The organism is Paenibacillus sp. J31R30 (assembly GCF_059692115.1).
On sequence record NZ_JCAUAV010000007.1, the window covers coordinates 230,685 to 288,355 of the forward strand.

41 protein-coding genes (2 of these 41 cut by a window edge) are annotated in these 57,671 nt (G+C 47.2%); 31 read left to right on the forward strand and 10 right to left on the reverse strand.

All coding sequences use genetic code 11. The annotated features are described in order from the left end of the window. Positions 1–237: the 3' portion of a protein adenylyltransferase SelO gene (locus AC58QO_RS22800; RefSeq protein WP_497269625.1), read on the forward strand. Its footprint begins 1,257 nt before the window's first position; only the last 237 of its 1,494 coding nucleotides appear in the window; its start codon lies off the left edge, out of view; the stop codon is at positions 235–237. Positions 238–288: 51 nt separating this feature from the next. On the opposite strand, the gene AC58QO_RS22805 is transcribed toward AC58QO_RS22800, so the two are convergent. Continuing rightward, on the reverse strand, positions 289–1,791 hold the full coding sequence (locus tag AC58QO_RS22805) for a glycosyltransferase family 4 protein (RefSeq protein WP_497269532.1): 1,503 nt from the start codon (positions 1,789–1,791) through the stop codon (positions 289–291). A 62-nt stretch (positions 1,792–1,853) separates the two neighbouring features. Continuing rightward, a complete protein-coding gene (locus AC58QO_RS22810) occupies positions 1,854–2,954 on the reverse strand; it encodes a glycosyltransferase family 4 protein (protein WP_497269533.1) in 1,101 nt (366 codons plus the stop codon). A 373-nt stretch (positions 2,955–3,327) separates the two neighbouring features. Here AC58QO_RS22810 and AC58QO_RS22815 point away from each other — a divergent pair, with 373 nt between their 5' ends. Genes AC58QO_RS22815 through AC58QO_RS22830 form a run of 4 tightly spaced genes read left to right on the forward strand, consistent with a single transcriptional unit; the run spans position 3,328 to position 7,113 of the window. Continuing rightward, complete coding sequence (locus tag AC58QO_RS22815; protein WP_497269535.1) at positions 3,328–4,344, forward strand: sulfonate ABC transporter substrate-binding protein; 1,017 nt, start codon at positions 3,328–3,330, stop codon at positions 4,342–4,344. 38 nt (positions 4,345–4,382) lie between these two features. Next, positions 4,383–5,567, forward strand: a complete 1,185-nt coding sequence (ssuD, locus tag AC58QO_RS22820; protein ID WP_497269537.1) for an FMNH2-dependent alkanesulfonate monooxygenase — start codon at positions 4,383–4,385, stop codon at positions 5,565–5,567. After that, positions 5,536–6,318, forward strand: coding sequence for an aliphatic sulfonate ABC transporter permease SsuC (ssuC, locus tag AC58QO_RS22825; protein ID WP_497269539.1), 783 nt, complete (start codon positions 5,536–5,538; stop codon positions 6,316–6,318). The genes ssuD and ssuC overlap by 32 nt, the downstream gene beginning before the upstream one ends. A 15-nt stretch (positions 6,319–6,333) precedes the next feature. Then, positions 6,334–7,113 (forward strand): ATP-binding cassette domain-containing protein, encoded by a 780-nt coding sequence (locus tag AC58QO_RS22830; RefSeq protein WP_497269541.1) that lies wholly within the window; start codon positions 6,334–6,336, stop codon positions 7,111–7,113. A gap of 78 nt (positions 7,114–7,191) precedes the next feature. Here the strand turns inward: AC58QO_RS22830 and AC58QO_RS22835 are convergent, their stop codons facing one another. The 3 genes from AC58QO_RS22835 to AC58QO_RS22845 form a co-directional block, all read right to left on the reverse strand. After that, positions 7,192–8,670, reverse strand: a complete 1,479-nt coding sequence (locus tag AC58QO_RS22835; protein ID WP_497269543.1) for an oligosaccharide flippase family protein — start codon at positions 8,668–8,670, stop codon at positions 7,192–7,194. A 491-nt stretch (positions 8,671–9,161) separates the two neighbouring features. Next, the gene (locus AC58QO_RS22840) at positions 9,162–12,593 is read right to left on the reverse strand and encodes a DUF7948 domain-containing protein (protein ID WP_497269545.1); all 3,432 of its coding nucleotides are present in this window, start codon (positions 12,591–12,593) and stop codon (positions 9,162–9,164) included. A gap of 236 nt (positions 12,594–12,829) precedes the next feature. Then, positions 12,830–15,193, reverse strand: coding sequence for an immune inhibitor A domain-containing protein (locus AC58QO_RS22845; protein WP_497269547.1), 2,364 nt, complete (start codon positions 15,191–15,193; stop codon positions 12,830–12,832). A 317-nt stretch (positions 15,194–15,510) separates the two neighbouring features. On the opposite strand from AC58QO_RS22845, the gene AC58QO_RS22850 reads away from it, so the two are divergent. From AC58QO_RS22850 to AC58QO_RS22865, 4 genes are all read left to right on the forward strand, one after another. Then, positions 15,511–16,014, forward strand: coding sequence for a GNAT family N-acetyltransferase (locus AC58QO_RS22850; protein ID WP_497269549.1), 504 nt, complete (start codon positions 15,511–15,513; stop codon positions 16,012–16,014). Continuing rightward, positions 16,004–16,780 (forward strand): stalk domain-containing protein, encoded by a 777-nt coding sequence (locus tag AC58QO_RS22855; protein WP_497269551.1) that lies wholly within the window; start codon positions 16,004–16,006, stop codon positions 16,778–16,780. The genes AC58QO_RS22850 and AC58QO_RS22855 overlap by 11 nt, the downstream gene beginning before the upstream one ends. Beyond that, positions 16,764–17,315 carry a dihydrofolate reductase gene (locus AC58QO_RS22860; protein ID WP_497269553.1) on the forward strand — a complete coding sequence of 184 codons (552 nt, stop codon included), beginning with the start codon at positions 16,764–16,766 and terminating at the stop codon, positions 17,313–17,315. Before AC58QO_RS22855 ends, AC58QO_RS22860 begins: the two co-directional genes overlap by 17 nt. A 462-nt stretch (positions 17,316–17,777) precedes the next feature. After that, positions 17,778–20,654: a golvesin C-terminal-like domain-containing protein gene (locus AC58QO_RS22865; RefSeq protein ID WP_497269555.1), complete on the forward strand. Its 2,877-nt coding sequence runs from the start codon at positions 17,778–17,780 to the stop codon at positions 20,652–20,654. Between the two features lie 51 nt (positions 20,655–20,705). Here AC58QO_RS22865 and AC58QO_RS22870 read toward each other — a convergent pair whose 3' ends face one another. Further along, positions 20,706–21,011, reverse strand: a complete 306-nt coding sequence (locus tag AC58QO_RS22870) for a hypothetical protein (protein WP_497269556.1) — start codon at positions 21,009–21,011, stop codon at positions 20,706–20,708. A 145-nt stretch (positions 21,012–21,156) separates the two neighbouring features. Continuing rightward, positions 21,157–22,131, reverse strand: coding sequence for an aldo/keto reductase family protein (locus AC58QO_RS22875; protein ID WP_497269558.1), 975 nt, complete (start codon positions 22,129–22,131; stop codon positions 21,157–21,159). Positions 22,132–22,391: 260 nt separating this feature from the next. Between AC58QO_RS22875 and AC58QO_RS22880 the strand changes: the two genes are divergently transcribed. Continuing rightward, positions 22,392–23,273 carry a TolB family protein gene (locus AC58QO_RS22880; RefSeq protein ID WP_497269559.1) on the forward strand — a complete coding sequence of 294 codons (882 nt, stop codon included), beginning with the start codon at positions 22,392–22,394 and terminating at the stop codon, positions 23,271–23,273. Positions 23,274–23,391: 118 nt separating this feature from the next. Here the strand turns inward: AC58QO_RS22880 and AC58QO_RS22885 are convergent, their stop codons facing one another. Together AC58QO_RS22885 and AC58QO_RS22890 are read right to left on the reverse strand one after the other, a co-directional pair. Beyond that, positions 23,392–24,003 (reverse strand): SGNH/GDSL hydrolase family protein, encoded by a 612-nt coding sequence (locus AC58QO_RS22885; protein WP_497269560.1) that lies wholly within the window; start codon positions 24,001–24,003, stop codon positions 23,392–23,394. 20 nt (positions 24,004–24,023) lie between these two features. After that, complete coding sequence (locus AC58QO_RS22890; protein WP_497269561.1) at positions 24,024–25,424, reverse strand: FAD-dependent oxidoreductase; 1,401 nt, start codon at positions 25,422–25,424, stop codon at positions 24,024–24,026. A gap of 151 nt (positions 25,425–25,575) precedes the next feature. On the opposite strand from AC58QO_RS22890, the gene AC58QO_RS22895 reads away from it, so the two are divergent. The 13 genes from AC58QO_RS22895 to AC58QO_RS22955 all read left to right on the forward strand — a co-directional run bounded on the left by AC58QO_RS22895 (position 25,576) and on the right by AC58QO_RS22955 (position 43,002). After that, positions 25,576–26,631, forward strand: a complete 1,056-nt coding sequence (locus AC58QO_RS22895) for a LacI family DNA-binding transcriptional regulator (protein ID WP_497269562.1) — start codon at positions 25,576–25,578, stop codon at positions 26,629–26,631. A 71-nt stretch (positions 26,632–26,702) separates the two neighbouring features. Then, positions 26,703–28,319, forward strand: coding sequence for a response regulator (locus tag AC58QO_RS22900; protein ID WP_497269563.1), 1,617 nt, complete (start codon positions 26,703–26,705; stop codon positions 28,317–28,319). A gap of 17 nt (positions 28,320–28,336) precedes the next feature. Beyond that, positions 28,337–30,196 carry a sensor histidine kinase gene (locus AC58QO_RS22905; RefSeq protein ID WP_497269565.1) on the forward strand — a complete coding sequence of 620 codons (1,860 nt, stop codon included), beginning with the start codon at positions 28,337–28,339 and terminating at the stop codon, positions 30,194–30,196. Between the two features lie 222 nt (positions 30,197–30,418). Further along, positions 30,419–31,912 (forward strand): carbohydrate-binding protein, encoded by a 1,494-nt coding sequence (locus AC58QO_RS22910; RefSeq protein ID WP_497269567.1) that lies wholly within the window; start codon positions 30,419–30,421, stop codon positions 31,910–31,912. Between the two features lie 96 nt (positions 31,913–32,008). After that, on the forward strand, positions 32,009–32,875 hold the full coding sequence (locus tag AC58QO_RS22915) for a helix-turn-helix domain-containing protein (protein WP_497269569.1): 867 nt from the start codon (positions 32,009–32,011) through the stop codon (positions 32,873–32,875). 111 nt (positions 32,876–32,986) lie between these two features. Further along, a complete protein-coding gene (locus AC58QO_RS22920) occupies positions 32,987–34,246 on the forward strand; it encodes a hypothetical protein (protein WP_497269571.1) in 1,260 nt (419 codons plus the stop codon). 114 nt (positions 34,247–34,360) lie between these two features. Beyond that, positions 34,361–35,635: an FAD-dependent oxidoreductase gene (locus AC58QO_RS22925; RefSeq protein ID WP_497269572.1), complete on the forward strand. Its 1,275-nt coding sequence runs from the start codon at positions 34,361–34,363 to the stop codon at positions 35,633–35,635. A gap of 164 nt (positions 35,636–35,799) precedes the next feature. Next, positions 35,800–35,988, forward strand: coding sequence for a hypothetical protein (locus AC58QO_RS22930; protein WP_497269574.1), 189 nt, complete (start codon positions 35,800–35,802; stop codon positions 35,986–35,988). Positions 35,989–36,078: 90 nt separating this feature from the next. Beyond that, a complete protein-coding gene (locus AC58QO_RS22935) occupies positions 36,079–37,044 on the forward strand; it encodes an ABC transporter permease (RefSeq protein WP_497269576.1) in 966 nt (321 codons plus the stop codon). 15 nt (positions 37,045–37,059) lie between these two features. Continuing rightward, the gene (locus tag AC58QO_RS22940) at positions 37,060–37,935 is read left to right on the forward strand and encodes a carbohydrate ABC transporter permease (RefSeq protein ID WP_497269577.1); all 876 of its coding nucleotides are present in this window, start codon (positions 37,060–37,062) and stop codon (positions 37,933–37,935) included. Positions 37,936–38,011: 76 nt separating this feature from the next. Then, a complete protein-coding gene (locus tag AC58QO_RS22945) occupies positions 38,012–39,583 on the forward strand; it encodes an extracellular solute-binding protein (RefSeq protein ID WP_497269579.1) in 1,572 nt (523 codons plus the stop codon). Positions 39,584–39,724: 141 nt separating this feature from the next. Continuing rightward, on the forward strand, positions 39,725–41,500 hold the full coding sequence (locus AC58QO_RS22950) for a cache domain-containing sensor histidine kinase (protein ID WP_497269581.1): 1,776 nt from the start codon (positions 39,725–39,727) through the stop codon (positions 41,498–41,500). Between the two features lie 5 nt (positions 41,501–41,505). After that, positions 41,506–43,002 (forward strand): response regulator transcription factor, encoded by a 1,497-nt coding sequence (locus AC58QO_RS22955; RefSeq protein WP_497269583.1) that lies wholly within the window; start codon positions 41,506–41,508, stop codon positions 43,000–43,002. 157 nt (positions 43,003–43,159) lie between these two features. Here AC58QO_RS22955 and AC58QO_RS22960 read toward each other — a convergent pair whose 3' ends face one another. After that, positions 43,160–43,378, reverse strand: a complete 219-nt coding sequence (locus AC58QO_RS22960) for a hypothetical protein (RefSeq protein ID WP_497269585.1) — start codon at positions 43,376–43,378, stop codon at positions 43,160–43,162. 211 nt (positions 43,379–43,589) lie between these two features. Between AC58QO_RS22960 and AC58QO_RS22965 the strand changes: the two genes are divergently transcribed. From AC58QO_RS22965 to AC58QO_RS23000, 8 genes are all read left to right on the forward strand, one after another. Continuing rightward, a complete protein-coding gene (locus tag AC58QO_RS22965) occupies positions 43,590–44,516 on the forward strand; it encodes an ABC transporter permease (RefSeq protein ID WP_497269627.1) in 927 nt (308 codons plus the stop codon). A gap of 20 nt (positions 44,517–44,536) precedes the next feature. Continuing rightward, positions 44,537–45,406, forward strand: coding sequence for a carbohydrate ABC transporter permease (locus AC58QO_RS22970; protein ID WP_497269587.1), 870 nt, complete (start codon positions 44,537–44,539; stop codon positions 45,404–45,406). A gap of 65 nt (positions 45,407–45,471) precedes the next feature. Continuing rightward, complete coding sequence (locus AC58QO_RS22975; protein WP_497269589.1) at positions 45,472–47,196, forward strand: extracellular solute-binding protein; 1,725 nt, start codon at positions 45,472–45,474, stop codon at positions 47,194–47,196. 53 nt (positions 47,197–47,249) lie between these two features. After that, positions 47,250–49,520, forward strand: a complete 2,271-nt coding sequence (locus tag AC58QO_RS22980; protein ID WP_497269591.1) for a glycoside hydrolase family 30 protein — start codon at positions 47,250–47,252, stop codon at positions 49,518–49,520. 94 nt (positions 49,521–49,614) lie between these two features. Then, on the forward strand, positions 49,615–53,253 hold the full coding sequence (locus AC58QO_RS22985; protein WP_497269593.1) for a 3-keto-alpha-glucoside-1,2-lyase-like domain-containing protein: 3,639 nt from the start codon (positions 49,615–49,617) through the stop codon (positions 53,251–53,253). Between the two features lie 683 nt (positions 53,254–53,936). Continuing rightward, on the forward strand, positions 53,937–56,222 hold the full coding sequence (locus AC58QO_RS22990) for a helix-turn-helix domain-containing protein (protein ID WP_497269595.1): 2,286 nt from the start codon (positions 53,937–53,939) through the stop codon (positions 56,220–56,222). Between the two features lie 248 nt (positions 56,223–56,470). Further along, positions 56,471–57,439, forward strand: a complete 969-nt coding sequence (locus tag AC58QO_RS22995; RefSeq protein ID WP_497269597.1) for an ABC transporter permease — start codon at positions 56,471–56,473, stop codon at positions 57,437–57,439. Between the two features lie 12 nt (positions 57,440–57,451). Further along, on the forward strand, positions 57,452–57,671 hold the start of the coding sequence (locus AC58QO_RS23000; protein WP_497269599.1) for a carbohydrate ABC transporter permease. It continues 668 nt past the right edge of the window; only the first 220 of its 888 coding nucleotides appear in the window; its start codon is at positions 57,452–57,454; its stop codon lies beyond the right edge, outside the window.

The window sequence follows — 57,671 nt, forward strand, 5'->3', positions numbered from 1 at the left end:
CAAGAAGACCACGCTGCTTCGCAGCAGTTGATGCGCACCAGCAATCCAGCTGTCATTCCGCGCAACCACAGAGTGGAAGAAGCGCTTGAAGAAGCTGTTGAACATGGCGACATAAGCGTGATGGAGCGACTGCTCGCTGTGCTGGCGAACCCTTTCGCGCACAACGATGATCAGGCGGAGTACGCGGCGTTGCCTGCGCCGTCTGCCTGTGCATATCAAACTTATTGCGGGACGTGAACGGAAAAGGAGCTAAGAGGCGTGCTGCGCTTAGCTCCTTTGTTTTTGCAATTACTTTCGATTTTTGTGCATTTTGGATTTAGCGGACTTAAATTTAGTTGTCTTTCGGATTGTTCTCGTTTTCTTTCTTTTGTTGCGGGCTTTTACGACTTTGCGTCCCATCTGCTTCCGTACAAGCTTTCGTTTTTTGCGCGATGGTGTGGACCGCTTTTTAAAACGAATCAATTTCCTCTTTCTTCTCGTTCTCTTTTTTGGCAGCAATTTGGCCCTTTTAGATGGAATGCTCCGGCCTCGACTCTGGTGAGGTTCCGTAGATACGACTCCACCAATTGCGGAATGAGGAGGGCTGGCGGGAGTTGATTCAACAGAACGGGGATGATCGACATAGAATTCAGCGGGAATGTTTTCCTCTCTCCCATCCGTTGCTGTCAATTCGAATAGGCCGATCGCTCCTTCATCGGCTGCCATAATCTGTTGGCATACATGATAAGTATGCTCCGCTACCCTGTTCCATTGAAACTGTTTAGCTCTATTCAAACCGCTGGTTTTAAGTTTTCCTCTCAAAGAATCATCAAACAAAAGCTTGTTCAATCCTTCGGTTATATGGTTAATGTTGTAAGCATCCACGAATACGACTGCGTCGCCCCCTACTTCAGGCATACTCGTCTCCGTAGAAGTAAGCACTGGAGTACCGCACTGCATTGCCTCTAATACGGGAAGACCAAAACCCTCATAGAGCGTCGGCATTGCTACGGCTTTAGCCCCGTTATACAGCCGCAGGACTTGCGATTTGGATATTCTGCCCGTAAAGCGGATCCGGCTCCCCGGAATTCCGCCTTCCTCAGCTAAATTCCGCAGGTGTTGGCATAAAGCTTCTTTAGGGGTGTCATTGGCAAAAACAATCTGCCAGGGTTCCTCTTTTTCTCTCACAGCCCGCGCAAACGAACTAACTAGCCTTTCCCCGTTTTTTCGGAAATCACTCGGAGTAAAGGCGAGAATATAGGGTGCATGTATGTCAAATACATGGGAGAATCCCCCAAGGTCAACATGATTCAGGGGGAAGAACGAGTTGTCGCACCCTCCGGAAATATTCGTCATTTTTATCGAAGGAAAGCCAAGTTGAACTAGATCCTGACGGGAATACTCCGAATTTGTAAACACATGATACATCTGCTGGAGCATGGTTAATTTCTGCTTGTAAAATGAACGGGCTTCTGCCGTAGGAAGATAAAAATCTCGGTATACCCACGGAATGATATCGTGCACTAGAGCTGTCCACCGAACCTTAGGCAACTCCCCGCTCCCAAACACATCCGGGAATGGAACCATCATAGGATTCGGGAAGTGAAAAAAATCCAGATTATTCATTGAAATAAATTGGGATAGTTGTTCCACATAACGCTCCCGGGTCATATTTCGGAAATCAGGCTGGAACATGAATAATTCAACATCAGGCAATTGTGCCAGATGTGTCATATGCCCAAAGGAATAATTTCCGATGCCGTGAAACGCACAATCATCCTGGGCGTACATCATATCTACGCCAATCCTCATTCACAATCACCTCGATTCAACATTATTGTTCTGCTGCGGATATTTTTTCTCATGATTGGTAATCAGGCTCTGGCAATTTGCTCTAAAGCATCAATAAAGGCATAGGCGGTACGGTTCCAATTCCAATACTTAGCTATTTCCCTTGCTTGTTTTCCCTTGTTTTTCGCTTCCTGCCGACGTACATAGACCCTGCGCATTAAGTTCTGCAGCGCGCCTTGATCAGGTTCTGCCCAAAATTGATCCTCACCGTACAAATTTGTATAATGCACATTTCCAGCAGGAACTAGCTTGTAGGGAAGTAGATAGCCGCTGTCGGGGCTCAAAAAGTCAACGAGACCGCTCCAGCCGGTAGCAATTACGGGGACACCGCTAGACATGCTTTCTAATACTGGCAATCCAACCCCTTCTCCACGGGTGGGTAGCACAAAGCAATCTGCTCCACGATACATGGCTGCCGTTTCATTTGGAGTCATGACGCGGGTCACAATGTTTAATTTGGGAAGCCGTGACTTTGTGATGGATTGGATGATGGATTCGTAACTATCCTGGTCGGGTTTTTGCTGAATATCCATTCCGTGTGTTTTAATAACTAGCGCTACTGGTTCATCTGCTTCAAATTCCTCCAGGAAAGCTTTAATCAGGACGTCGGGCCCTTTTCTATATGACCAGCCGAAAACAGATAGGAATAAGAATGTATTGTCGCTCTCTCCGAATCTTTCCTTTATGCCTTCCGACGTGTATAGATTGGAATCTACACCATAAGGGGCAATGTAAAGCGGGGTACGGACTCCTGCATCCCAGAAAGCTTGCCGGTTAAATGAATTGGGTAATATGATAGCATCGAATTGATGGCAGTTGTTTGCCATAGGAGCGGGAGCTTTATTCGTTTCCCACATGGAACAATTGACAATCTTCCGGTAAAACCTACGATCCTCTTCTGTCAAATCGGTTCCAACTTTTAACAAAATTTTGTCGTCCTGGTAAGGTTTGTTTTCCAATTGCTGCAGCCGAGCTTCCATAGTAGGATCTAAAAATTCGTCTCTTCTGCCCATCGCTTCCAGCTTAATATCCGCACCTGCTTGATCCATAGCCAATGCGATTTGCCGGGCACTATTCCCATATCCGGTAGCTTCATAGAAAACATGTCGAATTACGATCTGCACATAAATCCTCCATTTCTATATAAATCGTTAATGAAGTTTGATCGACTTCAAGGTCTATATAGACTATGTTAGAAAGCGGAATCGGTATGGTCAGGCATCCATATTGCCGCCCAAGCTGAAACGCGATCTCCGGCTGAGGCAAAGATATGCTTCGATCCTCACATAGGAGTGGCAGAATATTTTTCAAGAAAAACTATTGACGTATCAGATAAATGTTGGTAAATTAAAACCAAGTAATCATATCAGAATAATAATGTATCGACCGGACCACCGGAGACACAAGCCGAACTTCCAATTTGGGAGAGCTGTGTCTCTTTTTTGTTTCCTTTCGGTGAGAGCTGACAAAACAATCATAAATAAGGGGGGCTTTATCATGACAAAAAATCTATTCATGACTTTCGTTTTATCCACTGTACTAGTATCGGTGCTGAGTGGTTGCGGAGCTGCTTCCAAGTCGACATCAGGCGCAGCCGATACGAAGGAGCCTGCGACAACGGCGAAAGCCGATGAGGGTAAAGGGAAAAGCACAACGCTTCGCATCGGTTATCAGAAATACGGCACGGTGAATTTCCTGAAAGCGAACGGGGAACTAGATAAAGTACTGAAAGAAAAGGGCATCACCATTCAATGGACCGAGTTTCCAGGAGGCCCTCAGCTGCTTGAAGCCATGAATGTTGGCAGCATCGATGTGGGGCACACGGGTGAAGCACCGCCGATTTTTGCACAGGCCGCAGGGACACCGCTCGTTTACTTAGGGCATGAACCGGCTAGCCCTGCTAGTGAAGCGATCCTTATCCCGGAGAAGTCGGAGATTAAATCGGTTGCCGAGCTGAAAGGAAAGAAGGTTGCCTTGAATAAGGGCTCCAATGTGCACTATTTATTAGTGAAGCAGCTTGAAAAGGCCGGCCTGAAATATGAGGATATTCAAGTGGTATTTCTTCCTCCGGCAGATGCTAGAGCAGCCTTTGAGAAAGGCAGCATTGATGCCTGGGTGATCTGGGATCCCTTCTTCTCAGCAGCAGAGACTTCTGCAAAAGCCAAAATTTTGGCAGATGGCAAAGACACCGTTGCCAACCATGAATTTTATCTAGCTACCCGATCCTATGCAGAGAATAATAAAGAAACGATCAAAACACTATTGGATCAATTAGCCAAAGTAGATACGTGGTCGAAAGATCATCCAAAAGAGCTTGCCGCGACGTTGTCTCCGCAGTTAGGTATTGATGTTCCTTCTTTGGAGAGCGCGGCAAAACGCAGAACATACGGTATTCAGCCGATTGACGATACTTTGATTAATGAACAACAGAAAATTGCCGATACCTTTTTCAAATTAGGCCTGATTCCGAAAGAAATTAAAGTCAAAGAAGCCGTATTGCCAGCTACGAAATAGGTTCGAGCTACTCATATTGACTAAGGGAGACGATGAAGATGGAAGTATTCTGGTTTATTCCGACACACGGAGACAGCAGATACATTGGAACAACGAAAGGGGCGCGCGCAGTAGATTACGGCTACATGAAGCAGATTGCGCAGGCGGCAGATCAGCTAGGCTTTGAAGGCGTACTACTGCCGACGGGTAGATCGTGCGAGGATGCATGGGTTGTGGCATCTTCCTTAATTCCTGTGACAGAGCGGCTGAAGTTCCTAGTCGCGGTCAGACCGGGCCTAATGTCGCCGACCCTTTCGGCCAGAATGGCTTCCACCTTCGATCGCTTATCGAATGGGCGTTTGCTGATCAACGTCGTCACAGGCGGTGATGCGAAGGAGCTTGAAGCCGAGGGACTCTTCTTGGAGCATGATGCCCGCTATGAATTGACCGACGAATTCCTGCATATCTGGCGTAGAGAACTGGCTGGTGAACAAGTCGATTTCACAGGTGAGCATCTGAAAGTGAAAGGTGGGAAAATCGTCTATCCGCCGATCCAAGCACCATATCCGCCTCTCTATTTCGGTGGATCCTCGCCAGCGGGAATCGAGGTAGCAGCGGAACATGTCGATGTGTACTTGACGTGGGGAGAGCCTCCAGCTCAAGTTGCGGAGAAAATCAAAATCGTTCGCGAAGCTGCTGCAAAGCAAGGCCGAACCGTAAAATTCGGCATTCGCCTGCATGTCATCGTACGCGAAACCTCAGAAGAAGCTTGGGCAGATGCGAATCGGTTAATTTCTCATCTAGACGATGAGACGATTGCTTCTGCACAGAAAATATTTGCAAGCATGGACTCTGTCGGCCAACGCCGCATGGCAGAACTGCACAAGGGCGATCGGACCCAATTAGAAATTAGCCCTAATCTGTGGGCAGGTATCGGGCTTGTTCGCGGAGGCGCAGGGACGGCCTTGGTAGGTGATCCAGAGACGGTTGCCGCACGTATGAAGGAGTATGCAGAGCTTGGTATCGAAACCTTCATCTTCTCCGGCTATCCGCACTTGGAGGAAGCTTATCGGACAGCGGAGCTGCTTTTCCCGCATCTGCCTTTGAAAGCAAACGAGAAGCGAACGAACACATCGGCTAACTACGTAAGTCCGTTTGGAGAGCTTATTGCCAATACAGAGCTGCCGAAGCCAGCGAAGGGGGTTCGCTCCGATGCCAACCAACCTGTCAAAGTCTCTGGGTAAACAGCTGCTCCCCTGGGCGCTTCCAATATTTCTAATTGTGCTATGGCAGTTATTGGGGCAGTTTGGGGTGATTTCCACTAGAATCCTATCTACACCATCAGCTGTATTCGCAGCGGGAGTTCATTTGGCAGAAAAAGGGACCTTATTCACGTATATCGGTGCCAGCTCCAAACGAGCTTTCATCGGTTTTGCTATCGGAGGCAGTATCGGATTCATCTTGGGCTTGATTAATGGACTCTTTCCGATCCTTGAAAAGTTGACAGACACATCCGTACAAATGCTGCGGAATATTCCGCATCTGGCGATGATTCCATTGGTCATCCTCTGGTTTGGGATCGGTGAAGAAGGCAAGCTCTTCTTAGTCGCGTTGGGTGTGTTTTTCCCGATTTATTTAAATACCTTCCATGGTATTCGATCCGTTGATCCGGGTTTAATCGAAATGGGTCGTGTTTACGGGCTCCGCCATATTCATCTCTTTCGTAAAATCATTATTCCCGGCGCGCTGCCCTCGATTTTGGTCGGCGTCCGGTTCTCATTAGGTATTATGTGGATAACTTTGATCGTGGCAGAAACGATTTCATCCAGCTCCGGAATTGGTTATATGGCGATGAACGCTAGGGAATTTTTGCAAATGGATGTCGTTATTCTGAGTATCATTGTCTATGCTTTGCTCGGTAAAATATCCGACTATATGGCCAAGATATTGGAACGCGCGTGGCTCCAGTGGCATCCGAATTTCTTGAAATCATAAAGGAGAGTGGGCACGATGGCGGAAAGTAAGGGCATTCGCTTGCAAGTGAAGCAGGCTGCTAAGTACTTTGGACAAAAGCAAGTGCTGCAGGGCGTGGAGCTTGATGCAGCGCCTGGCGAGTTTATTGCGATTGTCGGGCGCAGCGGCTGTGGCAAAAGCACATTGCTGCGCTTAATTGCCGGACTTGATAAGCCCTCAAGCGGGCAAATCGAAGTCGACGGCCAGCAGCTGAAAGGCATCCATTCCGATACGCGTGTGTTGTTTCAGGATGCTCGTTTACTGCCGTGGAATCGCGTGCTCGCGAATGTTCAGGTTGGTGTGAGAGATGGCTCGCGCGAGAGAGCGGAGCAGGTTCTTGCGCAAGTGGGGCTGTCCGACAGAACGAATGAATGGCCAGGTGTGTTGTCTGGAGGACAACGCCAACGCGTTGCATTAGCCCGCGCCTTGGCTGGGCAGCCTCGTCTGCTGCTGCTGGATGAGCCGCTTGGCGCGCTCGACGCGCTGACTCGCATCGAGATGCAGCAGCTGATTGAACGGCTTTGGTATCAGCAGAAGTTTACAGCTTTGCTCGTCACGCATGATGTCTCGGAAGCCGTTCAGCTCGCTGATCGCGTCATCTTAATCGAAGAAGGGCAGATTGCCCTCGATGTAAAAATAACGCTGCCACGCCCTCGCGTACGGGACAGCGGGTTCGCTTATTTTGAACAATTGATTCTGGATCGGATATTGGTGAAGGAGCAGAATCCTGCCCTGGCCGACATCACAGCGAACACCAAATATGCGTATTCCATCTAATGGGAGCATGTTTGTCAGATACAAAAAAGCACTTCAAGGCAGTAAGATTGCCTTAGAAGTGCTTTTTCTGCTTCCTGCCTACAATTGGCGGGCTTCTGAAATAAGAACGTCAGTTCTGCTTCGTTTTTCAATTACAATCGTTAGAATGAGTAGACCTAGTATACCTGCCCCGATGAAAACGGGATACCACGCTTTGGCAAACACGCCTAGTTCCATGACGGCCATCATCCCTATTGTGGGAAGAAGTGGCTGACCATAAGCCTTCCACCAATCAAGCGGAAACTTTTCATAGTAGAAAAATCCAATCATCGCAATTGCGGAGACAGCCCAACCGCCCGTATAAATCCATACGGCCAAGACGGGGCTTTTAGCCGCAATGAAAGGTACGATCGCAACAACGAAAATGCCGGCCACGATCATGACCCAGAAGTTGGCCTTCGTTTTTCCGATTCCAGCAAGAATACTCCCGCCAAGCCGACCTACGGAGGAAAATAAAACGCCTAAAGCCATTAATCGAATATACGCTGCGGAGTCCCCGGTATTGAAGCTCTCCCCGAATAGAAAACCGTTGATTTGATCTGGAAATAGACAGATGAGCGCTGTCAGCGGGTACAGGAAAATATTATTATACCGAATACAGCTCGTCCCACGGTGCTTGCTCTCTTTTATATCCTGCGAGCTTTCAGCTACGAATGGGAATGTGACAATCATGAACGCCCACGTAATGATGCCGATAAATCCAGTTATCCGAAACCCATTGGATAAATAACCGACGGCTACAACTGAACTGGAACCAACCATCATGACTAGAAAAGGCTGTTGAAACGCTTTGGCAATATTTCCAGCCCAGGAGGGAAGGCCATATGCCATCATCGTCCGCACCTCTTGCATAGGGATGCCCCCGAGCCATTTTGGCTTATGCACACGTTCAACTTTCCAAGCAATAAAAAGAGCAGTCAGGATCGCTCCTACGCTCATCCATACCGATATATTTGCTAAGAGGCTTAATTGGCCGATTGGCCATAAGACGCCTAGTACCGTACCCGAGGTAGCAAGGGTTGTGGTGATGACCATGAAGAAGGCTTGAACGCCGAAATCACGATTGCCAGAAAAGGACGCAACGCCTATGTTGATGATCGAGTTGAACATGAACATGATCGAGCTTAGGATCAGGGCTCCTTTAAGCTCAGGTAATTGATAAAAACTGGCTAGGACTGGAGCTAGTAGAGCTACGATTAGTCCGAAGATGATTCCGAATAGTGAGCTTCCGAACAAAGCAACGCGGAAATTCGTTTGAACCGCTTGCACCGGTTTTCTTGAAAACGTATAAATCAAGGAGGAGTTGAAACCCACATTGAGAAATAAGGAGGCCATACCGAAAATTTGCAGCAACAGATTCACTTGACCGAATTTGGTGGGATCGTCCAAAACACGAGCTAGAACGATGCTTCCCCCTGTTTGCAGCAATTGATTGATGAAAAGACCGAGCACAATGATGGACACATTCCGAAGTAAAAAACGCTGTGTATCCGTTAATATGGCACTCCGATTCAGCATGGGGATAGCCCCTTTTCCATTTTAGTTGTCTTTTACTCATTATCCAAAGAGTAGCAGACCCCTACGGTGTTGACAACCGAAGAAATGGAAGATAAACGGAGATAAATGGAGATATTCGAAGGTTATATATCGCCTCGATTTGGTGAAAGAGAAATACAAGGATTGCAAATCCCTGAGTCTGGTAAATTCAGGAACCGCCAGTTGACATTATTCACATGGATACCTATGGATCACCGAAAATAGCCATTTCAAAGCTAACTAACGAGGATAAGATTGTCAGGCTGGATGAACAAAACACTGGTCTTGACGATTCCTCATCTTTCTATTTGGACATTAGTGGTTGTAGAGCTTGTAAAATAAAAGAACGCACATCAAAAAGCACTTCGAGGCGGTACTTCTGCCATAGAAGTGCTTTTTATGTTTCTTACCTTACATTTGACTGACTTCTGAAGCGTGAACTTCGGGCCCAGTTTTAGGACGCTTTTCAATCATTAAAATCTACCTTTTGCTGGACGAGGCTTATTCCGTAACTTAAATAAATGAGTTTGCAGGGAAACAACGAGTTTTAATATTATTTTTGCTTTATTGGGAGTGATTTCTCCTTTTTTCAATAGGGCATCTATTTGCTGAGTTAAACTATGAATAGTAATGATTGCACTTCTATATTTACAGTATGCAATTTGATGGGTTAGCTTGATCATGCAATTCAGTAAGGTGAAAGATTTCTTTGTCAACTTGAATTTTTCGAGCAAATTACGCAACTGGGTGACTTGCTTTAATGCATTGTAATTCTTTCTCTTCTTGAGCTTTCGTTTGTAGGGTTTTATGATCTGAATGACCTTGATAATTTTAATTACTTTTCCGTCTTTACCTCGAGGTCCTCTCGGTCCGATTGACCCAGTCATCCCGGTCGATCCGGTCGGCCCCGTCGATCCCGTCGGTCCAGTCGGCCCGGTCGGCCCAGTCGGCCCGGTCGCCCCGGTCGTCCCAATCGATCCTTTTGTCCCAGTCGCCCCGGTCGGTCCAGTCACCCCAGTCGTCCCCGTCGGTCCAGTCGCTCCAGTCGTCCCGGTTGCGCCGGTCGATCCTGTCTCTCCGGTCGCCCCAATCGTACCGGTCGGTCCCGTCGGTCCGGTTGCCCCGGACGCCCCAATCGTACCGGCTGGTCCCGTCGGTCCGGTCGCCCCGGACGCCCCAATCGTACCGGTCGGTCCCGTCGGTCCGGTCGCCCCGGACGCCCCAATCGTACCGGCCGGTCCCGTCGGTCCGGTCGCCCCGGACGCCCCAATCGTACCGGTCGGTCCCGTCGGTCCGGTCGTACCGGTCGCCCCGGTCGATCCTGTCTCTCCGGTCGCCCCGGTCACCCCGGTCGCCCCGGTCGCCCCGGTCGCTCCAGTCGGTCCGGTCGCCCCAGTCGTCCCAGTTGGTCCGGTTGCCCCGGACGCCCCAATCGTACTAGTCGGTCCAGTCGGTCCGGTCGGCCCCATCGCCCCAATCGCCCCCGTCGCCCCCGTCGCCCCGGTCGGTCCGGTCGCCCCAGTCGCCCCCGTCGCCCCGGTCGGTCCGGTCGCCCCAGTCGCCCCAGTCGATCCTGTCTCTCCAGTCGCCCCAGTCGCCCCAGTCGCCCCAGTCGCCCCGGTCGGTCCGGTCGCCCCAGTCGCTCCAGTCGGTCCCGTCGGTCCAGTCTCTCCGGTCGTCCCCGCCGGTCCAGTCGCCCCAGTCGGTCCTGTCGGTCCGGTCGCCCCGGTCGATCCTGTCTCTCCGGTCGCCCCGGTCGATCCTGTCCCTCCAGTCGCTCCAGTCGCCCCAGTCGGCCCTGCTGGTCCAGTCGGCCCCGTCGGTCCAATTGTAGAATCAAGAATTTTCGCAACAAAAGCATCAGGTGCCGCGCTTAGCGACGGTTGATATGGATTTACTACAGGGAAGTCCGTGGAATACGTAATACCAGTAACATACGCACTTCCGAACAAGTCCGCTGCGATAGCCCACCCTTCTTCAAAGTCAGTTCCTCCCAAATAGGTAGAGTAAATAAAGGTTCCGCTTGCACTGAGCTTCGTCACAAATGCATCATAGTTACCAGCAAGAGTCGCTTGAATGGGGTTTACAACTGGGAAGTCCGTTGAGATTGTACGTCCAGTAATATACGCATTTCCAACAGTGTCTGTCGATATAGCCCAACACAAATCTAGATCTAAACCGCCTAAATACGTAGAGAAAACGAAAGCGGTGCCCGCAGCATTAATTTTGGTTACAAATGCATCATAATCTCCGGCATTTGCAGGTTGGACGGCATTAAATGTTGGAAAGTCAGTGGAGAAAGTATTACCGCCAATATAAACATTGCCAAGCCCGTCTACAGCGACGCCGTACCCTTCCTCATAACTGCTCCCGCCTAAATAAGTAGAGTAGACGAGGTTACCTAACGCATTGAACTTGGCTACAAATGCATCAGAGCTTCCAGCGAAAGCAGGTTGGAGGGCATTCAGTATAGGAAGATTGTCACCAGTAACGCCAGTAATATATGCGTTACCTGATGCATCTACAGCGATACCAAATCCAAGGGTATAAGTGTTTCCACCAAAATAAGTCGAATAAATCAGAGAACTACCAATTGGGTTAATTTTGGTTACGAAAGCATTAGCGCTACCTGCGAGTCCTGCTTGGAATGGAGTTTGCAACGGAAAGTCAGTGGAGTAAGTGTAGCCGGAAATGTACGCATTACCCCCTAAATCAGCAGCGATTCCGTATCCTAAATCATAGGAATTTCCCCCTAGATAGGTTGAGTATATGAGCGCGTTGCCAGCTGGACTCAGCTTCGTGACGAATACATTTGGTGTAAAAGAAGGTGGAGTAGGTTGATAGGCATTTAAAATTGGAAAATCTAGGGAATAAGTATAACCTGTCACATAAGCGTTTCCTGTAGAATCAACCGCAATATCACGACTTTCGTCGTAATCACTTCCGCCAAAATAGGTTGAATAAATCAGCGTGTTACCCGTCGGACTCAGCTTCGTGATAAAGACATCGCCATTACCTGTTATAGAAGGTAGAATAGGTCCCTGTAGAGGAAAATTTGTTGAATAAGTTACCCCCGTAACGTAAGCACTTCCACTAGCATCTACGGTAATCCCATAGCCAATATCAAAACTATTCCCGCCTAAATAAGTCGAATATATCAATACGGGATCAATCACGAGGGGAGCCGACGTAGTGTATCCCTCTGTAATCTCGAATCCGACCCGGTTCGCCTCTCGCAGCACGTAGCCGCCGTCAACTTTCTTCTTCTCTCCATGATCCTCTTGGTACATGAAAGGCAATCGCAGCATGATGGGATGCTCGTTGGTCGTAATAATCAGGTTGCCTTCCTGGTCGATGTCTACATGATCGGCACCTTCGAACTCCAGTAAAATATCAGTTGGATTCGCGTGAGATCCTACGATGAAGTCGAACTCCAACTGGCGCTCGTTTCCGTAGAACACCATGTCGATGCCGGTATATAGCTCGGTATACTTCACCTTACCAAAGGTAGGCACATCGGTATGCCAATCGGAAGGGTCATGTCCTTGGAAATAGTGCTTCTTGCCGTCCCAAACTTCCAAACCGTCGATAACCGGATCACTCTTAGCACCGACGAACAATAACCGGTGACCCCAAGTTTCCCATTGCTTAGGTAAAGTTCTCTTCTCATGCGGCATTAATGCCAATGTGCTCCTTGCATCCATAAGGTCTGTTTGATCACGCTCAACCTCCTTTCCAAACATCATAGCGATGTGTGAAGGCGTGAAAAAGAACGTCGATCCGTGACCTCTCATGAGGTACGCGACTTGTGAATCAGTCTGACCCATATTTAGTTCGAAATGAATAGGAAGAGAACCATAAACTTGGGGCATACGGGGGTGACCAGGTGTTAATTCTTCGGTCATGGCTAAGCCTCCTGTAGTATTCAACTGTATATGTCCTATATATTCTGTTTAAAGATACCTTGTAAGGGCAAGCATCTACGGGTTAGTAAATATAAGTTATGGTGGAGTGTCTTTCCCTCCGCCAAGGTCCCAAGTTAAATCTTTACTTAATGAGTAGTCTCTGCAGGATTGTGTGAAAATGAGGAGAAATGCCAAAAAAGAGCCTCGCAATTGCGGGCTCTTTAAGCTAATTATCCTTACTTATGAATCCAAATGAGTCCAGCAGAATTATCCTTGGCTTCACCAACAACTCGGAACTTTAATCCCAAATTCGGCACTAGACGTCCGGCATCTGGAATCAATGCATTCATATAGCTGTTGGAATCGGAGAATTCTTCAACACCTTTCAAGGATTTATACGTATACTCGCCTCTCGTTGGGTTGTTGATGTACCATGCTGGTGTTTTGTCCAAAGAGAAGGCTGCATCTGCTACTTGATAACGTGTCGTTTGCGCGACAGAATCCTGTCCATCTTTCTTGAAAATCATAGCATCAGCGTGAGAATCTACGACGCCAAGGAAGCCTTCTCCAGGGTGAATACCGGTCCAGTTGTCTAAATAACTATCATCAGCATACCAAACGACAAGTCCGGTATTGTATTTGACACCACGGCTAAATTCCAAAGCCTTATCGGACCCTGCGTAGTTTCTCCACTCCAGATAGTAGTAGTGCTTCTTAAATTCAATACCGTTCGAAATGACAAAGCCATCTAAGCTAAATTTAGAAGCGCCTTCGGCATCGTCGGAGAATACGACTTGGCCATTGACGGTTAATTTGGCATTATCCATCGCAAAACCATTCAATGCAAGCCCGCCGTCCGTGACGTAGTCGAAGTGGAGGGTTACTTTTTTACCTGCGAAATGGCTTAAATCATAGGATTTATCTACCCAAGCGCCATTGGAAGATTCTGCGCGTGCGTCGCCATTTGTGTCATTGTCACCAATAATATCAAGTGTGACTTGTTCATTATAGGTCGAAGCTGTAACCGTTAAGTAGTCATACTCAAACTCGACATCATAGAGGGTTTTAAAATCAAATTTTGCCGTCTGTGCTTGGGTTAAATCAAACTCAGGCGTGGAAAGCGACGTATGGAGGTTATCGCCTTTTGTACTGTAATAGTACTTAGCTCCGAATGCAGGTTGAATACCTGCGACGGCCTTATCTGGCAAATTGACTTTGACGATACCAGGATTTTTCGACTTCGTTACACTTTGATCAATGATGGCCGCTTTACCTAATTTCGTAATGTCGGTGGAGTTAATTTCAGTTACATTGGCCCAGTTGCCGCCCATGGTTTTCTGGAAGAACTCCTTATTTTGAGGTGAAAAGGAGCTAGGCGTTGTCCCTGCAATGTTACCATTCCAGCTGCCGCCGCTCATGATGGACCAAGATGCAACGGGCTCACCTTGACCCGTATATTGCGTATCATATTCATCCGGCAATCCTAAGTCATGACCGAACTCATGAGCAAATACGCCAACAGCACCATCCTCAGGCTGAATCGTATAATCATAAGCTGCCATTCGGCCGCCCCAATAATCAACTGCTGCCGTTGTACCAGGAATTGCAAATACACTACTTAACGTCCAACGGTGTGACCAAATGGCATTATCGCCTAATTGACCTCCGCCAGCTTCTTGACCCGTACCCGCATGAATAATCATCAGGTGGTCGACGAGACCATCGGGTTCATTTTGATCGCCATCGCCATCCAAATCATATAAATCAAACTTGTCATAATCAGCTATATTGAGGCCAGTTGCAACAGCCGCATTCAATGCATCCTTCACAAGATCGCGAGGTCCCTTAGGGTTTAAATTATCATGACCTCCTGCAGGATTGTCATCACCGTATTCTACGGCTTTACCTGGTACGGTTAACCAATTGGAGACATAGCCGTTCACCGTATAGCTGCCACCGGACTGCTCTTCGTAGTACTGTTTGAAGGTTTTGATCTTAGATCCATCGAATAAAGTGAAATCTTTATCGCCAAACATGAGCTTCTGATAATGCTCACGATTAAAATCCTTAGCAAACATGAAACCAGGCTCTTGCTTCACATTGTTATGCTTAAAGTCCGAGAATTCCGTCAAAAGAACAAGCACTTTATCCTCACGAACTGGACCATTGTAGGCATCTTGTCTGGCCGATGGAATGGGGATGCCATTGGGTAGACCATTCTTCAAGTCCTGATGACCTTTGTTCAGCTGTGATAAAAGCTTACCTTTTTGCTTCGCAATAAACTCCTTTGATCTTCTATCGATCTCATTATTTTGCTTGTCTACTTTCGTAGGGGCCAGTTTATTGTTCTTTGTGGTGACATACGATTTGACAGCTTTCGTGATTTGTTCAGGAGTCGCTGTTTTGCTTAACAGACCTCTGTCCATCAACCCTTTTGCCAAACGATCATCATCTACGATATTTAAATCTACCGGCGGTGCTTCTAGTGCCTCTGAGTAGTCGGATCCTGCTGCGAATGCAGTTGTTGCTGTTGTGAAAAGTCCTGCGGTTAAACTCGTTGCTAGTAAAACTCTAGTAATCTTCGAGGTGTAGTTTTTCAATAGGAAACCTCCTGCAAAATAGAGTATGAGACCAACCGTTGTATTTAACCAGTGGTTATTTCAATTAAATACTAGATTCGACTAGTCTAGTAAGTGCTTTTGGTCCTGCTTACATATACCCATAAATTTCCTTATTCGACGTTGGCATTATACCGGATATTGTCGCCTTAGCAGTGAATTTGTCGTCAGCATAATGACTATGCATATCATTGTCGATGACCAAGGTAGTAGGTTAATAGAGTCGTGATTTCCGAAAAAAGGAAACGCTAGCCTTTCTCTCGAAATTGGTATAAGCAAAGCTTTTAAAAGGAGGACTCATGATGTATACATGTAGGCCGGCAAGTACGGATGATTTCAGTGTAATTAGTTCCTTTCCGCGTGATGCGGAAGAGCTGTATTTTATGTCACCGCTGTTTCAATTCCCGCTTACTTCGGAACAACTTGTGGAATCAACCAAGAGTAGGCTGAAGCAAACTGTAGTGGCAGATGAGAAGGGTCAGATATTTGGATATGCGAATATTTATGGGTATGTGGAAGATGAGCGCTGCTGGCTTGGCAATGTCATTGTTTCTCCAGAAGCCCGTGGTAAGGGAGCAGCAGAACACTTAATCCGAACGATGATTGCGAAAGCGAAGAATGAGCTGCAGGTAGAGGAATTACATCTTGTTTGTCATAATGTGAATACCCGAGCGCTGATATTTTATAAGAAGCTAGGTTTTAAGCCCTATCAAATTGAAAAGAAAACGAATCATGTAGGACAGACGATCGCTGGGATATGGATGAAATTGAAGGTAACGGAAGGAGAAATAGATGCAATATAAGCTGAAAACATTACTTTTCTGTCTTTTCATCATGCTGAACTTGGTTTCAAACGTAAATGCCGAGACTCCCCAGCCTGCAATTACTGTTTTTATCAATGAAGAACAAGTGAAATTTGAGGAAGATCCACAGTTAGTGAATGGGAATACACTTGTGCAATTCAGGCCAATTTTTGAGAAACTAGGTTATACCGTAAAATGGGATCAAGCATCTCAGCGTATTACTGCCCAGCGATACGAAAATGGGATCATGATGACGATTGGTTCTAATCTAGCATGGGCAAATTCCATGTCCCATTTTCTAAGTGAAGCTCCTCAAATTAAGAATGGTGTTTCTATCGTACCACTTCGCTTTGTAGCAGAAGCTTCTGGAGCCATTGTTACTTGGGATGAGGATACTCGTCAAATCCATATTCGCATAGATAAAAATGAAGCACCGGAGCTGAAAATTAAACGATTAATCGGAAGCTATGCTTGCTCGCATAGTGCTTATGAGTTTGTAGGTGCTATAACCAGAAGTGTCGGGACGAAGTGTAATGGTTATGAGGTAGGGGATATCGTACTTAGTGATGACCGCAAGCACGCAACGATACATTTTAAATTAGATTATTGGGTGAATCATCCAAGCATCATTAATACAGAATCTACGGATTTGGAAAATATGGATATCACGGTTGAAGTGAAGCATAAGGTAAATTCGGATGAAGAGGGTAATTGGTACTTTTCACCGGAATTAAGAGAGAGGGAATACCATGTTGTGGCGAAATAAAAGGGAATGTACGATCTCTTTCATAGTGGCAATGGACAAGAATCGCGTTATTGGTAAAAATAACGACATACCGTGGAGACTGCCGAAAGAGTGGCAGTACGTAAAGAAAACGACGATGGGGCGCTCGATCATTTTAGGGAGAAAAAATTACGAATCCATCGGCAAAGCACTTCCAGGGAGAAGAAATATCATCCTGACCAGGGATACGAGCTTTTCTGCTAAGGGATGCGAGGTTGCGCATTCAATTGAAGATGTTCTAATGATGTGCCGCGAAGAAGAGGAGATCTTCATTTTTGGCGGAGAAGAGATTTATCGTCTGTTTTTGCCATATGCGGACAAGCTTTATATGACCAGAATCGATCATGAATTCGAAGGGGATACGTATTTCCCCGAGGTGGATTTGACGGAGTGGGCTGAGATTTCCGCCCAGCAGGGGATTACGGATGAAGCGAATCCGTATACGTATTATTTCCATGTGTATGCCAGGGGAAAAGGGAGAGCAGAGCTTGAACGGGAGGAAGGTGTCGTGCTGTAGCGATGTTTTTCGCGCTTACAGCAGGTGAAGCGGTGGTAGGAGTGGAGTTTGATGTGCTGTAGCGATGTTTTTCACGCTTACAGCAGGTGAAGCGGTGGTAGGAGTGGTGTTTGATGTGCTGTAGCGATGTTTTTCACGCTTACAGCAGGTGAAACGGTGGTAGGAGTGGTGTTTGATGTGCTGTAGCGATGTTTTTCACGCTTACAGCAGGTGAAATGGATGTTGGTTGTGCAATAAGAACAAAGAGCCGTCCCCCAGGTCTTGCGACCTTCCAGGGACGGCTCTTTCGTTACGATGTAAAAGGTTATTTTTGGCAGAGGTGAAGCCTGTACGGATTTCGATGTACAGTGAACAAAGAATCCTTGTTTAACTTTTTTATTTCGGCAAACGTATTCAATCGTTCATAACCATCATATGACTAGGTGGAGAAGGGTTTCGAAGCATAGAGGAGGTGTTAGGATTGTGCCGATATTTAGTAGAAAGGTGAATGCTTATCTCGTATTGATCTGCTTAGTTACATTAATCCTTGGGGTTTTTCCAGTGGGTAAGGGGGTATCTGCAGCATCGATTTTTAGTGACAATTTTGAGGATGGAAATGCAACGGGGTGGACGGCTGCAAGCGGGACATGGGCGGTAGTCAGTGATGGAACTTACACGTATAAACAGTCGAATACGAGTTCATCCGCGGAAGGTGTTGCATATTCGGGAAGTACGAGCTGGGCGAATTACTCCGTAACGGCAAATATGAAGCTACATACGATGAATGCCACGGCCGCTTCAGGTATTATCGCTCGTTATACCGATGCCAACAATTATTATCTGCTCCGAATTCACGGCACGAGCGGGCTGCAGCTTTATCGCAAAAGCAGTGGGACTTTTACGCTTTTGGGTACATACGGATTCGCGATGGATGTAAACACGTGGCACACATTGAAACTGGAAGTGAACGGATCCGCGCTGAAAGGTTATCTGGACGATATGACAACCGCCAAAATCTCCACAACCGACACCACCATCGCACAAGGGGCAGTCGGATTTCGGACCTATGGTCAGAGTGCTAGCTTTGACGACATGGTCGTTGACGATGGGACGACGGTTGCGCCGATCATCATCACGAATGGGGATGCGGGGTATACGGAGACCGGAACCTGGCTGAATAGCTCACTTACGGGCTATAATGGAACCGCTTCCAGATATTCGACCGCTGCGAACAGTACAGCAACATGGAGTCAATATGCCCCGGCAACAGGGAATTACAATGTGTATGCGTGGTACCCGAGCAGTAACAACACAACAAGTGCGGATTATACGATTACCTCTTTGAACGGAACGTGGGCTAAGACGGTGAATCAGACCCTCAATCCGAACATGTGGAACAAAATTGCTACCGTTAGTGCAACTGTCGATACGGCACTCACGATCTCGCTGAAAGTGAAATCAGGCAACACACGTGCGAACGCCGTGAAATTCGAGGCAACAGCGGACGCGGCAGAGCCGGTTACACCGCCGGGCTCGGGGTCAGATACCACGACGATTGCGATTTTTGTCAATCAGAGCGGGTATGATCTCGACAAGCCGAAGCGGGCAACTGTCACGAACGTAGCGAATGGCACCCCTTTTTATGTGAAAAAAGCTTCAGATAACAGCACCGTATTCACAGGTTCCGTCAACGGACAAATTGCGGACTTCTCTAGCTTTAATCCCGCGAGTATTGGTGAGTACTATGTGCAAAGCAGTGGGCAGAACTCCTACAATTTTGCGATAGGCAAGTATTGGATGCAGCGGGTTTCGATTCTTCCTGCCCTGCGTTTTATGGATCAGTCCCGTCAAGATACGTTCGATGTGGGGGGTAACACAGGATATGGCTGGCGCGACAGTCATCAGTTTTCATTCGAATTAAACTCCTTAGTGCTGCAATATATGGCGAATCCAAGTGCTTATGACCGGATGCCGTATGGCATTTCCAATCTATCAACCAGTCAATATCCGGAGCTTCGTGTGCAAAATGAACCCGATATCGTGTGGCTCATGAAATTCGGCGCCAAGCGTTATTACGATCTTAAGACGAACAACGCCAAGGATTTGCATGCGCTCATCAAGGGCCAGCTTGCATATTTTCTCTTTATTTATCCGCAAATTAGCAATTATGTAAGCAGCAGCTTTTATACGCAAATAAGGGATTTTACGACCCAGCAGTGGTCGAATCCCAACTCGAATCTACAATGGTACGATGTAGGTGGCTCCAGCGATAACAATCTTTTCGCGACGCAGTCGGTCATCGGAACGGTGAAAGGCCAACAGCCGCCTGGATATGCCATCGTACCGAATTTGCTCATGTATGAAGTGGCGAAGCGCGATGGATTAGCGAATTACCAGGCTTATTTTGATGCCGCATATAACAATTGTCTATGGTTAATTAACAATGTGGATTTGAACAATCCGGCCAATACCAAAGGTCAGCGCATGAGTGAGCATATTACGATGGAAGCGCTGGCGTATTTCCAAGAGGTCTATCCAACCCTAGCACCGCCAGGACTATCAGCCAAAATCAATACATGGTCGGATCTGATGATCAAACGCTCCAATAATCTCTGGGATCTTAGGAAATATGCCGATCCATCAGATGGGACGGGAACACTGGATCAATGGACGGGAGGATTGACTGCGTATAACGAACCGGGCAGCCCTGCGGGTTTCATGGCATCGGCTTATGCTGCGCGAAGAGTACTCACCAATACGACCATGAAGGATAGACTTCAGCAAATTGGTATTGCTCAGATTGATGATGTTTTTGGGCGCAATCCATTTGGCAGACACTTTAGCTATGATGCAGCGACGGAAATTGCAGGCGTGAATAGAGGCTGGTTTGACTTCTACAATGGCGGCTACGGTCATCTCATGAGTGTGCCCGGCGTCTTGGATGGAGCTCCTAAAGAAACGGCATATCCATTCTCGCCGACGGCGGATCATGGATATACCGAAGGTTGGGTTGCTTTTAACACAGCATGGAATGACTCCTTGGCTTACTCAGCGGCAGATGACTTGGAGGTGAAAGCATTCAATTCGACGTTCAGTTCGGAGATTAGTTCGGCTGCGGCTGGAACCACCATTGGCATTCGATTGAAGGCACCGCTTAATTTTAATGAGAGTGCAGTTGAAACAGGGCAGGTCGTTATCACGACCAATACGGACAGCCAGAGTAAAGTCACGGTGACAGAGGCGAGCAGCAATGACTATTACTTGAGAGCGACCTATACGATTCCAAGCGGTGTAACTTATTTAGATATTTCGTACGGGATTGGCTTCTTTAAGAAAACGGTGCGAGTGAATGTGAGCTAAGCGTTTCATCCATACAGACTGCCTGACACGAAGAAGTGTCGGGTAGTCTTTTTACCGAGTTAACACCTTAATGCCCATCACAATATTCCAAATAAAGACGATGCAATAGGCAAGCCCGGTTAGTATCAAAGGGATGATGAACTGTGACATGTTACTTCCATTTACTATGCTGTTTAAGCCCAATATCCAGGTAAGAATGAAGCCTGCGATGGGCAAGCAATGCGATAGGAATGCCCATTTCGCATGATGTTTAACCTCGCGGTCTGTAACAACAAAATAAATAACAATGGGCAAAAGAAAAGGAGCAAAAAATACGCTGAAATAGCTTAAAGCGGATAATAGATGTCGGTTATCCATAAAAGCCTCCCATTTTCCAATTTGTTAGATAAGAAGTAATACGCCACGATTTGGATATTTATTACAAGACTGATGTGTACTAGGGGCAAAAGCAAAAAGAAAAGGATAGAGCCAGTATGCTCTATCCTTACTTACATGCCTTTGACTAGCGTGCTGGTGAGAAGTCTGCGATGTCCTTCAGAATAGCTTCGATTTGCTCTAGTGTTGCTGCGTCTAATTCAACATCCACAGCCTTCACATTTTCTTCGATCTGTTCAGGCTTGGTCGCGCCGATCAATGCGGTGCTAACGCCTGGCTGACGAAGTACCCATGCGATAGCAAGCTGAGCGATGGAAATGTCTAAACCTTGAGCAACCTGCTCCAACTCATGAACTGTCTGCAGAACGCGGTCATTGAGATAGCTGTTAATGACGCCATTCACGGAGTTGTTCGCAGCACGACTATCGGCTGGAAGGGGTTGTCCGAGCTTATATTTGCCAGTCAGAATACCTTGCGCAAGCGGTGAAAAGACCACCTGACCGAGCCCTTTGCGCTCGGATACAAGAAGAACCTCGCGCTCGATATAGCGCTCAAACATATTATAGATAGGCTGATTCGAAATCAGCGGACGTAGACGCAGACGCTCAGCAATGCTAGCGGCTTCGGTGATTTGAGCGCCGTTCCACTCGCTGACAGCGGGGTAAAGGATCTTGCCTTGCGTGACCAAATCGTCCAGCGCCCGTAGTGTTTCCTCCAGCGGCGTGTGAATGTCATAGCGATGGCAGAAATAGATGTCGACATAGTCGACGCCAAGTCGTTTTAAGCTTGCATCACATTGCTCCATGATGTGTTTGCGGGACAACCCGCGATCGTTCGGGCCATCGCCCATCGGGAAATACACCTTCGTCGAGAGTACATAGCTCGAGCGATCATACCCCTTAAGGGCGGCGCCAATCGCTTTCTCGCCTTCGCCACGATTATAAGCATTCGCGGTATCGAAGAAATTAATGCCGCTGTCAAAAGCCTTCGCGATACATGCATCCGCGGCTTTTTGCTCGGCGGCCGTTCCATAAGTAAGCCAGCTGCCTAAGGCGATTTCACTTACTTTTAACCCGCTGCGTCCCAGATTTCTATATTTCATTGCTGCAATCATCCTCTCATCTACGCTTGTTGCTGTAAGTATAAGGGAGACGAGGTTGGCCGACAAGAAGGCACTATTAGTTCACTTAGTTACGTGAAGTTAAGTAGTAGGCAGCTAGTTGGAGTACCATGTATGGCTGCATCACGCAATACCATCAGCAATCCCCAGCAGCACTGCATGCTCCCACGGATCCCATTTGATACGATTTGACAGTACTTTTAACGAGTGCGTATGATGGAACTAAAAGGACTGTGGAATCCATGAATACGTTGCAGAAGCCTCGCAAGCATGAAGAACGGAATGTGATCAGCTATCTTGAAATTGTGGATGTTTCCACAGGGGAACGTCATGTATTGGCTGAAATTGATGATTTAATTGAGGCACCTAACTGGACAAGTGATGGTAAGCGACTTATTTACAATCGGAGAGGTTTGCTTTATGCCTATGAAATTGCCACAGGTGAGAGCACGGTAATCGACTCTGGGTATGCGAATTGGTGTAATAATGACCACGTGTTGTCCCCTGACAATACACAGATTGCGGTAAGTCATCATACGGAAGAGGATGGGCAGTCACGTATTTACGTGCTTCCGCTAGCTGGTGGTCAGCCTGCTTTGCTAACAGCGATGGCCCCAAGTTATCTACACGGATGGTCGCCTGATGGTCGAGAACTATCCTATTGCGCGGAGCGAAATGGTGTGTACAACATTTACACGATTCCAGTTCAGGGCGGTGTCGAGCGACAGCTAACAGACGTCCCAGGGCTTGATGATGGTCCCGAGTACTCACCGGACGGTCAGCATATCTGGTTTAATTCGACGCGATCCGGTTTGATGCAGGTGTGGAGGATGAACGTGGACGGCAGTGAGCAGACGCAAATGACAGAGGATGAGAGTAACAATTGGTTTCCACACGTAGCTCCGGATGGGAATACGGTTGCTTTTATCGCTTATCGTAAAGGTGATGTCCAGCCTAATGCGCATCCCCCGAATAAAGAGGTTGAAATCCGATTGATGGCAAGTTCAGGTGGTGCGTCGCGTCTATTGGTATCTCTATTTGGTGGACAAGGAACGATCAACGTCAACTCCTGGTCACCGGATAGTCAGCAACTCGCTTTCGTTAGCTACAAATTGAAAAAGTAACCCACTAGTCACTCAACCGACGAAACGCACCAACAGAGTACTTCCCTCATCGTTAACTCAACAAAACAAACAGCCGCCCCCAGGTCGAAACCCGGTTGGCGGCTGTTTCCATGCCTCATTATAAACGCAACAAAAACGGTACAACCATATCGGCAACTCGCCGATGGCCAGCTTCATTCGGATGCAAACCATCCGAGGTGAAGTGAGGCAGCGTCAGCTTGTTCAGTCCACTTTCCGCGTACAGATTAAGCACTGGCAGCGCGTAAACCAGGCCAATCTGTTGAATCGCTTCAACGTAGTCGATGAGACGATGCCCAGCAGCATTCACGTAAAAGATGTCATATTGATCTTTGTCCCGCTGAAGCGGCGTCCACAGGCTTAGACGACACGTTGGATTCTTCGTCAAGATATCTTCGATTAACATGGCATACGCACCATGAAACGTAAACACATCCTTACTTCCCAGCTCCCCGATAGGCTTATCCAGACGAAAATCATTCACCCCAGCGAAGATGGTAACACAATCTAAGGAAGTGTCGATTGTCCGACCAACGTGTGTTGTCGCACCATAGTCGCGATCACCGCCAGCTGTCATGGGACAGCCGCTTTTGCCATAATTGATCACGCTTGCAAAGCCCAGCACTTCCTGAACAAGCGGCTGATAGCCGCCTGCTTCTGTAATGCTGTCGCCGAGCGTGCCCCAGGTTTTACCCTCCCATTTGTTAAGCATGCTGGAGAGTCCCCTTCCAATTAATTCTCATCATCATAATGAACAGCCCCAACAGCAACCTCACTCTCTGCATCCGCAAGACCAGGGTTATCTCCAAGATAAGCACCTTGTTCGATCAACTTGCGCTGCAACTCAGGGATGGACACCTCGCGGAAGCCAACGCCGTAGGCGCTTGCCATCGAGGCAGCGACGCCTGCCGCTTCGCCCATTGCGAAGCAATTCGGCATCACGCGAAGCGAACCTTGCACGGGGCGATCAGACGATACGGATCTTCCCGCGACGATGAGATTCGACTTGCCTTGCGGAAGCATACAGCGGTAAGGGACGCCGTGGGATTTTCCTTTTGGCAAATGTTTAATCGTCATCGTTGAGCCGGCATTCGCCAAATGGATATCAATAAAGTAGGAATTACGGGCAATATCGTCCTCGAAGGTACGCATGGAGAGGAAGTCTTCTACAACGAGCGTGTAGTCACCTTGAATACGGCGTGTTTCACGAATACCGATTTGATCGCCGGAATGGACAAGGAAAATGTTTTCAAAGCCAGGCACGTATTTCTTCAAGAAACGCATTTGTGTCTCAATCAATTGGCGGCCTTCGATCGCAGCTCGCGTCAAGTCTTCCGCTTTCGTTCCATCAATGTTGAAAATATGGCCGAAGTTAAAGCCAACCACTGAGTTGGAAATCCAGGCCATACCTGAGATACGTTTGCGGCCATCGGGTAGATCGCCGTTTTGCTGTGCTAACGTCACGGTTTTTTCAATTTGCCCTGTCTGACCGGTTTCACTGATAAACTTCTCAAAACGCTCCTTATCTGCCCCCGTCACGACATAGCACATTGTACCCGGCTGCAGCTCGCCATTTTCGCCGCCAACTTGAAAAGGAACTCCTGACAAAGCCGCAAGATCCGCATCCCCGGATGCATCGATGTACAACTTGGCTTGCACGACCGAGCGACCGGATTTATTGGTGATGACTAGGCCGCTGATGCGATCGCCATCGAGCAGCACTTGATCAGCAATGGTATGGAACAGGATCTGTGCGCCACTGGCTAATACTTCGGCATCATAGACGCGTTTGAGCGTTTCTACATCAATGGGAACCCAGTCCAATAGCTCTTCATAACGGTTGAGGAAATCCGGCCCTGCTGCATGCTTCATTTTCTCAAGCAAATCAAGTCCAATGCCTCGAATAACAGGCTTTTCTCCATCTGTATAAGGGCAAAAGGCAGGCACAAGCGCAGCCGTTCCCATCCCTCCGAGATAGCCCCGCTGCTCAATTAGGAGCGTACTCGCGCCATTCCGAGCAGCTGCGATAGCTGCAGCGATGCCTGTGGCACCGCCGCCAACGACGACGACGTCAGGGGTGTGACTGACTGTAAGCTTTTGAGCGGGTATCGTAACGCTTAGGGTATTATTCATGTGGATCGTCCTCCTAGTGTCTTTGTTTTCATTATAGATTTCTGTTCGAAAGGAACTAGTTTAATTTTTGTTTCATCAAAAAAGTAAGCGTGTTATGCTTGAGGCAATTATCACCTTTTTCAAAGCAACAGCCTGGAGGTGCACGATCACCATGACCATCACCCGCAAGTCAGTCACACTCAAAACGATTGCAAATGAACTCGGCTTAACCGTGCAAACCGTGAATAAAGCGCTGAAAGGCAAGCACGGCATGTCGGAAGCGACTCGCCAGCTCATCGTCCAAACAGCCGAGAGGCTTGGCTATTACACGATGGATCAGATCCGCAGTCTGCGACTGGATCATATAGCTCCATATCCGAATGAGCGACTGCGGTTCCTGCTCGTGCAGACAGCTGAATCCGTGTCGTATAACCGTCTGCTTCTGCAAGGGCTGCAAGATCGCTTTTTTTCCTTCGGGCATCGGATCGAACTGCTCCTGCTGCCGCAGCAGTTAAAACAGGAGAAAATGGCCAACTGGCTGGAGGAAGCGGGAGTCCTGTATGCTGACGGTGTGTTCATTGCGCCGAGCATCCTGCCGAAGGAATGGGAAACGCCGCTCTTTGATCTGCCCATGCCACGCATTCTGCTAAGCTTCCCGCCTACTGGCGTAAAAATAGATAGCGTGATCTGGGATGTCTATGAAGCGACCTGCCAAGCAGTCGCATATCTGCGCAGTCAAGGACATGAGCGAATCATGTACGTAGGGGATATTCAACTGCAGCGAGGCTCTATTCTACGCTGGCAAGCGTTTAACTATGCGATGCAAGCTTCCGGCATCATCCCCACACCAACGGAGCATTGCATTGGCCTGCGTGAAGACCAAGCACTATGGCGCGAACAACTCTCCCACCAAATCGCAAACAATAAACCGACCGCGATCATCTGCGGGATCGACCATGAAGTGCCAGTGGTCTATGACGCTTGTAGGGCACTTCAACTTCGAGTCCCGGAAGATATCTCTCTGGTAGGCTTCTTGAACGAGCAGCCAGATACGCTCCCTGAATTCACACGACCGCTGCTGCCCATCACACAAACTGGCTATCGCGCAGCGGATCGGATGCTGTGGCGGATTGCGAATCCGACTTTACCTTTTGAACATATTCGCATTCAAGGGGATTTTCATGTTGGTCTTACAACGGCAATCATAAGATTGCACCAGAAATCATAAGATCCTCCTATGTGTCATCGCGATGGCCAAGCTATAATGAAGAGAACTGCTACTAGGGAGGCCGACACCAGATGTATAAACTTGTCATTGTGGACGATGAACCGACAGTACGTTTTGGGTTAAGCAATTATTTTGACTGGAAGGCCTGGGGAATTGAAGTTGTAGGTGAGGCGGATGATGGGGACGTCGCGCTAGAGGTGATTGAACGTGAGAAGCCGGATATCGTGCTAACGGACGTACGAATGCCTACTATGGATGGGATTCAGATGTCCAATCAATTAAGTGAACGGTTTCCTCATATCAAAATTGTGTTCGTCAGCGGTCATGATGATGCTGAGTACTTGAAATCTGCGCTGAAGGTTAAAGCGGTTGATTATATGTTTAAGCCCGTCAATTTGAGTGAGTTAGAAATCGTGATTGAACGATTAGTAAACTCGCTAAATGCTGAGCAGCAGGAGCGTAAACTCGTAGAGGACATGCAAATTAAACTGATACAGAGCATGCCATTGCTGCGGGAAAAATTTCTGATGTCGTTGATTCGCGAAGGGGTTATCTACGCAAACCGTGTGCAGGATCGCATTGATTTTCTGAGTTTAAACCTGCCGATTGAGGGCGCTTACTGGGTTATTGCTATTCGTATTGATGATGCAACGGAGGTCGCACAAACACGGTCCGAACGAGATCAACAGCTGCTTTCCTACTCTGTGCTGAATATCGTGCAGGAGCTGATTGAGCGAGATATTGGCGGCTATGTGTTTGAAAATCAGATCGGCGAATTCGTAGGAATACTTCGCATGGCTCAGGAAGATGATCAGGAAAGCTTACTGTTCACCTTGGCCGAGGAAGTGCGCGAAAGCCTTCATAACTATTTGAAAATCAGTGTTACGATCGGTGTAGGCGAGCGGATTTCTAAGCTTGCCAGCCTTCCGCAATCGTATTCGCAAGCGAAGGAAGCGGCCGATCAACGCTGGTTCCTAGGGAAAAATCAGATCATTTCCATGGATAATTTGGAACAAGATGAGGAAAGCGTATACCGCTTCGATGCCTCGCAGCAAGAGCGAATCGTCTCTTCCTTGAAGTCAGCAGATACGTTAAAAGTGCAGGAAGATTTGCACGAGGTGTACAATGCTTTATCTCGTAACCGAACGGACGGCATTGCTTATGGACGCAACATTAGTCTGCAGCTGCTATTGCTCGCGAGCCGAATTTTGCTGGAGCTGCATGTGCAGAAACAAGATCTCGAAAGCAAAGAAAACGAGCTTCTAGCGAAGGTGTTCCAGCAGGAAACGTTAGGCGCGTTACGCGGACTCGTTGAGTCGCACTTGCTTGAGGTATGTGAACGGATCGGCGAGAAGCGAAATGGCAAATCCAAAAATGTGATCGAACGAACACGGGCGATTATCGATAAACGTTTTGCGGAGAACCTGCAGGTGGGGGATATTGCAACCGAAGTGTTCCTGTCCACGACGTATTTGTGTTTGCTTTTCAAACAGGAGACAGGAGAGACGATTAACGAATATATGACCAAGGTTCGCGTAGAGAAGGCGAAAGCGTTATTGAAGGATCCCGCCAATAAGTTCTATGAAGTGTGCTATGCGGTGGGTTATTCGGACCCAAGCTACTTTAGCAAAATTTTCAAGAAATATACGGGATATACACCGAGCACCTTCCGTGAACAAGTCATGTAGAGAGAGTAGGTTTACGCATGCATTTTAAGCACCGAAGCTGGGCGTTTATTACGACGATTTTCAAAAGCGTTCTAGCCGCAAGGCTTTGGCTGATCGCTTATGTGGTTTTAATTATTCTTCCTGCTTCCATTTTTCTATATGCCTATTCCCAGCGATACTCGCACATTCTGGAAGAAGAAGTGACGCGTTCGATGCTTCAAACGTTGAAGCAGGCTGAGATTAATTTAAATCTTCAGTTCGATTCGCTGCGTGACACCTCAAATACGTTATTTTTGAATCAGAAACTGATGGATTATTTAAGTAATAGAACACCCTACAATGAACAAATTGATGCGTTGAAGGAACTGCGTTATTTAATTGATAATGGCCAGGCAAATACGAATGTGTTCCGTGTACGTTTATATGTGGACGAAAATAAGCTCTTCTCCCATGAAAAAGTAAATTTCTTCCCGATGGATGTACTCAAGACACGTCCCTGGTATGCCGATGTTGAGCATGCAGGCGGTCGTCTCGTTTGGACAGGTGTGTATAAAGAAAGCTTTATAAATCGAGATGATGCTTATATTTTCTCGGGTATTCGCCTCCTTAGGGACCCTGATCATTTCGATACCATATCAGGATTCTTATCCGTTGATGTTGATGCTAAGACGCTTGAGAATATTATCGCAAGTATTTCACTGAACAAAGACCAACGTGTCTTCATTGTTGCACCGAATGGCAGTATTGTGTTCCACAGTGATAAATCTTTACTCGGGACGAAGCTGTCAGATGAGGTTCTATCCGTTATAGGTGGCAACAGGGAAGGCGTATCACCGATTATTGAAAATGATAATCAGCAGTATGTTGTGTACACAACTGTGGATGAAACTGGCTGGAAGCTCATAGCGGAAGTGCCGAAGAAGGGGATCAGCTCACGTGCCACCTCGTTAAATCAATTTTCGAGCGTAGCAACGTTAACTGGGGTGACGGTGTTATTTCTTATTCTTGTTTTCATTCTTTTAGCTTTTATTGTTCGGGGGATGAATCAAAGGGTTCAGACAGTGATCAGAGTCATTAAGCGAGAAGGTGTTGCTGGACTAGATGAAAGGCCGAATACCCCATATGGTGATTTTAATCTTCTAGAAAAAAGCGTTGATCATCTCATCCATCGTGTGAGGGATTTAATGGAAGAGACCTATAGATCCAAGGTCCAAGAACGCGAGGCACAGTTACGAGCCCTGCAGGCCCAAATCAATCCCCATTTCCTCTATAACACGCTGGATACGATTAACTGGATTGCCATTGGCCATAAGGCGCACGATATTAGCCAAATGATTGACGGACTAGCGAAATATTTCCGACTTAGCTTGAACAAAGGGAAAGATGTCGTAACGGTGACGGATGAACTGGAGCTTGCCAAGGTGTACTTGGAAATTCAACAGACGCGGTTTCCCAAAAGCTTTGAGTTCGAGGTTCAACTCGTTGGAAAAGATGAAGCGGGCGAGCTACCGAATACAGGGGTTTCTTTGGAATCGTGTGTCATTCCCAAGCTCACCTTACAGCCCATTGTCGAAAATGCGCTGCTCCACGGTATCCGTAAATCCAAAGGGAAAACAGGCAAAATTACAATTCGCGCTGCTATAGAAGGGGATGATCTGCTTCTTTCTGTGACAGATGATGGCATCGGCATGGATCCTGAGTTTGCACAAACCTTGCTGACAGAACCTAGACCGTCCATGCGCACAGATGGCTCTGGAAGTTCCTATGGCTTATACAATGTCAATGAACGAATTCGATTGTTCTCAGGTGAAGCTTACGGTCTTAGCATACAATCACAGCTTGGAGAAGGAACGACGATTACAGCCAGATTTCAGCTTCAACGGCAAGCAACAGAATGAACCAGCTAACGCCCAGAGCATTTCTCGAACTATAAGCCATGTTCTGGGTGGTGTTTTTTCATTAATATCGAAAGATTGCACCAGAAATACAAATATTATCACCTATATCTCATTCTGAGCCCTCGATATAATAGTTTAAAGGAGTTGATGTAAGCGTTTACCAATTCGCAGAGATCATTAGATTAGCACGCGATTATTCGTCGACAATGAGGAGGAGTAAAAATGATGAAGAAAAAACGGATGCTTACAGGCGGTTTGGTGGTGACGTTATCGGCCATGTTTGTATTCTCGAACACAGCGATGGCCTATTCGCACACGGGAGGTGTTACAACCGAATATGATCTCTCTTTCACGCAAAGCAAAGTGACCGCGAATCAGGCACCTTGGAATAGCGCCTACACGAGTATGATTGCAGACGCGAATGCGGGGCTTTCCGTTTCCAGCCATGCCGTCGCGACTTGGAATATTCCAAATGCTTATACGGATGCGACGGGGCATAATGCGGCTAAGCTGCTTATGGAAATCGACGCAAAGGCAGCTTACTCGACGGCATTAGCCTACCGCTACACAGGCGACACAGCTTATGCTAACAAAGCTAGAGATCTAATTAACAGTTGGGCAACGACCAATACCAACATTACGGGTTCAGATGCTCCATTGGTAACGGCTTACTTGGCTGTAGGCTTAATTAAAGCCGCTGAATTGATTAAGGGATACTCCGGTTGGAGCAGTGCGGATCAAACGCAATTCGTTTCATGGGTGACGACCAAATGTTTGAACAAATGGGATGCGATCGCTCAACGCAACAACTGGTGGGATTGGAGTCTGTATGCCCAGTTGTCTCTCTACCATTTTACGGATAACAGCACAGCTTTTGCTGCAGAAGTAGCCAATCTGAAAACACAGATCGATACGTCGATTGATTCGCAAGGCTTTATTACGGATGAAACAACGCGTGGAGCTAATGCGATGTGGTATCACTACTTCGCGCTTTCGCCGATGACTGCGGCAGCTGAAATTATTTACAATGATACGGGCGAAGATTTGTACAACTGGACCTCGGCCAACGGCAAAAGCATCAAACTCGCATTAGATAAATTCTTCTATTATGTCAATGGACATGTGGGAGAATGGCCGTATGGCGGAACGCAAAATTTTGCGAACCCGATGGTTGCCAACAAATGGCCGGTAGATTTGTTTGAGGCCATGGCGGAAGTGTATCAAGAGCCGAGCTACGAAACCTATGTTGCGCCTTACCGTCCGATTACGGCTAACGTTAACAGCAACAGCGGCTATTACTTGTCCTATTCGTGGATGTATCCAACCTTGCTGAAGTCCACGACCAAAGTGGAAGCAGAAAGCTATAGCGGACAGTCCGGCATCGTCGTAGCCGCGACTGCCGATGTCGGTGGAGGCAGCAAAGTCGGTCAAACCGCGAATAACGATTACGTGTACTACAATAACGTCAATTTCGGAAGCGGTGTCTCCAATATTCGCTTCAGATACGCAACGCCGAATACGAATGCAGTGCTGGAAGTGCGCAGCGGAAGCTCAACAGGCACATTACTAGGCACAGTCTCCTTATCGAGCACAGGCAGCTGGACGTCTTACAAGACAGCATCCGTGCCTGTGACAGGGGCGAGCGGGACGAAGAATGTGTACGTTGTGTTCAAAGGCGGCACGTCCGTTGCTGATTTGAACTGGTTCACGTATTAATACTTAAACGAATAGGGCTGTCTACCGAGTAGTGTCAACTGCTTTGGTGGGCAGCTCTTCATCACATCAACCCGACTATCGAAAGGAGGGAAGATATTGGCAGCTGAATCGATCCTAAATCAAAATTTGCGACCGTATATTGTTTATGCGGATCAGTTGCATTTTAAACTGTGGAATACACACTCCCGAATCATCACCGATTATTTGCTGCTGTATGTGCTAGACGGTTCAGCGCAATTATCCGTTGAGGGGAATACATATCAATTGAAGACCGGGCAGTTCAGTTTCATCCAACCTGGTATCGTTCATCAGCTCGAATCGGATTCATCTCTTACGGTACTGGCGCTCCACTTTGTGCTGCTTCCGTCTAAAAATGGGGAGCAGCCGCCAATGATTGTGCCGATCGAACAGGTTCCTAAACCTGTGGTGGCCAATATGCAGCCCAGCTTAACGACGTTTGCTGACATTGATATACCTGTCGTATTTACTTCATCCAGAAACGAATGGATGGTTGATGTCTTTCGGCAATTGCTCGAACACTGGAATCGAAAAAACGCCATCGATTTGCTCCAAGCCAATGTGCATGCCTCAGAAATTATTTTGCATCTATTAAAAGAATACACATCCCAGGACAGCTCAGAACACAAGAGCTTAACCTCTTTAAATTGGGTGCCTGCTTATATGCAGTATCGGCTATCCGAGCCGCTTTCTGTGGAGGAAATGGCACGTAAAGCATTCATGTCCCGATCGTATTTCTCCATGGTATTCCGAAATCAATTTGGTATGGCGCCTCATCAATATTTGCTAAAGCTAAGGCTCGATTATGCAACGGATTTGTTGCGAGGCAGCTCAATGTCGCTGCAAAGCATTTCTGACAGCTGCGGTTTTTCAAGTGTGCATCATTTTTCAAAAACATATAAACTCCGCTTTGGATGTCCGCCAAGTCATATAAGACGAGAATAATTTAAAAGACGTTTTGATAAATTTATTGCTTTTTTTGATAAAGCCAAACGATGCATTATCCACCTATAATGGTGCCATATACCATATTACTTCAAACTCAGGGAGGCCGTTATGATCTCGTATGCAGGCATTACTAATCCGTTCGGAACTGGCGCCTACAGTGTAGAGCGAAACTCGAAGGTGTTGCGAAGATACAGATACATTCATGAGCAGTTGTTTCGCCTAGCAGCCGGGCAGCTTCCAGCGAGAGCTCACTGGCATCTGAAGGCAGCGCTGGGCAAGCATCTTTTTGAGGATGCTGAAGCGACAGGTTCTCTCCGTCAACGCGTTCTGGAATTGAGAACCTCCCCGATGCTCTTGCAAAAAGAGCCGAACGCGACACTTGCTTTGCTATTTGACGAGTTGATTCATGCGGAGAGTGATCTTGAGCTGCTTGTTGGTGTATACCGAGTAATGAAACCAGCTTTACTGAGAGCGTATACACAACATATGGCGGATACCCAGCAGCTTGTCGATTATCCGACGGTGCGCCTGCTAAAGGTGCTTTCCTCCGATTTACGTGAACAGATCGAGTGGGGAGAAGCTATGATTGCGGCACTGAAGCAAGAAGGGGAATCCTTGGAGCAGGCAGCGGAATTCGAAAACAGAATTCTAGGCTACTTAGAGGCAGCCGGAGGCATTAGCGGCGATCAAGGAACTTTCACACATGTTCCCGCTCGATGGCGGTCTGGGAAAGTCTATGAGATGCCGAAGAAGGCCATACGGGATGCGAAAAGGATGGGGCCACCTGCAATCGGACGTACGGCCATTCCAAACTTGCCTAACGATCCTGTAAAAATCCGATTAATCGAAATGATGAAGGTCAGACAAGAGGAAATGTCGGCAGTGGAAAATCTGGCCAGTGTCATCTACGACCTAAAGCAGATGCCATGGGAGTTTTATCAGGATTTGGCTCGGCATCTATGGGATGAAGTGCGACACGCGTTGTTCGGCCAAGCGGCGCTTGAGGCAGAAGGGATCGATTGGATGTCGTTGCGGCAATATGTTGGCGGCTATGATCCTCTCATTGAGAAGCTTCCAGCTCAGCGGTATGCGCTTTTAAGCATTGGCTTTGAAGAAAAAGCGATGCGGCGCCCTGGCAAAATCGCGGAGTACGAGTTCTGCCGTGACGATGCCAAACACCCGCTGATGGAGCGGTTCCAGGATTACGACTGGGCTGACGAAGTGACACATGCTGCGTTCGGTCGCAAGTGGACGCCGGAACTGTTCGGTGAAGACCTGGATTACGTCAGGCAGGTCGCGGATGTGGATATGGCGGAGCGGGAGAAATTTTTCCAAGCATGGGCGAAGCTGCAAGAGGCGGAGGGCTAACATGCAAGCATTTATAGACGATTCTCTGAAAACATTAGATGAACAGTTGAAGCGAATTAAGCTTTATCACATTAGGTTTATCCAATACCTTAAATGAACGAAAGAGGGATGACAATGAGTAACCAACCTACCCAAACTTATGATTTTCAAAGAAAGATCGAAACGTACGATTCAGCGGATGTCGTTGTCATTGGCGGAGGGCCGGCTGGCACTGCGGCTGCGATTAGTGCGGCAAGACTAGGGAAGAAAGTCACGCTGTTGGAAAAATCAGGTCAATTAGGCGGCATGGGCACACTCGCGAATGTCAGCGTATTTATGCCGATCGGTAACGTAACTGGTATTTATCGTGAGATGATCGCGGAAGCATTGGCGGATCATCTGCCTAAAGATCATGATGTATCGATCGCCCCGCAATATTCTCCTTTCATAATAAGACAGTATTTAAATGAAAAGATGAAGAAGGAAGGAATCAAGGTCATCTATCATGCGGAGTTTATCGGGACGGTAAAGGAAGACAGAACGGTGAAGGCTGTTATCGTATCGACGCGTGAAGGCTTAAAGGCGTTTGAAGGTAAGCAATTCATCGACTGTACGGGAGATGCAAGAGCCGCAATTGATGCTGGCGTATCCTTCACGTCAGGTAGAGATGAAGACGGCATGACCCAGCCGATGACATTGATGTTTATGATGCAAAATACTGGTCAGCCCGTGAAGCAATTTTTGCCTGAAGGCTGCTATCATTACGAAGAAATCTCGGATTTACCTCAAGGCCGCCGGTTATATTGGGAGCGAAACAATGATGGCCAATTGCTTGTGAATATGACGCGTGTCAAGGGCAATGGCGCTAAAATCGAAGATGTCAACTTTGCCGAGACAGAGGCATTGAGACAAGTGTTTTCCGTCGTCAATTATTTGCAGCGGAACGGATTTGAAAACTACGCGCTCTCCCATGTTCCGAATCAAGTCGGCGTCCGGGAAACGAACCAAATTCAAGGTCTCTATACGCTGACGGAGCAGGACGTTGTGAAAGGGACTCGCTTTGCGGACGTTGTCGCACAAACGAACTACGAAATCGACATCCACAGTCCTGATGGCAAAAAGACAACCGATGAGCGGAAAGTCGATGGATACGATATCCCATACCGTTGTATGGTGAGTGAGCAGCTAGATAACCTGCTGGTAGCTGGCAGATCGATCTCAGCGACGCATGTGGCAATGTCCTCTATGCGCGTACAGGCAACTTGTTACGCGCTAGGGCAAGCTGCAGGGATCGCAGCATCCATTGCCACAGACGACGCCTGCCCAGTCCAGGACATTTCGATCGAAGCGCTTCATAGTGCTTTGGGTGCTCAGGATGTTGTGTTTTATAAGCAAGTGTCTTATCAATAAAAAGTAACCCGAAAAGCCACCTCTTCGTGAGGTGGCTTTTTTACTAAACACCATAATATTCTACCAGAAATAGGAATATTACCACCTAGAAGTCGTCACGCAATCTGATACAATCACAATTATGCCAAATTGAAATCGTCATATGACTCGGAATGAGGGACTACATGAAAAATGAAATTCGAGTAGAAAACAGCAAGAAAGGCTATTTTATTGTTTTAGTCATTCGTGGAGTTCGGTATGAATTAGACAAGCGTACGACGTGGGAAGAAGCCTTAGCCTGTGCTTTTTACGTTGCCAGAAGAATGGAAATTCCGGTGATGACGAGTGAAGGGGTAATTTTCGAAAGATCATAAGATTGCACCAGAAACAGAAATATTACCATCTACAAGTCGCCTCTTGTCACTTATATAATTAACCTATAAGAACACGGAGGTGAGCCATACATGAGTGTTGCACAATCAGAGCTTGAACAGAAAAAAGCTCACGCCAATCCCAAGACTAAAGGTAGTGGCAGATGGAAGCTGATCGTAACCAATTATGATTTATACCTATTATTAGTGCCGGGGTTATTAATTCTGTTTTTATTCAAATATGCACCAATGTATGGGATTATTATCGCTTTTCAAGACTTCAATATTTTCGATGGTTTTATGGGAAGTAAATGGGTGGGGCTGGATCAATTTGAAAAGCTCATTCATTCGGAAGAGTTTTATCAGGTATTCATGAATACCTTGTTGATCAGTCTTTATAAAATTGTCCTGCTCTTTCCGATACCGATCATCATTGCGCTTTTCTTAAATGAGGTTCGGAAGGCATTATTTAAGAAGACGATTCAAACCATTATATTCCTTCCGCATTTCTTGTCATGGGTCATTATTTCCGGACTATTCATCAATATTCTTTCGCCATCTGGCGGTCTAGTCAATAATATGATTCAGTGGTTCGGAGGAACGCCGATTTCCTTCTTCCTAGATAATCACTTCTTCCGAAGTGTAATCGTATTTACAGCTGGCTGGAAGGAATCAGGTTGGAACGCTATTATTTTTATCGCAGCTATTGCAGGTATTGAACAGGAACAATATGAGGCTGCTTCCATCGATGGAGCAGGTCGCATTAGACAAATGTTGCACATTACCTTGCCAGGCATTATACCAACCATCGTTCTAATTTTAATTTTACGGATGGGTTACTTGCTTGAAGCGGGTACGGAACAAATTTTGACCATGTATAACTCAGTCGTCTATCAATCAGGTGATGTGATCGGGACTTTCGTTTATCGTCAGGGACTTGGTCAACAAGATTATAGTTTTAGTACAGCAGTTGGATTATTCAACTCTCTTGTTGGGTTTATCTTGATCGTAGCTGGCAATGAACTCAGCAAAAAGCTGATCAAGCGAAGCATATGGTAGGGGGTACTGAAGACCGTGCATAAAAAAACACTAAGCGATTGGACTTTTGATATTTGTATATATCTCGTGTTATTACTTTCTGGTTTAGCTACTTTGCTGCCGTTAGCCAATGTTTTTTCCAAAGCCATTAGTGATGAATCAGCCGTAATTTCTGGCAAAGTAGGGATTTTTCCAATTGGCTTCCAGTTAGAAACGATGAAATTTGTTGTATCCTCCAGCCAGTTTCTTCACTCAATAGGGGTTTCGATCCTTATTACGGTGGTAGGGACAGCGCTAGCGATTCTCGTAACAGCAATAACAGCCTACCCATTGTCTAAAAGACATCTTCCGGGCATTTCGATAATCATGGTGCTTTTTATCTTCACGATGATGTTTAACGGCGGTATTATTCCGAACTACTTGCTGATGAAGCAGCTGCACTTGATCAATAGCCTATGGTCGTTAATGTTGCCTGCACTCATTAGTGTGTTCAACATGTTAGTGATCAAAAGTTATTATGAATCATTGCCAGAAGCGCTTGAAGAGTCTGCCAAGATGGATGGCGCTCGTAACTTTACGATTTTATTCCGAATCATTATTCCTTTAAGTGTTCCTGTTATCGCTACGATTGCTCTTTTCTATGCGGTATATTTCTGGAATGATTACTTTAATCCGATGCTTTACATTAATGATGCTGCTCTTAAACCATTGCAACTCTACTTGCGTGATATCGTCTTGGATGCGGACAGCTCCAGTGCGGTAAACAAAAGTGTTGACGATATGATGAACGTATCACCAGAAGGTATTCGTTCTGCAACCGTCGTTGCTTCCATCATCCCGATGTTGCTCGTGTATCCGTATATGCAAAAGCATTTTGTAAAAGGTGTACTTATTGGTTCAGTCAAAGGGTGAAGTTGCATTAACGCCCTTGATGCCAGCATCAAGGGTTTAATGATATATTAAACATTAGACTAGGGAGGGTTTATACATGGTAAAAAACAAAAAGAAAGTTATGCTTTTAGCTGTAGCAGCAAGCTTATCCGTATCATCTCTTGTCGCATGCTCTTCAAATGGTACAGGTGCAAAAAGCAGCACAGCTCCTGCAGCTGCAGCCAGTACGGCCCCAGCAGCAACTGCTTCAGCTGGACCAAAGCCAGAATTGAAATCGCTTCAAGTATGGCAGCAGGAAGATTATAATACGTATCCAGTGGCTAAATTCCTTGAAGATAAGACTGGCTACAAAGTGAAATATGATATGCTGCCACAGGACAAGCCGCAAGACAAGTTGAATATCTTGATTGCTTCCGGTGAACCCTATGATGCCGTTACGACAATTGGTACGACAGATTTCAAAGCATTATATGCAGATTATGCGAAAAAAGGCGCTTTAACAGACCTTGGTCCGTTGATTGACAAATATGGACCGAGAATTAAAGAAGTCGTAGACCCTAAAGTTCTGGAAGCTGCAAAAGTGGATGGGAAATTATATGCGATTCCGACATCAACGATCTCATTTGCAGGACAAAGCTTATTTATACGCCAAGATTGGCTTGAAAAAGTAGGAATGAAAGCGCCTACTACAATCGATGAGCTAGTTGCTGTTCTTAAAGCATTTAAAGAAAAAGATCCAGGTGGAAATGGCGACAAAAATATTCCGTTAACGTTCAGTAACGGTACGTTCGCTGTGCCATTTGTTGACAATATCGTTGGCGCCTTCGGTATGGCGAATTACTGGAACGATGTCAATGGGAAACTAACACCTCGTGTTCTTGACCCTGCTTATAAAGACTATGTAAATTTCATGGCAGACTTGTTCAAACAATCTCTAATCGATAAAGAATTTGCTGCCAACAAAGATGCAACGGGCAGAGAGAAATTCACAAGCGGTAGAGCGGGCATGATCTTGCTTCACTGGGCTGATGTACCTACGATTGTTGATGCATTGGTCAAGAATATTCCTACTGCAAAAGCTGGTTATATTCCAACGTTAAAAGGTAAAGATGGTAAAGCTGGTTTAACTGCTGCAGCAGGATTTGACCGTATCACATTCGTTCCTAAAGCTTCCAAACATCCTGAAGATGCGATCAAATGGATGAACGCTAAGCTGGAGAAAGATACGTTCAGAACAATGGCAATTGGCGAAGAAAATAAACACTTTACAATTAAAGATGGTGCGTATACGCCGATTCAACCCATATTCACGGATGAGCGTAATAGAGCAAACAACTTCTTGACGGGAACAGATGACAAAAACTATCCGACTTACTGGCAAGCACGTGTACGTAAAGATATGCGCCTATTCGATGCTTTTAACTTCATGAATTTCACTCAACCAGCAAATACGAGAATCGCAGATCCATTAGGCTTAGCTCCTTTTATGCCTGAATTCTCTAAGAACTTTCAACAACTTAACGTGTTAGTTAACGACTACACGACGAAGTTAATCTTTGGCGCTGAGCCTCTCACAGGTATTGAAGCCTTCCAAACAAAGTTCAAAACGTCTGGTGGAGACGCAAGCTACAAAGAAGTAAACGATTGGTACCCAACTGCGAAGAAATAGTTTGAAGTAACGAATGCGGCAATGCTCCTGTGTTATTGGGGTGTTGCCGCATTTTTTCTATATTTTTTTCGAGAGAAATCATATGATTTTCGAGGCGTGGGAACCTCCTGTAAGCTATAATACGTGTACGGGGGTGTGCACATGTTCAAGAAGAAGCTTTCCTTTAAACTCATAGCCTCGTTATCCGTTTTGATCATGGTCATTTTTCTCATATCGGGATATGCCACCTATACCGTCTATCTCAAGCTGTTCACAACGGAAATTAGCAAGCAGTTCGCTAAGGCGAATGAGCAGGCGACCGCACGTGTTGAGACGCAAATTCAGAATCTGTATAAAGCGACCAATTATATCGTCTTTCATCCCTACATCGAAGAGATTCTCCGTCGTTCAGCGGAACGGGCAGATGATACCTTTTACAACCGCTTGCTGGATCAGGACGAGCTGACGAAGCTGCTGAATCAGATCTCGATTGATGAACCCAAGCTTTCCAGTATGTATGTCTACAATACGAAGGGCTCCGGCTATTTTTTTGAAAATAATGCAGGCACCGTCATCCCCCTCAGTGATGCCAACTATTCGGCTGTCCTTCGTTCCTTGGAGGGATCCAATGGTGAGCTGGTGTGGCAGCCTTTGAAAATATCGAGCATCGAAAGCTCTGGTTATCGCAATGTCATCTCGGCGGCTCGTTATATGAAGAACAAGAAGCAGGAGCTCTACGGCAACCTGATTTTATTTTATGATCAATCTATCTTTGGCTCGATTCTGGATGAATTGGCGAAGGGCGAGAATGCGCAGGTGATCTTGCTCGATAGTAACGGCAAGGTCGTCTACACGAATACAAAGCCGAATAGTAGTTTTGGGCTCGAGGAACTCCTGCACGTGTCAGACTCGCAAATTGTGAAGTCGAATAGGGAGTCGATCCTCGTTAGCCGCAATAAGACGCGAGACTCGGGCATGACACTCATCAGCACCTTATCCCTGAAATCGATTAACGAGAAAAGTCAGGTTATTTTCCAAATCGCCCTCTACTCGGGTCTCGTCAGTATTCTATTAGCCTCTTTGCTTATTTTCTTCACGGGAAAAAGATTGCTGGGTCCCCTGCACACGTTAGTTTCGGGGATGAAAAAACTCCGCAGTGGCCGCTTCGATACGCGAATTCGCATCTCCACACAGGATGAGCTAGCCTTTCTGGGTCACAGCTTCAATGAAATGGCAGCGAATATTGAGTCGCTGGTGGAGGAAGTGTATGAACGTAAACTCAATGAGCGGGAGGCGGAGCTCACTGCGCTGCAAGCGCAATTGAATCCCCATTTCCTCTACAACACCTTGGATACCATTCATATGAAGCTGTATCTGGGTGAGAATGATGAGCAAGCTGCACAATTGGTGCTCTCTTTATCCGGATTGCTGCGCTATGCCCTGCAGAATCCGAATGCGCATACGACCGTGAAGGACGAGATCGAACATATAACGAAATATATCAATATTCAAAGTGTACGGATCGGCGGCAGGCTTGAGACGTTCATCCAAGTGGATGAGGAGGCGGAGCAGCTTCCTGTCATCCGGCTTATCTTGCAGCCGCTGGTCGAGAACGCTTTCGTGCATGCTTTTGCCCAAATGTCCAAGATCTGCATTCTGCGCATCAAAGTATCCATCGAGCAATCCCTCTTATCTATCGAGATTAGCGATAATGGCCGAGGCATGTCGCAGGAGCAGATCGACAAAATCATGCAGCTCCAGCATCGCAGACTAGAAGAACCTACCAGTACCACGGGAGGTATTGGACTGAAAACCGTAATCAGGCGTGTCAGTCTCATGTACGGCCCCCCTTATGGATTAGTTATCCACAGTGAGCCTAATGCTGGCACAACGATGAAGTTAATCCTACCCGTTCAAACCCAGATGGAAGGAAGTTGACAGCCATGAAAGGGAAACTGTTAATTGTAGACGATGAACATCTGATACGCAGAGGTTTGTCCAAAATGATAGAAGCAAGCCATGCCGGATGGACCGTCATCGGGGAAGCGGAGAATGGCGTGCAGGCTTTGGCCCTCATTGATGAGCTTGGTCCGGATCTAGTCATTACCGATATTCGGATGCCTGAAATGGACGGTGTTGAGCTCTGTCAGCGCATCTCCGAGTTAGATCGCGAGATCGACGTGATGGTGCTGACGGCGCATAAGGATTTTGAATTCGCGCAGGCTGCGCTGCGCTATGGGGCGATTGACTTCTTGCTGAAGCCCATCTCCGCACAAGAATTGGCGCCTCCCTTGGAGAAAGCCTATCGCTTGTATGCGGAGCGCCAGGAGCAGGCTGAACGCAGTCAACTGGAACAGAATCGCCTGCTAGAGCATCAAATCCAGTCATGGCTGCTGGGCCTCCCGATGGATGAAGAAGCAATGGCACGTCTGCAGACGACCTGCGATGACCGAAAGCTATTGGTGTTCACCGTCGACACCTACACACCGTCATCCAAAAGCTACCGGCGAGAGGATGCGAGACTGCTTCAATTTGCTCTGCTGAACATGATGAAAGAATGGCTCGCAATCTCGGATGTATCAGGCAGCATTACGAATGTGAAGCATGATGTTTTCGCTGTGCTGGCCGATAAATCGTCTTCTTTCGCATCCTTTGAGCGTGGGTTGGTGACATCCACACAAAGTCTACTGGGCTTAACACTTCGTCCAGAAGCATACGATGGCGTGCGCTCCATGTATGGACATTTCGCTTCCTATGGGGGAAGCGGCAAGGCAGATGTGCAAATCCCCGATCATGCTGCCCGGACGAAAAGCATTCAAACGGACGTGATGTCCTTCATCGTTCAGGGAAAAACAGAGCAGCTTCGTGAATACTTGGAAGATTTGCTCCGACAGGTGACAGACATGAATGTGAATGATGCCAAAATCGAGGGACTGAGCACAGCTCTAGCGCTAGCAGCAGCAAGTAAGCGGGCCCTAGACGGTGAAGACGCGGAGGAGAAGGGGCTAGGCGAGTGGATTGAGGCGCTGCAGCCGATTCGGTTATCCGCTGAAGTCGCGAAATGGCTATCCAAGCAGATACAGACCTTTATGTGGCAGTTGAATTCCTGGCTTGCTGGTAAAAATGTCAATTTACTGGATAAAGCCATCGCCTACATGGAGCGAAATTATGAGGGAGCCTGCTCCATTCATGATGTTGCTCAGCATGTGCACCTCAGTGTGAGTTACTTTAGCAACCTTTTCAAAAAAGAAACGGGCGAAAGCTATACGAATTATTTAACAAAATTCCGCTTGGAGAAGGCGAAAATCCTACTAAGCAATACGAATATGAAAATATCCGAAATCGCCGAATCTGTCGGCTATGAGGATCCGAACTATTTTACCACCGTATTCCGTACGTGGGTGCATTGCTCGCCTAGTGAGTTCCGGAAGATGGGCTAGCTTGGCTGTAAGATTAAAGGCATGTAGCGAGATTCGCTGCGTGCCTTCTTTAAATATGAGAAGTTATGTTTCACACAGCTGTGTCCGCCGCTCTTGCGCACAATATTTGTGCGCAAGCAGTCTGGCGGAGTCGTGTTCGCTGCTCTAGCGCACAATATTAGTGCGCAAGCAGTCCGCCGGAGCCGTGTCCGCCGCTCTTGCGCACAATATTTGTGCGCAAGCAGTCTGGCGGGGTCGTGTTCGCTGCTCTAGCGCACAATATTTGTGCGCAAGCAGTCTGCCGGAGCCGTGTCCACCGCTCTAACGCACAATATTTGTGCGCAAGCAGTCCGCCGGAGCCGTGTCCGCCGCTCTTGCGCACAATATTTGTGCGCAAAGCAGTTCGCCGGGGTCGTGTTCGCTGCTCTAGCGCACAATATTTGTGCGCAAGCAGTTCGCCGGGGCCGTGTGCTTGCGCTTTGCACTCCGTATAATTTTCGAGGTAATGCTTATCAGATTCAAGGCAGGTTTGAAATTTTCCTTCTATAATAAGAAGTAGAAAGGAGAGAGATACAATGAACCCAAATTCGGAGGTACATATCACGGTCATGCCGAATCAGCTGAGTAAAGTAAAAACCAAATCGAAGCTGCGACTGAAGGAAAGCTTGCCGCTTATTCTCATGTTGATTCCCGGCATATTGTTCTATGTGCTGTTTAGATATTTGCCGATGGGAGGGCTAGTCATTGCCTTCAAGGATTACAATTTCACAGACGGTATTCTTCACAGCCCTTGGGTCGGGATGAACAACTTCGAAACACTGTTTAAGCAAGATCAGACGTTGGACATTATCCGTAATACGCTAGTGCTGAGCGGACTCACAATTATATGCGGATTCCCCGTTCCGATTGCACTCGCAATAATGCTGAATGAAGCGCGCCGCATGTGGTTCAAAAGAATCGTCCAGACGATTCTCTATATGCCCCACTTTTTTTCATGGGTCATTGTGGGCGGCTTGATTATCTCGATCCTGTCGATTGAATCAGGTACAGTGAACAACTGGATTAAGCTTTCAGGGGGAGAGCCCTTCGCATTCCTGTATAACACGAAGAGTTGGATGGCTGTTTTTATCTCCTCAGGTGTATGGAAGGAAATGGGGTTCAATGCCATCATCTACTTGGCTGCCTTAACGGCCATTGATCCGTCCCTGTATGAGTCAGCGAATATTGATGGAGCGAACAAGTGGCAGCAGATTCGTCATGTCACGATTCCGGGAATTAGCACAACGATCGTCCTTCTGCTCATTTTACAATTAGGTAAGGTGATGGAGATAGGCTTTGATCATGTGTACGTGTTGCAAAATTCATTAAACGCCAGTGTCTCCGAGGTCATCTCGACCTATATGTATCGCGTGGGCCTTCAGGGCGGGCAATTTAGCCTGACGGCAGCAATGGGCTTTTTCGAATCAATTGTTGGCTTCGTATTAGTCTTTTCCGCTAATGCGCTAGCTCGCCGTTTTGGACATGGCTTATTCTAAAGAGGAGGTGACATGAGAACATGAGAACGTCCTTTGGAGACCGCCTCTTTTTCGGACTTAATTATGGCCTGCTGGCATTGATTGGTTTGACGTGCTTGCTGCCCTTGCTGCATATCGCATCGTTATCACTCAGCCATACGCAGGACATCCTTTCAGGCAGAGTAACCCTGTGGCCAGTTGGCTGGAACACGGACGCCTTCAGCTCGATGATTGAGGGGACACGGATGCTGTCCGCTTTTCGAAATAGTGTCGTGATCACCGTCGTTGGTGTCTCGCTGAGCATGTTGGTTACCATACTGACCGCTTACCCGTTGTCGCGCAAATTATTTCCCGGCAGACGCTATGTGACCTTGGCTTTGATTTTTACCATGATGTTTACCGGGGGCATGATTCCGACCTATCTCATTGTGAAAATGTTTGGCTTAGTAAATAGCTACTGGGCGCTATGGATCCCTGCTTTGGTGAATACATACAATATGCTGGTTATGAAGACGTACTTTGAGAACATCCCGGATGAGCTGGAAGAAGCGGGTAAAATGGACGGATGCGGGCAATGGCGTCAGCTGTTACAAATCATATTGCCATTATCCAAGCCCGTGCTGGCCACGATCACGCTATTTTATGCGGTAAGTTACTGGAATTCATTCTTCAATGTGATGCTCTATATCAACGAATCCGCGAAATATAATTTGGCTGTCCTTGTGCAAAATATGATTCAAAATCAACAGCTTCTGCAGGAGCTTGTATTAACAGGCGCCCAAGTCGAAGTTGTGCCGGAATCCTTGAAGGCGGCCAGTGTCATGATTATGATGCTGCCGATGATCGTGATTTACCCCTTTCTGCAAAAGTATTTCGTGAAGGGCGTCATGCTCGGTGCTGTAAAAGGATAGTTTTCATTTCATGCCGGATTCACCATGCTTACCAAGCTGTTCATAGATGAAAGGGGTATGTATTCATGCGAAATATGAAAGTAACGCTTGCTCTAGCTTCAACGGCCGTTCTCGCTTTAACTGTCATCGGTTGCTCCAAGGATGATGAAAAGACCTCCACGGCTTCGCCGGCGGCATCGTCATCGTCATCAGTAACAGCCGCCCCAACCAAAGCGCCGGAGGTTCGCAAGGACATTACCGTAACCGCTTACGACACGGGACGTGTTTCCCAAGAGGAAGGGACGAATGAGTCCAATCGCTGGACCAAATGGATTAACGAGAAAGGGCCTGAGAACGTTAAATTCACGGCGGTTTCTTTTGCCCAAATTAAAGAAAAAACGAATGTCATGTTCGCTTCTGGCTCCGCACCTGATTTGCTGATGGTATTCGATCCAACGATCAGAAACCCTTTGTACGAGCAAAAACAACTGCTCCCGCTTGATGATTTGATTGCCAAGAACTCCACCGATTACAAAAAGCTGCTTGAGCAAAATCCGCTGCTGCGTAAAGCTGGCACCAAGCCAGATGGCAAGCTCTATGAAGTTGGTCATATTCAATGGGTGAACCCGCTTCGTGGTGTCATTATCCGCACAGACTGGTTGAAGAAGCTCGGCTTGGAAATGCCGAAAACAACGGACGATCTATATAAAGTTGCGAAGGCATTTGCTGAGCAGGATCCAGACGGCAATGGGAAAAAGGATACGTTTGGTATCGCTTTGGCAGGCTCGATGGAATACACGATCAACCAAATGTTCTATGCGATTAAGCCTTGGGTTGTCAAAGACGGCAAGCTCACCTATAGCTGGGAGAACATTAAGGCAGCGACTGATTTCAAGAAAAAGCTGTACAGTGAAGGCATTGTAGATAAGGACTTTTTCAATGATAAAAATATGGCGAAAGCCAAACAGGACTTTATCACAGGCAAAGTAGGGATCATTTCTCCAAACTTTAATACGCCGCAAGATATCGTTTCGCAATTCCTAGATCCGCTTCAAAAGAACGTACCGACAGCAACCATGACGTTGATGCCGTTCCCGACAAGTCCATTCGGACGATTTACGCCGTCGCTGGAAAATCCCGTACAAATGACCGGCGCTGTTGCAGCTTCATCCAAAAATGCGGACGCAGTAATGAAATATATTGATTTCATGGCGAAGGACTCAACAGCAGATGTCCTCGATAATGGAACAGAGGGCGTTCACACAAAAACGGTTGACGGTTGTGCACAAATTATTGATGCAGACAAATTTAAGAAAGAAGTTAGCGATATTACGGTGTATATGAAAATGCTAACGAATACAGGCTTGCGCTTTAATAAATGTTCCACGCCAGCTGTTCAGTATAAGAGCGACCCGCGTGTGCAGGAATACTATCAGTTGCTTCGCGATACGTATCTGACATTCGATCTGCCATACGCAGAGCTGACGCACTCTGAGCATATGCCTCAGCTGCCGAAAGATCTTGCAACGATTGTGACGAACACAGATAAACAAGTGAATAGCATGGTTGGAGCCGGCAACGGAACGGTTTGGGCGAAATCGATTGTGGAAGGTGATAAATATTCCACTGATGATGCCATGAAGGAAGCCATCACGATTTGGGAGAAAGCAGATGGCAAAAAGGTTGAAGAATGGATGGCCAACTGGTACGCGACGCAGAAAGACAATGCTTTCTTAGCGAAGGATATGTATGAAATTGCGAAGCAGCAGGACCAGAAGTATAAACAAATTATGAGTGAAATCAAAAAATAATCCTTAGGGGGGCAGACGAATGAGAGCGATCTGCCCAGTGAAGGGGAACTACGATGGAAGATCAGACGCATGTAATTAGATGTATGGATGCCAAGCCAGGTCGAGTATTTGAAGGCATCGGCGGTATTACGAGCAATGGCATGTCGAAACTCCTTATGGACTATCCCGAGCAGCAGCGCAACGAAATCATGGACTTATTGTTTAAGCCGATGTATGGGGTTAGCTTGCAGCATTTGAAGGTGGAGCTAGGCTCCGATGTGAATACTTCGGCGGGTACTGAGCCTTCGCACATGCGGAGTCGAGAGGATTATGACATTACGCGAGGCTATGGACTTCCCATCGCTAAGCTGGCTAAAGCTATTAACCCGGCGCTGTTGCTAGACGCATTGCGCTGGGGAACGCCGCTCTGGATTCAGAATGATGAGGATAAGCTGGCGTATTACTTGAATTTCTTGCGAGGAGCGAGGGACGAATACGGACTCGAATTCGATTTCCTCGGTCCGGACATCAATGAGGGCGCTTTCAGTCGCGATTGGACGGTGAATACGCTTGTCCCTGGCCTTAAGCGGGCGGGCTTTGGCCATATCAAGCTCGTCGCCGACGACAGCGACCATGGCTGGGACATTGCTGACCATGCGGCCGAGGATCCGGAGCTGTTCGAGGTGGTGCACGCATATGGCGTGCATTACCGCCAGGACAGCACGGAGACGGCCAAGGTCAGCGGGAAATCGCTGTGGCTGAGCGAGGATCTCGCGCCATTCCGCCACAGCTTTAGCCGAGGTGCCCTGAACATCGGCAAGCGCATCATTGACATGTATGTCGATGGGCGAATGGTGAAGTACGAGCTGCATCCTTTGCTGGAAGCGGAGTATGAGAACACGCCTTTCAACTACAAAGGCATCTTAGTTGCGACGTGGCCATGGTCTGGGCATTACCGTATTGATCCTGGGTTCTGGGTGATCGCTCACTTTACGCAGTTCATGCAGCCTGGTTGGATCTATCTCGACGATGCCTGTGGACAATCGGAAACTGGCGGCTATGTGACTTTAGAGAATCCGATCACGAAGGACATTTCTATCGTTGTTCTCAACAATGGTCCTGAGACATGTAACTACCAATTCGACACGGGCAATGCGGATCGGAAGCTGTATATCTGGAAGACAACCGAGCATTCTCACTTCCAGTTGGTTGCTGCACATTTGGAGTCAGATGGGCCTTTCGAATTCACAGCCGAGCCTTATTCGATTTATACGATCACAACGACGACGGGGCAGCGCAAAGGTGATGAAGAGCTCAGTATCTCAGCGGACACGACGTTTTCGCTTCCGTATAGCGATGACTTTGCAACGGGATGCGTCAGAGCGAGCGGAAACCCGAAATATACGTCCGATCAGGGTGGGGCCTTCGAATTCGAGCCGAATTCTGATGACGGTGGTCTAATTCTCCGTCAGCAAGTGACAGAAGATCAAATCCCGATCGACTGGACGTATCGCCGGACACCGGAGCCGTATACGCTGCTAGGCAGCTTGGAATGGACCAACTATCGTGTGTTGGTGGAGGTTCAGCTGGGGCAGCTGGCTGGCTACATCGGTTTGGGCGGTCGCATCAACTATACCGCCAAAAGCAATGAGCCGCCGGAAGGCTACTGGCTGCGCATGCGGCATACGGGGCGGTATGAGCTGATGAAGGGGAAATATCCCCTTTTGCAGGGAGATACCACCGCCCTTGACCCGACTACATGGTACGCCTTGGAGCTAACGTTCGAAGGCAAAACCATCAAAGCACAGTGGAACGGTGAGCATTTGTTTGACTATACGGATAGCGAGATTCCGAGCGGCCATGCGGCATTATTGAGCAGCTATCATCGTCATGCCTTCCGTGGACTGCGCATTGAGCCTATCCTTGAAGCTGCTCCAGTACATTGCATTCGCTACCTCAATACCAACCCAGCCATTCGCTATTCAGGTGACTGGGAACGAGCTGATGGGGATTGGAACGTCTTTGCACGAACGCTCGCCAAATCAGGCACAGCTGGAGCAGAGTTGTCGTTCCGATTCAAGGGGGAGGCCGTCAGCATTGTTGGGAAGAAGTGTGCCGATGGTGGATTCTTCGATGTGTATCTGAATGGTGATTATCAAGGCACGGTTGATACGTATAGACCGCAAACCGGATTCCGCAAATCGTACTATAGTGTGAATGGCCTAGATCCGGATGTAGAGACGGAGATTAAATTAGTTGTCAAAGGGATGAAGCATCCCGAATCCGCAGATACGAGTGTGTACATTAATGCTGTGGAGGTTGTTGCAGGTCAATTGCTAGTTTAAATGAGTACGCACCATAACGTGGCATAAGCATTGAGCTTTGATGTTTGTGCCACGTTTTTTCGTGCTTTTAATATGATCAAAGGGAGATGAGTTTATGGGACAAACGAACAAAGTTAAAAAGAGCGCTAACGCCGCACTTGCGCTAACCCTGCTGGCCTCCAGCATCGGAGGAATGACCCTGCTTCCCGTTTCGGCTGCAGCAGCGCCAACCGTAGTCAACATCAATGGTACGAATGTAGGAAGTACGTATGAGGGCGTTGGCGCTGTATTCAGCAACGGTATGACGAAGCTGCTCATGGATTATCCGGCGAATCAGCGGGATGATATTATGAAGCTGCTGTTCAAGCCGAAGTTTGGCGCTGCCTTGCAGCATGTGAAAGTGGAAATTGGCAGCGATGTCAATTCATCGTCCGGTACTGAGCCCAGTCATATGAGATCTAGTACGGATTTCGACATCACACGGGGATCAAATCTGTGGGCTGCGCAACAAGCCAAGGCATTGAACCCCTTAATCGAGCTGGAGGCTTTGCGTTGGGGCACACCTGCCTGGATTGCGAATGATAACGACCTCTATACGTATTACAAAAAATTTCTGGACGGAGCGCAAGCTAGCTACGGATTGAGCTTTGACTATTTGGCTGCCGATAAAAATGAAAATACGAAGGCATCCGATTGGAGCACAACCGGAGCCAGCCGCAACTTTGTGGTAAATACACTTCGGCCGAAGTTGAATCTAGATGGTTACAGCAGTGTCGGTCTCGTGGCGGCGGACAGCAACGTGGGCTGGTTTATTGCAGATAAAGCAGCAACGGATACAGCGCTGAGGAACTCACTGGAAGCGATGAACATCCACTACAATCAGACCAGTACTTCGAATGCGATCAGCACAGGACTTAAGCTATGGGATGGTGAGGATTTGGCGCCTGCGCGCAGAGACTTTGTCACGGGGCCACTGGACGTAGCGTATCGGATTATGAGAATGAATCCTGTCGGGAAATTAACGAAGTATGAGATGCACCCGGGAGTGGAGAGTGCTTATACCAGTACACCTTTTACCTATAAAAGTATGCTCGTTGCCAACACGCCTTGGACGGGACACTACGATGTTTTGCCAGGCTTATGGACGATTGCTCATTTTACCCAATTCTCCGAAATTGGCTGGAAGTATATCGATAGCGCGAACTACGTGGATGACCGTGGCGGTTATATGATGCTGAAGGATCCTTCCAGCAGTAACTGGAGTCTCATCGTGCTGAATACAAGTGCTACAGCCAAGGACTATACCTTCAACTTATCGGGCGGACTTTCTACGGGAACGATCCGTCCATGGAAAACAACAGAGAGTGCTCAGTTTATTCAGCAAAGCAACATAACGCCTTCTGGCGGATCTTTCACCGTTACGATTGATCCATTCTCCATCTATTCCTTCACAACGACTACGGGTCAGCAAAAGGGTACTGCCACCTATGCGAACCCTGCATCAGAGGCTTTTTCGCTAGCTTCAGATTATACAGATAATTTTGACAGCTACAGTGTTGGTAAAGAGCCTCTCTATTTCTCCGATCAAGGCGGCGCTTTTGAAGTCGCGAACGACGGAAGCGGGAAAGCTCTAGAGCAAGTGATTACCTCAACGACCAAACCGCTAGATTGGAAATATCGATCCACACCTGAGCCGTATTCGATTATGGGCAGTCTGGATTGGCGCAATTATGAGGTGCAATCTGATGTCAAGCTAACGAGCTCTACAGGGTACGTAATGATTGGGGGGCGCGTGAATCACAATCGCAAGACGGTTGCTACGGAAGGTACCGATGTTCCTGGCGACGGCTACCAAATTCAGATGCATGATGGCGGTGCTTGGCAGCTCAGAGCAGGGACTCGATTGCTTGCTTCAGGCACCTATAGCGGCTTTGCAACGAATACTTGGTACACCATGAAGCTGCGTTTTAATGGTACGAACATCAAAGCTTATATCAATCCAGTGTCGAGTCCTGGAAGTGTTACTCAGCTAGCAAGTGTCACAGACACAGACTTCCCTAGCGGTCAGATACAGCTCGGCAGCGGCTATAACACGGCACGCTTTGATAATTTGGCGGTTCGTAAGCTTGATTCTACAACGCAGGTAGATGTGAAGCGCTATGATAATGAGGATCTGAATTTGACCTTTGTCGGTGCATGGGAATATGTAGCCGCCGATTATGAGAATTACTATCGAAGTCAGGTCGGATCACGCACAGCTAATGATAAGCTGCAGTTCAAATTTAACGGAACAACTGCGATTTTAGTTGGAACGCGCGATGTGGATGGCGGTCAAGCGGATGTATTCTTGGACGGAAGCACGACACCGACTGCGACGATCGACTTGTATGCCGCACAGAAGGAAGATCGCCGAGCGATCTATACGATTTCAGGGCTGACCGCTGGAGACCATACGCTCAAGCTCGTTGCCAAAGGCACGCATGCCACAGGTTCTATTGATCATTTTGTGCGAATTGATGCGGTAGAGATTATTGGCGGTACGAATACGATTAGCAAAATGGATTACCAATTCATCAATGATACCTTTGGTACCGTTAGCCCGGGTCAGCTGCCTCCGTTCTGGGCCATCGCTGCAGATTCTGGTGTTACTGCGACAGTTGAACTTGACGGAACAGCGCAAAAGCTTCGCTTGAACGACACCATCCAGACGAATAAAGTAGCTCTGGAGCGCAAAATTTCACCAGCCAGCGGCACGGTAACTTGGGAATTTGAATATAAACGTACGACCTCAACGGGTAGCTGGAACCGATTCTTATTAAGTAATAACAGTACGAATGGCATTGAGCTTTATGACACCGATGTCTTTGGCTTTGCTTATGCGAAGCCTGATGGCAGCAAGGTTTCACTGATGAATCTTACACCTGGCACCAATTACGCGATGAAAGTTGTTGCCAATACAGCAACGCAAACCTTCGAGGTATGGATTGATGGGGTCAAGAAGTCACCGACAACGGCACCTGTCTTTACGAACTCGGTTCCGCAATTTGATCGCATGCGTGTCCAAACGGCAACCTCCAATACAGCGACAACGACCGCTTTCTTGGATAACGTGAGTATTACCGCGCCAGGGGGCACGAGCCAAATGGTCATTAGAGATATATTCGATGGCTATGCGAATGGCACCTTAGCGGGCGAGCCTCTTACCACAGTGGGGACGAGGGATATTCAGCTGTTGGATTGGGTTGTCGAAGGTGTAGACGCCTCGCAAACCTGTGCGGTGGATACCTCTCAACCAGGAGGCGGCAACAGCAGCTTCAAATGCACAGATAGTTTGTCGACAGACCATGTGGAAGCTACACGCGATTTCAAGCGCACCAATGCGGGTACCGTTACATTGGAGTATAAATTCAGACAGGACGCAGTAGGCAAATGGACACGGTTTTTCGTATCCAATGGATTGGACAGCGCCATTGAAATCTATGATTCCACTACGGCCGGCGGCCTCGCATTCAAAGATGCAGCGGGCAGCGAAGTCCTGTTAGGCGCGATTGCGGCTAACACGTGGTATACAGTCCGACTGGTCATTGATGTCGATGATAAGAATTTCGATGCTTATCTGGATGGCGTACCGAAGCTGATGAATCAAGCCTTCACGAATAGCACCTTTACGGGTATTGATCGCGCTTTGTTCAAAACAGCAGACAGCGCGAGTGTGAATGTATGGCTCGATAATGTAAAAGTCACCTTGCAATAAAGTAGGAGGGCCAAGAGTAATTCTTGGCTCTTTTTTGTTCGAATCTGTTCTTGGATTTGTTTATTCAAAAACTTCCTGCTAAAAGTCAAAGTAGTACCCGAATTAGCCGACTTAATCGACTAACTCGGGCCAAAAGTCAAAGTAGCACACGAGTTAGTCGATTTCATCGACTAACTCAATGACAAGAGTCAAAGTCACACCCGAATTAGTCGAATTCATCGACTAACTCGCCAGCTACTGCCGCTGTAGCAGCCAACGACGATCAGTATCATGAACTTTAACGCCCTAATGGGGCGTTATTGCAGTGCTCCTGAAGCTCGAACGCAGCAATAAGACCCCAAAAGGGTCTTATTGCGCAGCGCTACAGCAGCGCCGAGCAAGATCATGAACTTTAACGCCCTTTTTGGGCGTTAAGCAGTGCTCCTGAAGCTCGAACGCATCAATAAGACCCCAAAAGGGTCTCATTGCGCAGCGCTACAGCAGCCCCGATCAAGATCGTGAACTTCAACGCCCTAATGGGGCGCTATTGCAGCAATCCTTTTGCTCGCTTTGCCGCTTAATCAACCCATGACAAGCCCCAAATTTGTGCTATAGTAGAAGAAGCGATTTGTGAAAACGCTTTATAAATTATTCCCTAATCACATCCAGCCTTTCAATTATCCCACCTTGCAAGGAGGTGTTCCATGTTCAATATCCGAGCTAGGATGAGCACCATCTACTCACGAATTCTCTTGTTTAACATCTTGCTCGTGATCATCCTTTCGTTAGCCCCTCAGCTCATCTATATCCATTATTTCTCTACCGCCTATAATCAAGAAATCAACAGACAGAGTACCCAAGACGTCAGCAAGCTAAAATATGCGGTAGATGAGACGATCCTAGATCGCGTCATTCGCTTGGTGAATATTTATTTCTCAGATATTCCTAGCAATGAAGTGCTCGCATATCCGCTTACGCACGATATTAGCGGCAACGGCTACAAGATCGCTGAAGTTAGCAACTTTTTGACGGATATCCCTTACAAGCTGAACTTCCTGCAATCCGTTGAAGTGTGGTATACAGCGGGGAACGTGTACATTAATGATAAATATAGTTCGTATTTGGATTCGGCGGGCTCCCTCAAAAGCTTGGATGAAGCATGGATTAATGTCCTGCGCACCATGACGACCCCGAATCGGTGGCTGCCCCCTCGTGTAACCACACCATCGAATACGTCGGTGATCACTTATCTTTCGAATATTCCGCTGATCGATAGTCTGGCGAATCGGCAAGCTGTCGTCGCCATCAATATCAAAGAAAGCGCGATACATAATCTCATCCAATCCTCTCCGACAGATGGGGAAGTCTTATTTATTGTAGATGAGACAGGAAAAGTGCTTGTCCATAGCGACAGCCAATGGGTCGGTCACAATTTTAGCCAGAAGGATTACATCAAGACGCTCCTGCAGCATCCAGAATCCGGTACATTTGAAGCCTCAGTCGACGGTGTTCAAAGTGTCGTTTCCTACTCTAAGTCCAAATATAACAACTGGAAATACGTTTCTGTCATTTCGATCGATACCTTGTATCAAAAATCGAAGCAGCTCAAGCATTATTTGCTGATCACCACGATCATCCTACTCACTGTCAGCTTGCTTTTCTCTATTTACATGACTCATTGGGCAAATAAACCGCTGCGCAGCATCATTCAAACGATTCGAAATCTGGGAAGCTCAGATGGCCATGAGAAGCAGGCCAAGAACGAGTATACGATGCTTCATCAGGTGATCGATCGTGTGTCGAATACCATCACCGATTTGAATCATCAAATGGAGACGAATAAGCCGATTATTCGCGATAAGTTTATCATGCGGTTATTGCAAGGCGACCTCGATCAGACCGATCCGCAAGTAGCGAATATGGAGAAGATGCTCCAGCTGCATTTTGACCGAGAGAAGACGGCCTGTATGGCGCTCAAGGTTTTTGGTGTAGAGGGGATTGGCCTGAAGAACGAGATGATGATCCAATACAGTATGCTGCAGCATGTTGAAGAGCTTGGTGATTACTGGCTCTGTTCAACCATGGATAACGCGGGCCATATTATTGTGATTCTCAATTATTCGCACGCTCTAGATAAGGAAAAGATTCACAGCAGCATCAGCCAGCAAATGAAAGGGAAATTTGTTCTCGGCTTCGGCTCTGAATACACCCATGCCTACACCAACATCGCACAATCCTATACAGAAGCATGCGAGTGCTTGAATTACGCGTTCATCATGCCAACGGAGTCATGTATTTCTTATGAAGATCTCGCTATCGCGCAGCGCAAAGAGCACGGCAGTGGACTGCAAATTATCGAGCAACTTTCTGTCGCCGTACGTAATCGGAATCAGGAGATGGTATTTTCGATTCTGGATATATTGCGCAAAGCGCTCGTTTCGGGCAGGTATCATATTGATTATTGCCGTAATACGGTGTTTGATGCGATTTCGATCATCCGTACAACCGCCATTTCGATGGATATCGATCTAGAGCGCTTCCTGGGTTATGACATTCGGGATTATGGGCGGAAAATGGACAATGTAGCTGATTTAACGGACTGGCTCACCGGTGTAGCTGTTCAAATCATGGAATACCACACCACCGATGTGACCGACGATGACCCAGGTACTGCACTAGAACGTCAAATCCTCGCCTACATTGAGCAAAATATCTACAACGAGATCTCCTTGTCTTCCTTGAGCGAAGGCATTCATATGAACTCCAGCTACGTGAGTCGGATCTACAAATCGGTCATGGGATCGAATTTCTCAGAGCATTTGGCCGGGATCAAAATGAAACACGCCGAAAGCCTTCTCCGAGAGACGGACTTATCGATTAAAGAGATCGCAGCGAAGCTCGGCTATACGAGCCCCCGTTATTTTGCGAATGTGTTCAAAGAGAACTTCGGATGTACCCCCAAGAGCTATCGAGATAGCCTTGAAAGCTAGTCCTCCCCGACGAAAGCTGCGATGCACCTATGCATGGCAGCTTTTCCTTTCCCGCCAAAGCAAAAAAACAACACAGGTAAAAATATCTGTCACGCAGTCGCATATCCAAAGCATTCATCCATGATTCGCAACAAGAAGTAAAAAAAACAGCACTCCCGTAAAGTATTTGGGCGTTGTCGATCTCCCTGCATAGGCCGTACGATAAGGGCATCAAATCGCACATAAGATTTCGGAACAGGAGGCATGGAATGGAAAGTAACGCAATCATCGCAGCACGAGAAGTGAAGCAGCGCGTGCAGCCGCAACTCAATAAAGAACGTGCAATCAAGCTATATTGGAAACAAAAATACTTTTTCTTCATGCTAATTCCCGTCATCGCCTACTACCTCATCTTTCACTATGCCCCCCTATATGGGATTGTCATTGCCTTTCAAAATTATTATCCGCTGAAAGGTGTTTCAGGGAGTGAATGGGTAGGGCTAGAACATTTTAAGGAGCTATTCACGGGGCTGTATTTCTTACCGGTGCTGAAGAATACCCTTATCATCTCCACGTATAAATTGATTTTCGGCTTTCCGGCACCGATCATTCTCTGTCTTATCCTGAATGAGGTTCGCCTTGTATTTTTTAAAAAAGCAGTTCAAACGATCACCTACTTACCGCATTTCATTTCCTGGGTAATTCTCGGTGGTATCGTAATCGAATTTCTGTCTCCGACACGAGGCTTGATCAATGCCATCATTATGGAATTTGGCCATAAACCAATCCTCTTCGTGACAAGTGAGACGTACTTTCGATCTATCCTCGTGCTTTCCTCCATATGGAAGGAAGTCGGTTGGTCGACGATCATTTACTTAGCGGCAATCACAAGTGTGGATCCCGAGTTGTATGATGCGGCGGATATGGATGGGGCGGGGCGACTGCGTAAAATATGGAACATCACGATGCCATCAATCATGCCGGTCGTAACCATCATGTTCATTTTTGCGGTAGGAGGCATCATTAATGACGATTTTGATCAAATTTACAACTTGCTGAATGCCTCCGTTCTCTCGGTTGGGGATGTTATTTCTACCTATACGTATCAGATTGGGCTTGTGAAAGGCGATTACAGCTTTGCAACAACTGTTGGTTTGTTCAAAAATATCATTGCCTTTTTCTTAATTCTTCTCACCAATTATGTCGCTAAGAAAACCAATGACTATTCCCTATGGTAGGTGATCGCCGAAATGGCAACGAAACGCAAGAAAAAGAAACGAACCTTTGAGGATATCTTCGTAGACACGATTGTCTATACGACGCTCATCCTGCTAAGTGTATTGACGATTATCCCCTTCATGCAGGTGGTCACGGTGTCGATGAGTCCGCCAGAAGTTGTGAGTAGCTACGGCATTCATTTAATTCCGCTGAAATTTGATTGGGACGGTTATCGCAAAATATTGGCCTATC

Coding starts and splice junctions, on each gene's coding strand:
- AC58QO_RS22805 (WP_497269532.1), bottom strand. CDS start 1,791: ATGAGGATTGGCGTAGATATGATGTACGCCCAGGATGATTGTGCGTTT.
- AC58QO_RS22815 (WP_497269535.1), top strand. CDS start 3,328: ATGACAAAAAATCTATTCATGACTTTCGTTTTATCCACTGTACTAGTA.
- ssuD (WP_497269537.1), top strand. CDS start 4,383: ATGGAAGTATTCTGGTTTATTCCGACACACGGAGACAGCAGATACATT.
- ssuC (WP_497269539.1), top strand. CDS start 5,536: ATGCCAACCAACCTGTCAAAGTCTCTGGGTAAACAGCTGCTCCCCTGG.
- AC58QO_RS22830 (WP_497269541.1), top strand. CDS start 6,334: ATGGCGGAAAGTAAGGGCATTCGCTTGCAAGTGAAGCAGGCTGCTAAG.
- AC58QO_RS22835 (WP_497269543.1), bottom strand. CDS start 8,670: ATGCTGAATCGGAGTGCCATATTAACGGATACACAGCGTTTTTTACTT.
- AC58QO_RS22840 (WP_497269545.1), bottom strand. CDS start 12,593: ATGACCGAAGAATTAACACCTGGTCACCCCCGTATGCCCCAAGTTTAT.
- AC58QO_RS22850 (WP_497269549.1), top strand. CDS start 15,511: ATGATGTATACATGTAGGCCGGCAAGTACGGATGATTTCAGTGTAATT.
- AC58QO_RS22855 (WP_497269551.1), top strand. CDS start 16,004: ATGCAATATAAGCTGAAAACATTACTTTTCTGTCTTTTCATCATGCTG.
- AC58QO_RS22860 (WP_497269553.1), top strand. CDS start 16,764: ATGTTGTGGCGAAATAAAAGGGAATGTACGATCTCTTTCATAGTGGCA.
- AC58QO_RS22870 (WP_497269556.1), bottom strand. CDS start 21,011: ATGGATAACCGACATCTATTATCCGCTTTAAGCTATTTCAGCGTATTT.
- AC58QO_RS22875 (WP_497269558.1), bottom strand. CDS start 22,131: ATGAAATATAGAAATCTGGGACGCAGCGGGTTAAAAGTAAGTGAAATC.
- AC58QO_RS22880 (WP_497269559.1), top strand. CDS start 22,392: ATGAATACGTTGCAGAAGCCTCGCAAGCATGAAGAACGGAATGTGATC.
- AC58QO_RS22885 (WP_497269560.1), bottom strand. CDS start 24,003: ATGCTTAACAAATGGGAGGGTAAAACCTGGGGCACGCTCGGCGACAGC.
- AC58QO_RS22890 (WP_497269561.1), bottom strand. CDS start 25,424: ATGAATAATACCCTAAGCGTTACGATACCCGCTCAAAAGCTTACAGTC.
- AC58QO_RS22895 (WP_497269562.1), top strand. CDS start 25,576: ATGACCATCACCCGCAAGTCAGTCACACTCAAAACGATTGCAAATGAA.
- AC58QO_RS22900 (WP_497269563.1), top strand. CDS start 26,703: ATGTATAAACTTGTCATTGTGGACGATGAACCGACAGTACGTTTTGGG.
- AC58QO_RS22905 (WP_497269565.1), top strand. CDS start 28,337: ATGCATTTTAAGCACCGAAGCTGGGCGTTTATTACGACGATTTTCAAA.
- AC58QO_RS22910 (WP_497269567.1), top strand. CDS start 30,419: ATGATGAAGAAAAAACGGATGCTTACAGGCGGTTTGGTGGTGACGTTA.
- AC58QO_RS22920 (WP_497269571.1), top strand. CDS start 32,987: ATGATCTCGTATGCAGGCATTACTAATCCGTTCGGAACTGGCGCCTAC.
- AC58QO_RS22925 (WP_497269572.1), top strand. CDS start 34,361: ATGAGTAACCAACCTACCCAAACTTATGATTTTCAAAGAAAGATCGAA.
- AC58QO_RS22930 (WP_497269574.1), top strand. CDS start 35,800: ATGAAAAATGAAATTCGAGTAGAAAACAGCAAGAAAGGCTATTTTATT.
- AC58QO_RS22935 (WP_497269576.1), top strand. CDS start 36,079: ATGAGTGTTGCACAATCAGAGCTTGAACAGAAAAAAGCTCACGCCAAT.
- AC58QO_RS22945 (WP_497269579.1), top strand. CDS start 38,012: ATGGTAAAAAACAAAAAGAAAGTTATGCTTTTAGCTGTAGCAGCAAGC.
- AC58QO_RS22950 (WP_497269581.1), top strand. CDS start 39,725: ATGTTCAAGAAGAAGCTTTCCTTTAAACTCATAGCCTCGTTATCCGTT.
- AC58QO_RS22955 (WP_497269583.1), top strand. CDS start 41,506: ATGAAAGGGAAACTGTTAATTGTAGACGATGAACATCTGATACGCAGA.
- AC58QO_RS22965 (WP_497269627.1), top strand. CDS start 43,590: ATGCCGAATCAGCTGAGTAAAGTAAAAACCAAATCGAAGCTGCGACTG.
- AC58QO_RS22970 (WP_497269587.1), top strand. CDS start 44,537: ATGAGAACGTCCTTTGGAGACCGCCTCTTTTTCGGACTTAATTATGGC.
- AC58QO_RS22975 (WP_497269589.1), top strand. CDS start 45,472: ATGCGAAATATGAAAGTAACGCTTGCTCTAGCTTCAACGGCCGTTCTC.
- AC58QO_RS22980 (WP_497269591.1), top strand. CDS start 47,250: ATGGAAGATCAGACGCATGTAATTAGATGTATGGATGCCAAGCCAGGT.
- AC58QO_RS22985 (WP_497269593.1), top strand. CDS start 49,615: ATGGGACAAACGAACAAAGTTAAAAAGAGCGCTAACGCCGCACTTGCG.
- AC58QO_RS22990 (WP_497269595.1), top strand. CDS start 53,937: ATGTTCAATATCCGAGCTAGGATGAGCACCATCTACTCACGAATTCTC.
- AC58QO_RS22995 (WP_497269597.1), top strand. CDS start 56,471: ATGGAAAGTAACGCAATCATCGCAGCACGAGAAGTGAAGCAGCGCGTG.